Raw genomic sequence first — 57013 nt, forward strand, 5'->3', positions numbered from 1 at the left:
CACCCGGGCCTGATGTGGCAATGGCCACACCAGCCCGCCCCGTGATGCGGCCGATACCTCCGGCCATGAAGACCGCATTCTGCTCATGCCGGGCAACGATCGTACGAATGGGAGAGTCTTCCAGCGCCTCGAAAAGACGGTCGATCTTGGCACCCGGAATACCAACAATGTGGTCAACGCCATGAGCCTCAAGATTGCGGACGATCAGATCGGCGGCTGTCTGTGCTGCCTTGTGAGACTTTTTCTGTGTCATGATGTTTTTTCCTGATCATGCCCGCCCTGAAAATACCAGACGGGCCGTGTAATCATAATGTGACCGAAGAGAGCGACCGGCCCCTCAGCCACCCTCTGCCGTGCGGATGGCCTCATGCAGGCCAGCGGGCTGAAGGTCTGCCTTGGCAAATTCTTCCGTCTTCGGCAGAGAAATCTCCAGATCGGACATGCGGGCAACTTCCAGCTTGCCGGATTTCACACGATAATTCGTCACATGGCCGCCATGCTTGCGGTCATCGCTGAGAACATGGAGGTGATACCCTGCCACATTGATCCCCTGCATGTAGGGCGGCGTACGGAAACCCAGCATCACCCCGCTAATCTCTCCCATGCTGAAGGTAGGCTGCTTGGCCACCACTTCCAGCATCCCCGGATAGGGCTTGTGCTGGCAGAAAACGGTCCGGGTATCGACCTTCTCGAACTCACCCGTAAAACGGACAGCCCCGAAAAGATTGGGATTGTCGATCAGCCCGTCGACAAGCTCCTCGAACTCCTCTTTACCCATCGGCCGGTCGATGGTGACCGTCTTTTCCGGCTCGAAATAGGTCACACAGGCGAAAGGCGTTTTCATGTCCGCTGTCGTACCGGAGGCAATCCCCTCGGAGCGGAACTGGCGGACCTCACCTTCCGTCACAATCATTTCGCCATCCAGGGCATCAAACGTCCCCAGGCCGAAATCACCATGCTGGACCAGCTCACCCAACGTCATTTCACCATCGTAAACAGCGTCCAGCAGAGCTGCCATCGTGGATGTCTGGAAAAGACGGTTTGGCTTTACACCTGAAGGTCGAGTCATATTGCCCCCTGTGTTGTGAATGGTCCTTTCTGTAAGGCAGGAGATGAATTCAGACAAATATATAGTTCCCATTGTCTCCATACATTTTATATATGGGTCATGGATATCCGACATTTCCGCTATTTCGTCACCATCGCCGAAACCGGCAACATCACCAAAGCGGCTGAAAAACTGGGCATGGAACAGCCACCACTCAGCCAGCAGATCCGTCGCCTGGAGAGCTCTCTGGGCGTGTCACTCTTTCGCCGCCAGCCTCGTGGGGTAAGCCTGACAGAAGCCGGGCTGACCCTCCTGCCCCATGCACGGCTGATCCTCGACCTGCGCCGCCAGTTCATTGAAGATGCCCACGGGCTGGCCCAGGGCAAGAAAGGCCACCTCCGCATCGGGCTGGCCGGAGCCGTACCGCTGCTGCCCAGCATCCCCTTTGCCATCCGGCAGTTCAGCACAATTGCACCGGGCGTGACCCTGTCCCTGGAAGAAAGCAATACTCCCGCCCTCTGCGAAGCCCTGCTCTCCTATCGCATGGACATCACGATCCTGCGCCCTCCCGTGCCAGATCAGGCCAACGTGAAGGTCATCCCCCTGCTGGATGAGCCAACATTGATCGCCCTGCCCAAAGGCCACCCCTTCACCAGCCTGCCGGAAATACATCTCAGCCGCCTGGCGACGGAACCACTCATCATCTTCCCCCGTGAGCTGGGGCCAGGCTTCTTTGATGCCATCCTGGCGGCCTACCGGGACGCCGGTGTTACCCCATCCCTCGGGCAACAGGCCCCCCAGATTGCCGGGACCATCCCACTTGTGGCTGCCGGGCTGGGGGTCTCCATCGTTCCCCAGTCGCTCCACCAGCTCCATACAGGCGGCGTGACCTTCCACAGGATCGCCCGCCCCGCCCCTCATGCCACGCTGGCCATCGGCATACGGACGGGGGAGCAGCCGCCACTCATCCATCACTTCATCACCGTCCTCCAGCAGGCCTGCAAAACCCATCTGACGCTCCCCGACTGAGCATCAGACACGCAAAAAAGCCTTCCCCCTCTGGCCGCAGGAACCAGAAGGGAAAGGCTCTCTTTTCTCCATACGTCAGAGACGTGATCTGCTTACATGCCCAGCGCACGGCGGTAGATGTCCAGCAGGGTCTCCTGCTCCTCCACCTCGGCAGGCTCCTGCTTGCGCAGCTTGATCAGCTGCTTGATGACCTTGACATCAAACCCGGCCGATTTTGCCTCCGTGAACACATCGCGGATGTCAGACCCAAGTGCCTTGCGCTCTTCTTCCAGACGTTCGACACGGTCAATAATGGACCGCAGACGATCAACCGCAATGCCGCCTGTCACGGCACCTTCATCACCATTTCCCATATCCATACACCATACTCCTCAAATCTGCCCGGATGCCGGTTCTTCTGGGCGGCTTATCGCTCCCTCATGGCCGTGGTCAATACCATCCAGCGGAAAGGCACTTCCCCTTCCCGCCCATATGAATGACAGACAGCCCATATTCACTGCCAGAAAAGCCACAAAGACGGAAAAACGCAAATGTGAACATGCCATTACATAAGGCCCAATCCTCTGCCGTCACGTCCTTCCGCAGCATCCTGCCACCTGCCGCCCGGCCTGCATGACCTGAAGCACGCCCCCGCTCCCGGCCGCTCTTCCATCCATCCTGTTATGGCTTGAACGGGACATCGGACAGGCTCTAAAAGGAGGTCAGAAACAAGACCGGAGGCAGACTGATGCCTCACCCGAGTTTCCAGACAGAAAAGGTACGCCTCACCATGGCCCACTCTCAGCAGACCGCACCGTTTGACTACGTCATCTTCGGCGCCACGGGCGATCTGACGATGCGCAAACTGCTTCCAGCTCTCTACAACCAGCTCCGCATCGGACATGTTCCAGAAGAAGCCCGCATCATCGGGACTGCCCGCTCCTCACTGTCCCGCGAGGACTACATCACCCGTGCCCGTGAGGCTCTGGAAACCTTCCTCCCCGCCCAGCACAGGGATGAGGCGCTGATCGAGCGTTTCCTCAAGAAAATTCATTACGTCACGCTGGACGGCACGAAGAGCGACCATAACTGGGATGAGCTGAAGGCCGTTCTGGACCAGTCACCGGCCGACCGCATCCGTGTCTTCTATTATTCCACAGCCCCGCAGCTCTTCGAGGCCATCAGCGAAAACCTCCACCGTTTCGGTTTCATCACCCCGCACTCCCGTGTCGTGCTGGAAAAACCAATCGGTACAGACAGTGCCTCCGCCAGAGCCATCAATGACGGTGTGAGCCGCTTCTTCGAAGAAGGGCAGATTTTCCGCATCGACCATTATCTGGGCAAGGAAACCGTGCAGGACATCATCGCCCTGCGCTTTGCCAACCCGCTCTTCAGCGCCGTCTGGTCTGCCGAGCACATCCAGAGCATCCAGATCACCGCCGCCGAGACCGTGGGCGTGGAAGGCCGTGCTGCCTATTACGACACATCCGGGGCCCTGCGGGACATGATCCAGAACCATCTGCTCCAGGTCCTCAGCCTCTGCGCCATGGAAGCTCCGGCTGACCTTGAGGCAGATACTGTCCGTGATGCCAAGGTGAACGTTCTGAAGGCCCTGCGTCCCATCCCGGAGGACAAGGTGGCCAGCGAGACGGTCCGTGCCCAGTACGTCAAAGGGGACATGAACGGCAAACCCGTTCCGGGCTATCTGGAAGAGCTGGGCGAAGACAGCCACACCGAGACCTACGCCGTCATGCGGGCCTATGTCGATACACCACGCTGGAAAGATGTTCCTTTCTACATCCGCACAGCCAAGCGTTCGACCAAAAAGGTGAGCGAAGTCGTGGTGACGTTCCGGAAGTCTGCTTCCGCCCTGTTTGGCACCTCTGCCGCCACCAACCGCCTGGTCATCCGCCTCCAGCCGGATGAAGGTTTCGGGCTGGCCCTGAACATCAAGAACCCTTCTGCCGCCGGGTTTGAGCTTCAGCACGGCACCATGTCCGGCAAATTCGCTCCGGCCGACGGCTCCCTCATTCCGGATTCCTACGAGCGCCTCATGCTGGATGCCGTCCGTGGCTATCCGGCCCTCTTCATCCGTCGTGATGAAGTGGAAGCCGCATGGGCATGGGTCGAACCGACACTGAAAACATGGGCCGCCAACAAGGTTCCGATGGCCCATTACGCCGCCGGGTCCTACGGGCCGGAAGAAGCACGCCGCTTCATCGCCACGACGGGCGATGCCTGGCACGAGGACATGGCAGACTGATCCTCCCCGGATCAGGACCGGCCTATCCGCATACGGCTTCACAGACCGCCCTGCCCCTGCCGGCAGGGCGGTTTTGCCTGTTCAGGCATCGCAGTCTCCACCATGACCACGGGGCAGACCCATCATGACCGAACCAACCACCCCTCCCCGTCTCGGCCGCCGCCGCCCGAGGCCACCCCGCTCCCTGAAGCAGCACATCATCCGACGGCTTGTCGTGCTGGTCCCGACCTTCCTGCTCATGTTCCTGTTCGTCAGGACTGGTGTGCTGGACAACCTCTATGACCAGTTCACCTTCAGCAAGCTGAGCTGGTTCGATAATACCGCCCTTGTCGAACATCTGCGGACCATCATCACCCGCAAGGGGCTGACCCCTCTGCCCCGGCGCTGCCTTGTCATGGTCGTCAATGGTGATGGCAGTGTGAACACCCCCACGATCGACGTCCTGGGACGGCATGGGAATGGCTGCCCCGGCGACACGCCATCAGCAGAGCTTCTCTTCCATGTCCGGGTAGACCGTGCTGGCCAGAGCATCATGACCGACGCCGGTTCACCTGACATGTATCATCCCCTCACCCCCTGAACGGGCCTCCCTGCCACCGCCGCTTGACCCGCCACACGGCAAGCGGCATAACGCCCCCAGCCAGATGGTCGGGCGATCGCTGTGTCCCCTGCGGGACATGGAGGAAAGTCCGGGCTCCACAGGAAGACGGTGCCGGCTAACGGCCGGCGGGGGTGACCCCAGGGACAGTGCCACAGAAACAGTACCGTCCGCCGGTTTTCTCCCCGTCATGGTGGGAAAATGCGGACAAGGGTGAAACGGTGCGGTAAGAGCGCACCGCGCGGCTGGCAACAGCGGCGGTCATGGTAAACCCCACCGGGAGCAAGACCGAATAGGAATGACGGGCCACATCCGTGGCTGAGGGGTCCTGCCCTGTCATTCGGGTTGGTTGCGTGAGGTGTGTTGCAAAACACATCCCAGAGGAATGATCGCCCCGCCTCACCATGTATGAGGCAGGACAGAACCCGGCTTACAGACCATCTGGCCCCTTCATTACTGCAAGCCCCCCAGAAAACGGCATCTGGATACTGCAGCCAGAGCCTTCATGACGCTCCGACACACAAGGCTGACGTACAGGGCCAGGCCTCTTCACTGCCATCCTCTTCCAGCCATTCTGCCCACCTGCCCCGCTTCCATGATGGTAATGAAGAATATACCAATTATTTACTTTATTAACAAAAAGACACCCCTGCCCATATCTACACAATAAAACCGCATCCCTGTGCCATTTTTTATAATAAAACTTTGACGTCCCATAAAATCCCATGATACCCCATGAAATCCCACTATGAAGGTGCGGACATGTGTCCACCATGGCAGGCAGGGAAGGAGGGACATTGCAGACCATGACCATGTTTCTCGGTACCCATGCCAGCCGTGTTGATGCCAAAGGACGCATTTCCATTCCCTCACCATTCCGGAATGCCCTGCGGGAACAGGCCCGCCCCGGAGAGGCCCTGATGATCATCAGGCCATCCCACCTTCATGACTGCCTGGAATGCTGGTCCGCCTCTGCCTTTTTCGCTTTTTCCGGCGCTCTTGATGAGTATGACCCCTTCTCGGCCGACCATGATGACCTGGCGACCAGCCTCTATGCCGATGCCTACCCGCTGGACTGCGACAGGGAAGGCCGTGTCAGCCTCCCCCGCTCCCTGAAAGACCATGCCGGACTGGAAGATGATGTCAGCTTCATGGGGCTGGGGCGTGTGTTCCAGATATGGAATCCCAGCCTTGCCGAAGAACGCCGCAGGCAGGCTCGCAGCCGCACACGGGAACTCGGCCAGCGTAAACGCTCCGAAAACAGGGAGAAGACCGCACCGTGACCCACGCCCATCAGATTGCTGAGGACATGCAGCGGGAGGGACACTTCCCTGTCATGCTGCCAGAAGTGCTGGACACACTGGCCCCGCAGGATGGAGGCGTGTATCTGGATGGCACCTTCGGCGGGGGTGGCTACAGCCGGGCCCTGCTCCGCTCGGCCTCCTGCACTGTCCATGCGATTGACCGTGACCCCGATGCCATAAAACGCGGGCAGCCTCTCGTGGCAGCCTCGGAGGGGCGGCTGCATCTCCACCAGGGAACCTTCAGCGCCATGAAAGAGCTGGCCGGTCATCATGGTCCCTTCAATGGGATCGTGCTGGATCTCGGCGTGTCCTCCTTCCAGCTGGATCAGGAAGAGCGGGGATTTTCCTTCCGTCATGATGGCCCGCTGGACATGCGCATGAGCACCGATGGCCTGAGTGCGGCGGATATCGTCAATGGTGAGAAAGAGCAGGCTCTCGCCGACATCCTCTACCATTATGGAGAAGAACGCCGCTCCCGCCGTGTCGCCCGGGCCATCATCGAGGCCCGCCAGAGCGGCCCGATCCAGACGACGGGGCAGCTGGCCGACATCATCCGCAAAGCCGTCCCGAAAGAACGTCCCAATTTCGACCCTGCTACCCGCAGTTTCCAGGCGATCCGCATTGCCGTGAATGATGAGCTGGGCGAACTGGAACGTACGCTGGAAACCGCACCGGGCCTCCTCGCACCGGGCGGGATCTTCTGCATCGTGACCTTCCATTCGCTGGAGGACCGCATGACGAAACGGGCCCTCGCCCGGCTGGCTGGCCGCATGGCTGGTCCATCCCGTCATACCCCTCTTGCCATGCAGCAGACAGAAGCCCCGTCTTTTGAACTCCTGCATACACGGCCCCGTACACCGTCCGATCAGGAACTGAATCTCAACCCCCGCTCCCGCAGCGCACGCCTGCGTGCCCTGCGACGCCTTCCCGCTCATGGAGCTTCCGCATGATCCGTTTTGTCACCCTGCTCTGTGCCGTCATGGCGGCTGGTTCCGGCCTCTTCCTCTACACGAAGAAGCATGAAACCCTCGTACTAAACCAGGATATCAGGAAAACCATTGAGGATACCCGCCGCATCCAGCAGCAGACAGCCATTCTGCGCACCCAGTGGGCCCTGCTGAACCAGCCGGACCGGCTCAGCGCCCTGGCGCAGCGGGTTCTGCCGGAGATGAACCAGGTCGACCCCACGCAGTTCGTGCAGCTGGCAGACCTGCGGAAGCGTCTTCCCGCCATTGATCATCGCATCATCCCCATGGCCCCGGGGCGGGGACAGGCCCAGAGAGAGCTGGCATCCCTCACGGCCCCGGCACATCAGGCCACGGCGGCGCCTGCCACAACGCCCCGGCCAGTACGTGATGTCGTGGCCAGTACCGACCACGCAGAACGCAGACCCTCCCATCCTCGCATCCACAAGGATGACACGGGTGAAGCAGACCGCCAGCTTGAGCGAAGCCTGGCACTCCTGAGCGGGTCGGATGGAGACGCCATGCCCCGGCATCGTCTCCATGCCCCGACGGATAGTGCGACGGGCCAGACCCGCAGGAAGGCCCATGCCGTGCCCGACCATTCCCGCAGCGAACCCACGGAGGATGTGGCCTGGCACCCTGTCCACCAGTCTGCCAAGCACGGCCACATGGGCGGAATCCACACAGTTTCGGCCCCGGCAGACGAGCCTGCCCCCCTTCCGCCCCCTGTTCCTCTGACAGACTGACCCTCTGGCGGCTTCCGCCTGTGTTCCTTCCTTTCCTATGCCGAGCCCGCGCCCCATGGCCTCCAGACCGTCCCGCAAGACCAACCAGCCTGGATCAGACCATAAGGACGGGCCACCCGGAAAGCCGTCCCTGTTGAGACGTCTGTGGGCCCGGTGGGACGAACGCAGACGAAACCCCATGAGCTGGCTGGAAAAAAGCCGCAACAGGCTGGTCTATCTCGGCATGGGTTTCCTGTTCCTTTATGGTGGCGTGGCCATAAAGGCGCTGTTTGCAACCATTCTGGCCCCCATGGCCCCTCTGCCCAACCAGGTCGGCAGCACCATACCGGACATCCCCCATCCGGACCCCAAAGCCATGGCAGGCAATGGGTTCGTCCTGCCCAACATCAGACGGGCCAGCATCGTGGATCGGAATGGGCAGCCTCTGGCACTGTCGCTGCCTGTCGTGCAGGTCTATGCCAATCCCATGGAAATCATCGAGCCTGAAGATGTTGCCCGAAGCCTCCATACAATCCTGCCCAACCTCAACATGGCAGAGACCATCCGCCGCCTGAAACAGAAAAAACAGTTCGTCTACCTCGCCCGCAACATCGCCCCGACAGACGAGCTGGCCATCAACAATCTTGGCATCCCCGGCATCTATTTCGAAAATGGCGAGCAGCGCCATTATCCTCTGGGGAACGTGGCAGCGCAGATCCTTGGTAGCGTTGACATTGACAATCATGGCATTGCCGGGGTGGAGAAATTCTTCAACCAGCGCCTTCTGGGAGACCATGCACCGCTCCGTCTTTCCATCGATGCCCGCGTGCAGGCTGCCGTGCGGGACGAGCTGAATGACGCCAAGCTGCGTTTCCGGGCCATAGGGGCTTCCGCCATCCTGATGGACGTCCATACCGGGGAAATCCTGGCCATGGTCAGTCTCCCCGATTATGACGCCAACGATTTTGCCCATGCGGCAGACGATGCCCGATTCAACCGGGCCGTTACCGGCATGTATGAACCAGGGTCCACCTTCAAACTTCAGACAGCCGCCATGGCGTTGGAGCTTGGCGTGGCCCACCCCTGGGACCAGTTCTCCACCATTCCCATCCATGTCGGCCGCTTCAAGATTTCCGACCTCAAGACGGACCACTTCGCCCCGTGGCTGGCGCTGCCCTCTGTCATGGCCTATTCCTCCAACCCGGCCTCAGCCCATATCGCCCTGGATGTCGGGCGGGACCGCCAGCATGAATGGCTGAAAAACATGGGATTTCTGGACCGTGTTCCCGTTGAGCTGCCCGAGGCAGGACGCCCGCTGGTCCCGTCCCTCAAGAATTGGGGCGAAACCACGGTCATGACGGTCGGCTTTGGCCATGGCGTGGCAGAATCGCCGCTGGCCATTGTCCGCGGGACCGCCTGTACCGGCAACGGGGGGTATCTTGTCACACCCACCCTGCTGGCCCGTGAGCATCTCAATGATGATGTCGTCATGGCGGAAGAGCAGAAGGGGCCGCATCTGATCTCCACCAAGAATTCAGAGCTGCTCCGCCGAATCCTGCGCCTCGTCGTTACCAAGGGCATCGGGAAAAAAGCGGAAAGCCCCGGCTACATCGTTGGTGGAAAGACCGGGACGGCAGAAAAGATCGGCGCCCACGGGGGGTATCTGAAACATGTCAACATCACGGCCTTTACAGGCATGTTCCCTATGAATGATCCCAAATATGCCCTTTATGTCATGCTGGATGCCCCACAAGGGACGGCAGAAACACATGGCTGGACGACTGCTGGCTGGATTGCTGCTCCGACATTTTCCAGAATCGTGACACGCACCGCCCCCATGCTGGGCCTCTTCCCGCTGGAGCCAACCAAAGCCCAGCAGGTTGACGACCAGCTCGCCCTGTCTCTCTCTCCGCCCGTCCCCCCCGGTGTCCGCCATCCACTCGGCCCGGGCAATGACCCCGGGGCTGTCACCGTCAACCGACTGGCCACCAAACACGGGGCCCATCACAGCCACTGAACCCTCACCGCCCCTTCTCAAAGGTCTCCGTCATGAAACTGTCCTCCCTGCTCCGCCATCATGGTCTTGCCAGAGACCTCACCAGAGACCCGGACATTTCCAGCATCACCGCCGATAGCCGGGAAGCTCGCCCCGGCTGCCTCTTCGTGGCGCTGAAGGGCACGAAACAGGACGGACGGACCTTCATTCCTCTGGCCATCGCAGAAGGGGCAGCCGCAATCGTCCTCGCCGCTTCCCCAGGCCAGCATCATCTGCCAGAGCAGACGGAAAACGGCCACACGGCCCTCATCATCACCCTGCCCGACCCGGCCCGTTTCCTGGCCCGGTCTGCTGCACTGCTGGCAGGGGCCCAGCCTGACCATATTGCCGCCATCACGGGAACAAACGGCAAAAGCAGCACGGCAGATTTCTTCCGTCAGCTCTGCCAGCTGCGTCACCAGAAGGCTGCAAGCCTCGGTACTCTGGGGCTCATCAGTGACGTGGCATTGCCATCACTCCCCCCCCTGACCACACCGGATGCCGTCACCCTTGCCAACACTCTGGCAGCCCTGCAGGTGCATGGCATCACCCATGTAGCGCTGGAGGCCTCATCCCATGGCCTCCAGCAGCACCGGCTGGACGGCGTTGCCATCACGGCCGCCGCTTTTTCCAACCTGACCCGAGACCATCTGGACTATCACCACACGCTGGAAGCCTACCGGCAGGCCAAGCTGCATCTCTTTGAAACGCTGCTGCCCGAAGGGGGCCGGGCCGTCATCAACAGCGAAATGGATGCCGAAAGCAGAGAGGCCCTCCGTGACATTGCCACCCGCCGGAAACTGGACCTCCGCACGATTGGCACAACAGGCGAGACCATCCGAATTCTTGAGGCCACACCCACCCCGCAGGGCATGGACCTGACACTCCAGCTGCATGGCCGTACCCTGCCAGCACTCCACTTTCCACTCCCGGGACGTTTTCAGGCAGAAAATGCCCTGCTGGCTGCCGCCCTCTGCTGGGAACGGGATGAAGAAGCTGAATCCATCATTGCCCTCCTGCCGCACCTGAAGGGCGTGCCCGGCCGTTGTGAGCCGGTCGCCCACCTGCCAAATGGAGCCTGCGCCTACGTGGATTATGCTCACACGCCGGATGCGCTGGAGCACGTCCTGCTCAGCCTGCGTCCCCACACCAGCGGGCGGCTGGTCGTGGTCTTCGGTGCGGGCGGGGACCGTGACAGGGGCAAGCGCCCTCTCATGGGACAGATCGCCGCCCATCTGGCCGATGAAGTCATCATCACGGATGACAACCCCCGCAGCGAGGACCCGGCCACCATCCGGGCCGAAATTCTCGCCACAGCCCCGCAGGCACAAGAAATTGGCGACCGTCGGCAGGCCATCCGTACCGCTCTGGAAGGTCTGAAGAAAGGCGATGTCCTGCTCATCGCCGGGAAAGGGCATGAAACAGGCCAGATCATCAAGGGGGAAATACATCCGTTCGATGACCGTACCATCACGGCCGCACTCGCCAGGGAGCTTGCCTGATGCCCGATACAACCATCCTCTGGACCCGCAAGGACCTTCAGGCCGCCACGGGAGGACAGCTTGCCGGTAACGTGAAGGTCCACGGCGTCTGCATCGATACCCGCACCCTGAAACACGGTGACCTCTTCATCGCCCTGATCGGCCATAATTCAGACGGACACCGCTATCTGAGGCAGGCCCTGGAGGCTGGAGCCAGCTGCGTGATGGCCCATGATGAGGCCGCCATCAGCACGGCCGGTCTGACGGATGATCCCCGCCTGTTGAAGGTCGATGACACCATGCAAGGGCTGGAGGCTCTGGGCCGCTACAGGCGGGCACAGTTCAGCGGCAGGGTCATCGCCGTTACAGGCAGCGTGGGAAAAACAACCACCAAGAACATGCTGGCCACGGCTCTTGCACCTTACGGGCAGGTCCATGCTTCCGTGGCGTCCTTCAACAACCACTGGGGCGTGCCTCTGACACTCGCCCGCCTGCCAGAAGAAGCCGCCTTCTGCATCAGCGAGGTGGGCATGAACCACCCCGGCGAGATCGCCCCGCTCGCCGCCCAGATACGCCCGGATATTGGCCTCATAACCACCATTGGCAGCGCCCATCTGGGGCATATGGGCAGCATCGACGCCATTGCGGACGAAAAGGCGGCCCTCTTTGCCGCCCTTCCGTCATCCGGCACGGCCCTCTGCCCGGAGGCCTCACAGGGGCTTGCCCGCCTGAAGCAGGCCCTGCCGACAGGTGTTTCGCTCTGGCAGGCAGGCGTGACACCCAGCGCCACCATCCGGATAACAGACCTCACCTGCACGGCAGACGGCAGCCAGTTCCATCTGACCACACCACGGGGCGACACCGACGTGAGGCTGGCGGCCCCCGGCCCCCATCTGGCCCGCAATGCCGCATTGGCTCTTGGGGCCATCGCTGCGCTGGGGCTGGACCCGAAAGCCGGAGCCGAGGCCCTGCGCCATTTCCAGCCGGAAGCCGGACGGGGCCAGCAGCGCCTGTTGCCCGGCGGCATCACCCTGCTGGATGAGAGCTACAATGCTTCCGGCCCCAGTGTCCGTGCAGCCCTGGACACGCTCGCCCTCATGCCCGCCAGACGCCATCTGGCCGCCCTGGGCGACATCAGGGAGCTGGGCCAGTTTGCCGAAGCCGAACACCGGGCTCTGGCTGAACCATTAATGAAGCATGACATTCTGACATTCTGTTGCGGCCCGCACATGAAATCCCTTTACGAGGCCCTTCCTCCTTCCCTACAGGGAGGATATGCTGAAAATTCAGTCCAGCTTGCCTCCCTGCTGCACCCTGCCCTGCAAAAAGGGGATGTGCTGCTCGTGAAGGGAAGCCTGGGCAGTAACATGCGTGCCCTCATTGCGCTGCTGGAGCAGCCCATGTCCACCACCACACACGCCCCAGAGTCCGCCTGATGCTCTTCAACCTTCTTGCTGCACCTTCTTCCTCCCATGGCGGCCTTCTCAACCTGCTGCATTACATGACCTTCCGGGCCGGATGCGCCTGCCTGACAGCACTGGTGATCTCCCTGCTGCTCGGCAAGCCCTTCATTGCCCAGCTCAAACGCATCCAGCGGCAAGGGCAGCCCATACGGACCCTCGGGCCGGAACGGCATATACTGGAGAAAGCCGGTACCCCCACCATGGGCGGTGGTCTCATCCTGTTTTCCCTGACCTGCTCCACCCTGCTCTGGGCGGACCTGTTTGACGGGTTTGTCTGGGCTGTTCTCCTCACGACCCTGGGGTTTGGCGCCATAGGCTTTGCGGATGACTATCTCAAACTGGCCAAGGGCAACAGCAAAGGGGTCTCCAAAAAAATACGGCTGGGCGGGGAATTCCTGATCTCATGCCTTGCCGGGATTGCCATGGAAGCCCTGACACCACCGGACCTGCGCAATGCCGTGGCCTTTCCTTTCGCCAAGACCTTCGTGCTGCATCTGGGCTACATTTTCCCGCTCTTCGCCATGGTGACGATCACGGGTTTCGGCAATGCCGTGAACCTGACGGACGGGCTGGACGGGCTGGCCACGGTGCCCTCCATCATCGCCGCCCTCGTCTTCGCCCTGATCGCCTATCTGGTCGGCAACCATGTCTTTGCCGACTATCTCCAGCTCCATCATGTTCCCGGCACGGGGGAACTGAGCATCTTCTGCGCCGCCCTGATCGGAGCCGGACTGGGTTTTCTCTGGTTCAATGCTCCACCGGCAGAGGTCTTCATGGGAGATACCGGGTCTCTGGCACTGGGCGGTGCCCTGGGGGCCGTGGCCGTGGCTGTGAAGCATGAGCTGGTGCTCTGCCTCGTGGGGGGCCTGTTCGTGGTGGAAACGATCTCCGTCATCATCCAGGTCTTCTGGTTCCGCCGCACGGGGAAGCGCATCTTCCTCATGGCACCGCTGCACCATCATTTTGAGAAGAAGGGCTGGCAGGAGCCGAAAATTGTCGTCCGTTTCTGGATCATTGCCATCATTCTGGGGCTGTGTGGTCTGGCCACACTGAAGCTGCGCTGATGACTGTCCTGCCCTTTCCTCCCCCCCAGAAATGGCCTGCAACACTCCTGACCGGGCAGCATCATGCTGTCTGCGGGCTGGGCCGCAACGGTGCTGCCGTCGTGCAGGCCCTGCTGGATATGGGAGCAACCGTACAGGCCTGGGATGACAGCAGGCCGGAGCTCCCAGCTCCCCTGTCCTCACATCCCCGCCTGACACTGGCGCCCCTGACTGACCTCACCGGCATGGATGCCCTGATCCTCTCGCCGGGCATCCCGCACCATCTGCCCCGGCCACACCCTGCTGCCCTGCTGGCACGGGAGCAGCATGTGCCGATCCTCTCCGATGCAGAACTGCTCTGGCAGGTGGCTCGCAAGGCAGGATCATGCGTGCGGTTCGTCTCCATCACGGGTACAAATGGCAAATCCACGACCACGGCCCTGCTGACCCACATTCTCACACAGGCCGGCATCCCGGCCTGCTGTGGCGGCAATTTTGGCACGGCCTCTCTCGCCCTGCCCGCTCTGGGGGATGACGGCGTCTATGTCATTGAAATGTCGTCCTACATGCTGGAACGGCTGAAGGACTATCACGCCTGTGCCGCTGCCCTGCTCAACCTGACACCGGACCATCTGGATCGGCACGGCTCCATGCAGGGCTATCTGGATGCCAAGGCGCATGTCTTTGACAACATGACCGCAGGCGACCTTGCCATTCTGGGCGAAAAGGCCTCCTGGGCGGACGAACTGCACCAGCGGCTTGAGCGGCAGGGCGTGACGGTACGGACATTCTCGATCACCCAGCCTGTTCCAGAAACAGACGCCCCCTTTCTGCCTGGACAGCACAATGCCCAGAACATAGAGACCTGCCGGACCATCGCCCGCCATCTTGGCCTCTCCGAGGAACAGATTGCCGAGGGCATCAGAAGCTTCACCGGGCTGGACCACCGCCTCCAGCTCGTGGCGCAGGCTGATGGAATCAGCTTCATCAACGACAGCAAAGCTACAAATGCGGAAGCCAGCTACCATGCACTAAAAGCCTTCCCCGAAAGCCTCTGGATTGCCGGAGGCATGGCCAAAGAAGGAGGAATCGAGAGTCTGGCACCACTGTTCGGCCATGTGCGCCGTGCCTTCCTCATCGGGCAGGATGCCCCATTGCTGGCCAGAACCCTGACAGCCCATGATGTTCCTTTCGAGATCAGCGAAACGCTGGAGCAGGCAACACGGGCCGCCTGGGACCATGCCCGGACACACGAGGCCATGCCCATACTCCTGTCCCCGGCCTGTGCCAGTTTTGACCAGTTCCGCAATTTCGAGGAACGGGGAACGGCCTTTGCCACACTGGCCCGCAGCCTCTGCGGGGAGGACTGAAACATCATGGCACTCTCCGACAGGTCAGACAGCTCCCGGAAGGCCCAGTGGTGGCGCAGCCTTGATCATGTCAGCCTGAGCTGCGTCGGAATACTGGTCGCCCTGGGGTACATCCTCATGCTGGCTGCCAGCCCCGCCGTGGCTCACCGCATCGGGGCCTCCCGGAACATGTTCATCCTCAAGCAGGTGGTCTTTCTGGCCCTTGCCAGTGCCGTCGTCGTCGTGACATCCCGGCTGACCCCCCGCACGATCGGGCGGATTGCCGTCATGGGGGGGATCGTGGCGCTGGGCGCCACATTCATGACGCTTGTTCACGGCATGGAGATCAAGGGGGCCAGACGCTGGATCGCCCTGCCCCTCATGTCCGTCCAGCCTTCTGAATTCCTGAAACCCTGCTTTGCCGTCGTGACCGGCCTGCTGCTGAGCCTCCGTCATACGCTGAGACTTTCCAATGGCTGGCGGTTCCCGGGGCGACTGGTGGCATGCGGGGTCTATCTCGTCATTGCAGCCCTGCTTCAGGCCCAGCCGGATATCGGGATGCTCTCGGTCATCAGCATGGTCTTCATCACCCAGCTCTTCATCGACGGCCTGCCCATCATCGTATTCGGCATGCTGGTCTCGGCAGCGCTTGGAGCGTTCGGGATAGCCTATATGGTGTTCGAGCACGTCCATTCCCGCGTGCAGCGCTTCCTGCATCCTGATGTGGGGGACCATTACCAGATCGATACCTCCATGCGGGCTTTTGGCAATGGGGGACTGCTGGGCCGGGGACCGGGTGAAGGCCGGGTGAAGGACCTGCTGCCCGATGCCCATGCCGACTTCGTCTTCTCCGTTGCCGGAGAGGAATATGGCTTCGTGATGTGCCTGTTCATCATTGCCGTTTTCACCATGCTGGTTTTCTCCACTCTCAACCGCCTGCTAGAAGAAAAGAAACCCTACATCATTCTCTCTGCCAGCGGCCTGATCACCGGCTTCGGCCTTCAGGCCTTCGTCAACATGGGCTCCTCCCTGCATCTGATCCCCACAAAGGGCATGACACTGCCTTTCATCTCCTACGGGGGCAGCTCGGCCCTTTCCGTTGCCCTGACCATCGGCATGGCCCTGGCACTGACCCGCCACCGTGTAGAGGAAGGCCCCTTTACGCCGCCGCCATCCCCTGCTGAAACAGCCCCACGTCTGACCATGTCATCCCGGAAGGATCACATCTGATGAAACAAGCACCAATTCTCATTGCCGCCGGCGGTACCGGGGGGCACTTCTTCCCGGCTGAGGCACTGGGGGCAGAACTCCAGCGCCGTGGTCACCAGACCATCCTCGTAACGGATGCCCGCAACAGCAGGGCCGGACTGAGCGTATTTGCGGACAGCCCCCGCCATGTCCTCAAAAGCAGTGGCGTGGCTGGTAAAAAGCCCATCGACAAACTCAGGGGGATCGGCCAGCTTCTCTGGAGCTGCCTTGGCGGGCGCCAGATTGTTGCCAGATACCGGCCCGCCGCCGTAGTCGGCTTTGGCGGCTATCCTTCCATTCCTCCCCTTCTCGGCAGTCGCCTGCGTCTGGGTAAACGCCCTGCCCTCATCATCCATGAAGGCAATGCCATCCTCGGGCAGGCCAATGCCCTCCTCGCCCGGTTCAGCGATGCCATTGCCACATCCTACCCCCGGGTGGCCCGTCTGCCCGCAGGCCGGAAGGTCATGCAGACAGGGATGCCAGTCCGCCCTGCCATCGAAGCTCTGGCCGATGAACCCTATGTCAGCCCAAGCCTGTTCAGCGAGGAGCCGATCCATCTGCTTGTCTGGGGTGGATCACTGGGGGCACAGATTTTCAGCTCCATCGTGCCGCAGGCCCTGTGCAACCTGCCCCCTGGGCTGCGGACCCGGCTGCATGTGACCCAGCAGGCCCACGAGGAGATGGTCCCTGCCCTGTCCGGCATCTATGCGCAGGTCGGCATAAAGGCCACGGTCACGCCTTTCATCGAGGATGTGGCAGCTGAACTGAAAAAAGCCCATCTCGTCATCGGGCGGGCCGGTGGGTCATCCATTGCGGAGCTAGCCATGGCAGGCCGCCCTTCCATCCTTGTCCCGCTGCCCATTGCCGCCTCTGATGAGCAGGGTGTCAACGCACAGGCAATGGAACGGGCCGGTGGTGGCTGGATGGTCCGGCAGCGTGACTTCTCCTCATCAGCACTCTGCACGCATCTGACCCACCTCTTCAGCCATCCTGACGAGCTGGCACGGGCTGCGGAAGGCGCCCGCAATCTCCAGCAGCGCCGTGCTGCCGAAAAACTGGCTGATCTGGTTGAAACGACCATCAAAGCCTGATTATCTGCCCTCCCTTCATCCCACCCCCGCCGGAGTTCCCCTGATGCGTGCATTACCTCTCAACCTTGGTCTGATCCACTTCGTTGGCATTGGCGGCATCGGCATGTCCGGCATTGCCGAGGTGCTGCACATGCTCGGCTACAAGGTTCAGGGGTCCGACATTGCCGAGAATGCCAACGTGAAGCGTCTGCGGAAATCAGGCATCCACGTTCATATCGGCCATGATGAAGCCAATCTGGGGGAAGCACGGGTCGTCGTCATCTCCACCGCCGTAAAACGGGACAATCCGGAGGTCATGGCCGCCCGTGCCCGGCTCATCCCCGTCGTCCGGCGGGCGGAGATGCTGGCAGAGCTGATGCGCCTGCGCTGGGCCGTGGCCATCGGGGGGACACACGGCAAGACCACCACGACCAGCCTCGTGGCCTGCGTGCTGGAACAGGCCAAGCTGGACCCGACCGTCATCAATGGTGGCATCATCGAGGCTTACGGCACGAATACCCGCATGGGGTCCGGCGACTGGATGGTCGTGGAAGCGGATGAGAGCGATGGCTCCTTCCTCCGTCTCCCTGCCATCATTGCCGTTGTCACCAACATGGACCCCGAGCATCTGGATCACTGGGGCTCCGATGAGGCGATGGAGGCCGGATACCGGCAGTTCGTCTCCAACATTCCCTTCTACGGCTTCGCCGTCCTTTGCGTGGATCATCCCCGGGTGCAGCAGATGATCCCCCAGCTCTCCGATCACCGCGTCGTCACCTATGGTTTCAGCCCGCAGGCGGATGTCCGGGCGGAAATCACCGGCACGGACAGCCAGGGCGTGACCTTCAACGTCACCATCACGGACCGGACAACCAGCAGCCAGCGTCTGGCCGGACCGTTCCATCTGCCCATGTTCGGACACCACAATGTCCTCAATGCCGTGGCGGCCATCGCCGTGGCGCAGGAAATGGAAATCCCCGATCATGTCATCGCCGATGCGCTTGGCGGCTTCCGGGGCGTGCAGCGTCGCTTCACCCTGACCGGCACATGGAATGACGTGAAGATCATTGATGATTACGGCCATCATCCCGTCGAGATCGCCGCCGTGCTGAAAGCGGCCCGGCAGGCCGGTGCAGGGCATGTCATTGCCGTCATCCAGCCGCACCGTTATTCCCGCCTCAGTGCACTGTTCAATGATTTCTGCACCTGCATGAATGATGCGGACACCGTCATCGTGGCGGACGTTTATGCCGCCGGAGAAAACCCGATCGAGGGCATCGGACGGGATCAGCTCGTCGAAGGGCTGCGGGACCGTGGGCACCGCCATGTCCTGTCCCTCGCCTCGCCGGATGATCTGGCCAGCGTCATCGCCGACGTGGCCGTGCCGGGTGACTATGTCCTCTGTCTGGGGGCAGGGTCCATCACCCACTGGGCACAGGCCCTCCCCGAGCAGCTGGACAGCCTCAGAAAGGACGCACCATGACCACGGCTGCACCTTTCCAGCAGGCACGGGGACGGCTGAAGGAACAGGCCCCGCTGGCCGCCCGCAGCTGGTTCCGCACGGGCGGGGCCGCCGACTGGCTCTTCGTGCCGCAGGATGCCGAAGACCTCGCCACGGCCCTGCGCCAGTGCCCGTCCGACCTGCCCGTGACGGTCCTTGGAGCCTGCTCAAACGTCATCATCCGTGATGGAGGGCTGCCCGGGCTGACCATCCGTCTGGCCGGTGGTTTTGCCAACATTGAAACGGATGGAGACGGGCTGATCGCCGGAGCCGCCGCACTGGACAGCAGCGTGGCAGAAACGGCGGCGCAGGCAGGCATGGCCGGTTTCGCCTTCCTCTCCACCATTCCCGGCTCCATTGGTGGAGCCGTCTGCATGAATGCCGGAGCCTATGGGGGTGACCTCTCCACCCTGCTCGACTGGGTGGAAATCCTCACCCGTGAGGGCACCATCCAGCGTCTGCCCGCCCCGGCACTGGAGATGCGGTACCGTCACAGCTCCCTGCCGGAAGGCAGCATCGTGCTGCGTGCCCGCCTGAAAGCCCACGGTGCGGAAGACCCCGCCACCATCCAGCAGACAATGCAGGAAATGCGGGCCAGCCGTGAGGCCAGCCAGCCCCTGCGGGCCCGGACAGGCGGCTCCACCTTCCGCAACCCCGAAGGACACAGGGCCTGGGAGCTGATCGATGCCGCCGGATGCCGGGGGCTGCGGCACGGTGGCGCACAGATCAGCGAGAAGCACTGCAATTTCATGCTCAATACGGGCGACGCCACCAGCACGGAGCTGGAAGAGCTGGGCGAGATGGTCCGTGCCCGTGTGCTGGACAGCAGCGGCATCACCCTGCACTGGGAGATCAGACGGCTGGGCCGTTCCCTTTCTCCTGCCTCCCCTTCCTGACAAGGAAACATCCGGGCATGACAGACAAGACCATTCTTCCCACACCCACACCTCTTTCCATCGCCGTTCTGATGGGAGGAACCTCCAGCGAGCGCAGCGTCAGCCTGTCCAGCGGCGGGGCCGTCATGGAGGCCCTGAAGCAGGCCGGGCACCATGTCCATGCCATTGATGCCGGGCCGGACATCACCGCCACCATCGAGGCCCTGAAAGCCTGCAAACCGGATGCCGTCTTCAATGCCCTGCACGGTCCTGGCGGGGAAGACGGGGCCATTCAGGGCGTTCTGGAATGGCTGGGCCTGCCCTATACCCATTCCGGGATTCTGGCTTCTGCCATCGCCATGAACAAGGCCAGCACCCGCATGGCCCTTCAGGCCGCCGGTCTCCCCGTTGCAGAAGGCTGCCTCATCACGCCAGACGAACTGAAGGAACGGGCCCCCCTGCCGGCCCCCTACGTTCTGAAGCCCGTGGCGGAAGGCTCATCCGTCGGTGTCCATATTCTCCATGAAGATGATGCCGCAAAACGCCATGCCATTGCCGGGTCATGGACCTTCGGCCCCCAGATTCTGGCCGAGCGTTTCATCCCCGGGCGTGAGCTGACCGTTGCGGTACTGGGCGACGAGGCCCTCGCCGTTACGGAAATCCTCACGCCAGAGAGCGGTGGTTTCTACGATTTTGCGGCCAAATATCAGGCCAATGGCTCCCGCCATGTCATCCCCGCTCCCCTGCCAGCAGACATCACGGACCAGGCCCTCACACTGGCCCGGAGGGCCCATCAGGCACTGGGATGCCGGGGCGCCAGCCGGACCGACTACCGCTATGATGGTGATAAGGGCGAACTCGTCATTCTGGAGGTCAACACCCAGCCGGGCATGACGGCCACATCCCTGCTGCCAGAACAGGCCGCCGCCCGTGGCGTAAGCTATCCCCTGCTCTGCCACTGGCTGGTGATGGATGCCCTGGGGCGGGCGGAGCCCCTCTCCCTCCATCCAGTGCCCCAGCCTGAGCCCGCTGACGGCCCATGATGTCCTTCTTCAGGAAACGCCCCCAGGCCCCCGTGGACCCTTACGGGGACCGCCCCTCCAGCATGTCCCTCTTCTGGCAGCGGCAGAAGGCCATCCTGCGGCGGCTCAGCATTCTGGGGCTCGTCTGTTTCCTGATGGCTGGAGCTGGCTGGCTGGCCTGGAGCAGCCAGGGGGGACACAGGCTGGCAGACAGCCTGCGCACCCGCCTGTCTGCGCTGGACCCGCTGAAGATCCAGCACATCGTCATCACGGGGCGGCGCCTGACGGATGAGAGCGACATCATGGAGGCGCTGGGGACAGGCCTGAACCACTCGCTTTTCAGCTTTTCCGTAGAGGCGGCACGCCAGCGCATTGATGAGCTGCCTTTCATCGAGCATTCCACGGTCGAGCGCCACCTGCCGGACACGATCAACATCACCGTGGAGGAAAAAAATCCCATCGCCATCTGGCAGATGGAAGGCCATTTCGTCCTTATCAACCAGAAAGGAGACACTGTCTCACGTCAGGAACTGACAGCCAAAAACAGTTCGGTCTTCCGCAAGCTTCCCCTTGTTGTCGGCGCAGGTGCCAACCTGGAGGCAAATGCCATCATCACCCTGCTCGACCAGTTTCCCGATATCAACAGCCATACGCTGGCCCTCATCCGCATCGGGCAGCGGCGCTGGAACATCCTCATGCAGAACGGTACGACCCTCATGCTCCCGGAGGGAGCAGAAAGCGCCGCTCTCTCCCGTCTGCATGATTACCAGAACGATTACCAGCTCCTGGACCGCCCCCTGAAAACCATTGACATGCGGCTATCCGACCGTATGGTCATTCACCCTGCCACGCCTCAGGGAGCCGATCAGGAGGCTCCGCCTGCAACGCCGCCATCTGAAAACTGATCCCTATGTCCCGTTCCGTTTCACCGTCCCGGCATTATCCGCCCACTCCCCAGCAGAAGCGGGCCGTTCTTCCCATTCTCCCGTCAGAAGAACAGCAGGGCTTTGTCTGGACGCCGGGGCTCAAGGCCGTTCTGGACATTGGCTCCACCAAAACCACCTGCCTGATTGGCCAGGGACTGAAAAATGGTGGTCTGCGTGTCCTGAGCTGGGGCTGGCGACGCTCCGAAGGAGTGAATTCCGGGGCCATCGTGGACACCATCCAGCTGGAGCGTGTCATCCGGGCGACAGTGGGCGATGCCGAACGGAAAATCAGCCGCCGCATCAGGGATGTGACCGTCAATCTCGCCTGCGGAACCCCCCGCAGCTATCACGTGGATACCTTTCTGGCCTCCAACGGGCGTGAGGTGACCGAGGACGACATTCTCCACCTCTATGGGCAGGCCCGCCACGAGGCAACCGAGCATGACCGCAGGATCGTCCAGGCCATGCCGCTGGGTTTCAATATCGATGAGACCCTCACTGTCCTCAACCCCTGCGGGCAGCGCTGCGAGAGACTGGTGGGCAAGTTCCACATCGTGGATGCCCAGACGAGTGCCCTCCACACGCTGGATGCTGTCCTGCGCAAGGCCGAGCTGCGGGCCGTGGACCTGCTGTCCAACCCCATTGCCTCCGGCCTTGCTGTGCTGGACCATGATGAGCGTGACCTCGGGGTGACCGTCGTCGACATGGGAGCGGGCACGACAACCCTTGCCGTCTTCGCCCGTGGGCGGGTGCTCTATACACGGCATATCAGGGTCGGCGGCGATCACATCACCCGGGACATTGCTCAATCCCTGTCCATCCAGCTTGAAACAGCAGAACGGCTCAAAACCCTTTACGGGGTCGCCTATGCCTCGGCTGATGACACATCCATTCCCATCGCCCTGCCTGTCTCACATCGCAACATTGTCCGGCAGATCACCCGGGCCGATCTGGTCCGGGCCATCGCCCCCCGTGTCGAGGAAACGCTGGAAATGCTCCGCTACGAGCTGGACGGTGCCGGCCTCGGGCGTCCGGCGGAAGGACGTGTCATCCTGACGGGCGGCGGCGCCCTGCTGAACGGCATTGATGCCGTGGCTGCCGAGATCCTGAACCGGCCTGTGCAGGTCCGGTCTCCAGCCACCATACGGGGACTGCCGGAATCGGATCATCCCTCCATATGGGCGGGATTCTCCACCGCCGCCGGTCTTCTGGCCTGGGCAGCCGGAGCCAGAGACCGCTTCTGCCTTGCGGAACATGAAGCAGCCCCACGAGGCATTGCCTGGCGCTTTGCCAATTTCCTGCGCCGGAAGTCATAAACAGGCACAATACCCGATATTTAGCATTACATATTTCTCTCCAGATGCTACCCTGCCCGTAAATCTGTCTTCCAAAGACCCATCTATAATGTCCACCCTGGCCGAAGCGAGACCGTTATGTCACTGAACCTGACCCCAACGACCCCTGGTGTTAGTGCTGTCAGTCCCCCGCGCATCACTGTCATCGGGGTTGGTGGTGGCGGGGTCAACGCCGTCAACAACATGATCGACGGCAAGCTGCGTGGCGTGACTTTCATCGCCGCCAACACCGATGCCCAGCAGCTGGCTCTCTCCAAAGCTGAGACGCGCCTCCAGCTCGGCCCGACCCTCACGCGTGGTCTGGGGGCCGGAGCCAAGCCGGAAGTCGGCCGCCAGTCAGCCGAAGAAGTAGAAGATGAAATCCGCCAGCATCTGGAAGGGGTTGATCTCGTATTCGTCACGGCCGGAATGGGTGGCGGCACCGGCACGGGAGCAGCCCCCGTCGTGGCACGGATCGCCCATGAAGTCGGTGCCCTGACAATCGGCGTCGTCTCCAAACCCTTCGATTTTGAAGGCTCCCGCCGCAGCCGGGCTGCCGCAGCCGGTATTGCCGAGCTGGAAAAATACGTGGACACGCTGCTGGTCATCCCCAACCAGAACCTCTTCGGCAGCGCCTCGCTGACAACCTCGCTGGTCGAAGCCTTCGCCATGGCGGATGACGTCCTGTACAGTGGTGTCCGCAGCGTGACGGACCTGATGGTGGAAGCCGGGTATCAGAATCTTGACTTTGCCGATGTCCGTACCGTCATGAGTGGCATGGGCAAGGCCATGATGGGCATTGGCATGGCATCGGCCGAGGAAGATGGTGAAGACTGGGCCATCACCGCCGCCGAGCGGGCCATTTCCAACCCGCTGCTGGAGGAAACCACCATTGCCGGGGCACGGGCACTTCTTGTCAACGTCACGCTCGGTCCGGACATGAGCCTGCTGGCCTATAACCAGATCATGAATCTCATCCGTGAGACGGCAAACTGCGAAGACGAAGAAATCAACAGCGGTTTCGTCGTCAATGAGAACATGAAAGGCAAGGTGCAGGTTTCCGTGATCGCCACGGGGCTGAATGGCCGGAGACGCCATGAAGCCTCCGGGGAGGAACCGGTCGAAGTCCAGACTCATGCCCCCGCTGAAACCGTGGCTCACACACCGGACACGGGCCAGGCAGCGGAGCATCCAACTGCCTCCGCGGGAGACACCGGGCAGAACGAAGAAGCCCCGGAACACGACCCTGCCCCCGAAGGAGCAGGCCAGCCAGCCGAGGAGGCATCGCCTCTTCCCAATTACGACCCTCATCTCGGCCCGAACCAGCAGGCTTCTGCCCCCACGGTATCGGAGCCGATCCGCCCACGGGAGGAGACCGGGCAAACGGGCGGTGGGCTGTTCAGCCGCTTCTTCCGTACCCGTCCTTCGCCAGAACAGGAGCGCCGGGATACACACGCTGCGACTGATGAGCGGAAACCGCAGCATGACAGCGTCACCCCACCTGCCGAGGATGACGAGCTGAGCATTCCCACCTATCTGCGCCGTGGCCCGAAGTAACCGGGTCTGATTAAAGCCCCCGGTTCCCCTGCGGGCAGGGGGCTTCATCCACCTCCCCCATGGGGGAAAGCGTCCTGCCTCACCGGGTAAGGTCGCCCATGCCCGAGCACCTGCCCTCATGCCAGAGACCACATGCTGTCGGCTTCATCAGCCGCCCCTCCAGAATACAGCCCACCTACAGCAGGCACAGACCACACTGGAGCAGGCCGTCCATTGCCAGGGGTGGGGCCTCCACAGTGGCAGGCCTGCCACGGTCCGCCTTGTCCCGGCAGCGCCGGATACAGGCATCAGGCTCCAGCGGCTGGATATGGCAGACACCCCCGCCTTCCGCCTGACGCATGACTGCATCATTTCCAGCCCTCTGGCCACGGTGGCCGCTTCTCCCCTTACACCGGGGCTGACGGTCGCTACCATAGAGCATCTCATGGCTGCTCTTCATGCCTGTGAAGTGGACAACCTTCTGATCCAGCTGGATGGGCCGGAACTACCCATTCTGGATGGATGCTCCAGAAGATTCATGTCTCTTCTTGAGGAAGCTGGCCGCAGCGGCCAGGCGGCCCCCCGCCGCAGCATTGAAGTGCTTCGCCCAGTTCATGTGGAAGGGCGGCACGGTGCTCATGCCAGCCTTCTCCCCGCCCATCAGGCCGACACACTCGACCTCTCCGTCGACATCGACTTCCCCGCCCCTGCCATCGGGCAGCAGTCGTTCCAGATGGTCTTGTCCCAAGAGACATTCGCCCAAGAAATCGCTCCCTGCCGGACCTTCGTAAACCATCAGGATATTGACGCCCTCCAGGCGCAGGGACTGGCATTAGGCGGATCACTCGACAATGCGCTGGTCATCCAGCATGATCGTGTCCTGAACCCCGACGGACTACGGTTCGATAATGAATGTGTCCGCCACAAGATGCTGGATACGGTAGGCGACCTGTACTGTACCGGGTTCCGGCTTTCAGCCCGTTTTGAGGGACACAGGACAGGCCATGCGCTGAACAGCCAGCTTCTGCATGCTCTTTTTGCGTCCACCGAAAACTGGCGGTTCTCCGATGGCAGCCCGCCTGTCATGCCCTCTCCCGGCTGAGAATATCAGGCCAGAGAGCAAGAACCCCCTTTCCCCTGAACACTCCCATGCTATAAGAAAATCATGGTCAGCAGCATCCTGAAATTCCACATGATCCCATCCCGTTTCCGTCTCCCTGCCCTTGGGGCCCCGGCATTGCTCGGACTTGCCCTTCTTTCGGGCTGCTCCAGCTCCGACGCCGACATACAGGCAAAGCTGCCACGCACGGCGGATGCCGAGACCCTCTACAACTACGGGATCGACGCTCTTCATGGCGGGCATTACAAGCTGGCCAGCAGTGAATTCGAGCTTCTCCAGCAGAATTTCCCCTATTCCGGCTATACGGGCAGTGCCGAACTGATGGAAGGCTACGCTTACTACCTTCAGGGTGAGTATGCGCTGTCTGTCCAGCAGCTGGAGCGCTATCTCCAGCTCCACCCTACAAGCCCGGATGCTGCCTACGCCTACTATCTGCGGGGCCTGTGCTATTATGAGCAGATCGGTGATGTGTCCCGTGACCAGCTCGGCACGCTGGAAGCCATGGATGCTCTTCAGGAAGTCATCACCCGCTTCCCCCAGACCTCTTACGCCCGGGATGCCCAGCTGAAGATCGACCTCTGCCGTGACCATCTGGCCGGCAAGGAGATGTATGTAGGCCGTTACTATCAGCGGGAAAAAGACTATCAGGCAGCTTATGGCCGTTACCAGCGGGTCATCCAGGACTTCCAGACCACCAACCATGTGCCGGAAGCGCTGGAACGTCTGGTTGAGGTCAATCTGGCCCTGGGATTGCCTGATGAAGCCCGTCAGGCAGCAGCTGTCCTCGGCTATAATGCGCCTGACAGCCGCTGGTACCGCCTCGCCTACAACAAGCTGAAATACAGCCATCAGCTCACGCCGCAGCTGCCCAAGCCGTCCCATGCCCAGAAAAAGCATGAGAGGCGCTCAAGAAAACACCGTGACGGTGCGGCACCGCCTGTGCAGGCCAAGGCACCTGTCTCCCCGGATTCCGTCATCGTGCAGCCTGTGTCCACAACACAGTCGGCGCCGGTGGCCTCCGTCGAGATTCCCCCGGTACCATCAACGGCAGCCCCAGGCGCCAACCAGCAGGCTGGCGGAAAGAAAACACGGTAGCCCCCTCTGGGATATTGTGACCTGCATGCCGTAACCATTACTGAAAAGCAGCATGTGGAGCCGGAATCTTCCGACTTCACATCGTTTGCCCTTGTCCGGCCCGTGCAGCCTCTTGCACTGGGCCTGTTTCTTTCTGACTATCGGACACCGCATTTTCTGCAAACCACAACAGAAGCCCAATCCGACTGCTTCTGCCGGTTCTGGAGGCTGCACCCATGCTGACACATCTCTCCATCCGTGATGTCGTTCTGATAGAAAAACTGGACCTCCCCTTCCATGGTGGTCTGACAGCCCTGACGGGAGAAACCGGGGCTGGCAAGTCCATCCTGCTGGACAGTCTCGGCCTCGCCCTGGGGGAGCGGACCAGCAGCCGCATCATCCGTGCTGGAGCGACCCAGAGCAGCGTGACGGCCGTTTTCGAGCTGCACAAGGGGCATCCCGTCTATGGCCTGCTTCACAACAAGGACATCGCCTCCATCGAAGAAGGCGAACCTCTGGTATTGCGACGGATCGTCACGAAAGAGGGGCGCTCCCGTGCCTATATCTGCGACCAGCCCATCGGCATCAGTGTCCTGCGGGAAGTGGCCTCGCTGCTCGTGGAGATACAGGGCCAGCATGAGCAGATGGGACTGGCAAACCAGAGTGCCCACCAGACCCTTCTGGATGCTTTTGGTGTGCCACAGCAGCTCCGCCAGCAGGTCGCCCGCTGCTGGGATGACTGGCAGAACGCCCTGCGCAGCCTGAACAAGGCCCGGAAGGATGTTGAAGAGGCCAGCAAGGAAGAAGACTGGCTGCGGCAGATCACGGAAGACCTTACTGCCCTTGCTCCCCGAGAAGGCGAGGAGGACGAGCTTGCCGCCCTGCGGGTCCGGCTCCAGCAGGATGAACGCCGGGGCGAGGCCGTTGCTGCCGCCCTTGCCGAACTGACCCCCCGGGACCGCCGGACGTCCACACCGGCCAATGCCCTCCGTTCGGCCAACCGTGCCCTTTCCCGGCTGCTTCCCTCCCCACTGGACCGGGCACAGAGCGAGGAGCAGGAAACACCCTCCGCCCAGCAGGAACAGGCACAGGAAGCCCTTACGGCCCTGGAAAAGGCCGAGGAATATCTGGCCGAGGCCGAAACCCTGCTCTCCCGTCTGGCCGTCGATACCACGGTAGATTTCCGCCTGCTGGAAGAGACGGAAGAACGGCTTTTCACCCTGAGGGCCGAAGCCCGCAAGCACAAGATCAGCGTCAGTGAACTGCCCTCCTTCCTCGAGACGCTGAACCAGCGGCTGGCCAGCATTGATTCCAGCGCAGAGGCCCTGGCCCGGCTGGAAGATCAGGTCCGTGAGAGCCGGGCCGCCTATGAAGCCGCTGCGCAGGAGCTGGGTGCGGCCCGCAGCAAGGCCGCCCGTCAGATCGAGAAACGGGTCATGGCCGAGCTGGTCCCCCTCAAGCTGGAGCGGGCACGTTTCATCGTCGAGCTGGCCCCTCTGCCTGCCGAGCAGTGGAACCGCCATGGCATGGAACAAGTGGCCTTCCTCATCGCCGCCAATCCCGGCCAGCCACCGGGACCGCTCGGCAAGGTGGCATCCGGCGGGGAACTCTCCCGCCTCATGCTGGCCCTCAAGGTCGTGCTGGCGGGCCGCTCTTCCCTCACGACGCTGGTCTTCGACGAAGTGGATTCCGGTGTCGGCGGAGCCACGGCCTCGGCCATTGGCGAACGCCTGAACCGTGTGGCACGGGATGTCCAGGTGCTGGCCATCACCCACAGCCCGCAGGTGGCGGCCTATGGAGACCATCAGCTCCGCATTGCCAAGCAGGTCGTCAACAACCAGACACAGACCAGTGCCACCCCGCTGACAGATGAGGAACGCCGTGAGGAGCTGGCCCGCATGCTCGCTGGCGACACCGTAACCGATGCCGCCCGTGCTGCGGCAGACAGCCTTCTTGGACCTGCAGAAAAATGACCGGAACCCCCACCCCCGCCCAGCGTCATGCCGAACTGGAAGAAAAGATCGCCCGCTGGAACGAGGCCTATCATGGACAGGACAACCCCGAAGTCTCCGATGCCGAGTATGACAATGCCCGGCTGGAGCTGGTCATGCTGGAGGCCCGCCATCCGGAACTGAAGCGCAGGGATGGTGTCTCCTCACAGGTCGGAGCTGCTCCCAATCCGGCCTTTGGCAAGGTGAAGCACCGTGCCCCCATGCTCTCGCTGGACAACGTCTTCAGCGAGGAGGAGTTCACCCAGTTCGTCAGCCGGATCGGCCGGTTTCTCGGGCTTGACGAGACCCAGACGGACGGGCTGAAATTTGTGGCCGAACCCAAGATTGACGGCCTTTCCATCAGCCTGACCTACGAAAAAGGCCAGCTGACGGTTGCCACGACCCGGGGCGATGGCACGACGGGTGAGGATGTCACCGCCAACGTGCGGACCATCAGCTCCATTCCCCAGACCCTGCCCGCTCCTTTTCCTGACCTGCTGGAAATCCGGGGCGAAATCTTCATGAGCCGGGCCGACTTCCTGGCTCTCAACAGACAGCAGGAAGAGCGGGGCGAAAAGCCCTTTGCCAATCCACGCAATGCCGCAGCCGGGTCGCTCCGCCAGCTGGACGCCTCTGTCACAGCCCGTCGCCCTCTGGGGCTGTTCGCCTACGGGCTGGGTTACAATACCGGCATAACCGTCAAGACCCATTCGGACTGGCTGGACCAGCTGAAAACATGGGGATTCACTGTCAATCCACTCTCCCGGGCCATAAACCATGCCAGTGACGTGCCTGCCTATGTGGAGACCCTGGCCAGGGAACGGCCTGACCTTGATTATGACATTGATGGCATCGTCTTCAAGATTGACGCCATAGACCTTCAGACACGCCTTGGTTTTGTAGGCCGTGCCCCTCGTTGGGCCATTGCATGGAAGTTCCCGGCGGAACAGGCCATCACCCGACTGAATGAGATTGAAATTCAGGTGGGGCGGACTGGTGCCCTCACCCCCGTGGCGCATCTGGAACCCATCAATGTCGGCGGTGTCATCGTATCCCGGGCCACCCTGCATAATGAAGATGAAATCCGCCGTCTGGATGTCCGCCCCGGCGACCTCGTGCGCATCCAGCGGGCCGGGGATGTCATCCCGCAGGTACTGGGCGTCGTGGATGCAGACCGGCAGGACCGGGCCGCCCCCTTCCATTTTCCCGATCACTGCCCCGTCTGCCACGCCCATGCCGAACGCATCGGCGATGAAGCGGTCCGCCGCTGCTCCGGAGGCCTGACCTGCCCGGCCCAGACGGTCGAAAGGCTCATCCATTTCGTCTCCCGCAAAGCGTTTGACATTGACGGGCTGGGAGAGCGCAGCATCCGCAGTTTTCATGACCTCGGGCTTGTCCAGCGGCCGGGAGACATTTTCCGCCTGCATGAGCATCGGGACCGCCTCCAGAAACTGGAAGGCTGGGGGACACAGTCGGTCGACAACCTGCTTCAGGCCATTGAGGACCGCCGGACCATCAGTCTCCCCCGCTTCATCTACGCGCTCGGCATCCGGCGCATTGGCGAGCGCAATGCCCAGCTTCTGGCCCGCCACTACCAGAGCTTTCCCGTCTGGCATGCGGCGATGCTGGCAGCCATCAGGCCCGAAAGCGAAGAACGGACCGCCCTGAGTGCCATCATGGGCATCGGCCCTGCCATTGCTGAAGAAGTTGCCGCCTTCTTCGATGAGGAACATAACCGGGCTGCGCTGGATGATCTCACCCCCTCCCTGACCATCAGCGAGGAGACCGGTCCTGATGCTGATGATGAGGGTCCAGCGCCTCTGGCTGGTCAGGTCATGGTGTTCACGGGGTCTCTCACCACCATGTCCCGAGCCGAAGCCAAGGCCATTGCCGAACGTCTGGGCGCACAGGTGACAGACAGCGTCTCCCGTCGCACGACACTGGTCGTACTGGGAGAAAAAGCTGGCTCCAAAGCCAAAAAAGCCCACGAGCTGAACATTCGCACGCTTGATGAAATGGAGTGGCGCGGCATGGTCGGGCTGGCCGAGACAGACTGAAGCAGACATCAAGGGGCAGGCTTGCAAAGTACAATAAAAATAAAGCCTGCCACAATAGTGAAATATGAAGTGAAAAAAGTTAAAATTTTGATTAAACTATTAATTATTTTATTATAAATCTATTTCATTTTTATCAAATTGAGAAAAATGCCTTACATGGCAATTTCTTGTATTTTGTTTACTCAAGAAAAAGTTATTTTCTTATTTATGATTTATGCCTAATACTTATTTAAAATAGCATCAAATGGATAGACTTTCCTACAGGTCCCTTCTATATGGAATTTCGCCAAGAGTTTCCGGAGGTTAACACAGTGGGTGAAAAAAGGTATTTTCTAACATGGGATTTCCAGATCGTTCGACAGGATGCCACAAGTAAAGCCCTTTATTGCTCCAAACTGGAGGACCACTTCCCTACCGACGCTTTCGCTCTTGAACTTCACGAAGATGATGTCGGCGCAAATTATACATTCATCCCACAGGGCGAAGAGATTGCCCCCTATCATGTCGATGATATCGAAATAACCTTCAATTCTGACGTCCGTGTCTGGAACCTGCGGGACAAGAACGGGCTTTTCCTGTGCTTTGACTGTCATACACTTTCTTTTTCCAGGGAACATCCCTCCTTCTGGGAAGGCTTCCTGCTGCTTTCGCAGAGAGAAATTGACATACTGAGGCACCTCCTCACCAACAGGTGGGTCATTCCCAAAACACAGACAATCATTGATGGGAAAGACATCGAGGCCGTTGACGTCTTCAAACTGAAGATCAACCATTTTGATGTCGACATGCGATATCAGCTTTTCAGATACTGGAACAAATACAACATCACGCTCTATTTTGACGGATGGAAGCGTGAAACGCTCTATTTCTACAATCCTGCCGTCTATATCACGGCTTACAATAAAGAATCCGTCATGCAGCAATGCAAGATGTGCGTTGTCTCACTGCGGAAAATGGGGAAATTCACCGGGCCGATCATCCTCATGACAGACAAGGACCAAGCCTACATAGACAATCTTTTTGAAGGGAAAAAAGAATATACGGATAACCTCATCATTCACAACCTGTACCCACAGGACTTCCTTTCCTTTGTCTGCTCCAAATACGAAATAACGGACAAGGAAACTTTTGCAGGTTATCAGCCGCTCCTGTATCTGGACCCGGACATCATCATAGACAATCCTCTGGAACCCCTGCTGATCCGTGGTCTTTCAAGCGGCAAGATATGTTCGCCGGCTGAAGAATTCCATCCGATACAATCCCACATTCCAGTGGGATCCTCCCTGTTCTCGATGGATGATATTCCGGGGCGCTTCACACCAGGCATCAACGGGGGAACAATCCTTTTCCCCAATACGGAAAGTGATACAATCCGCCGTTTCATCAATGAGATCCGCCATCTGGTTACCAATCTGGTCTTCAAATTCGGGCGCTCATTCAATGGCTGGGCCGACCAGGAGGCCTATAACTATCTGGCCATCAAGACGAACGGGGTCAATTCCAATGCCCTGACGTCATTCACCGCCTATCAGGGCCCTGCACATAACAGGCGTCTGGGCCTCATTCATTTCTGGGGCTTCTCTTCAGAAGAGAAAGTAGAACGGATGAAAGAATACATGGATACGCTAGGCTGCCAGCCCTGAATAAAACCGTGTCCCGCCCCCCCCTGAGGGGCGGGACACTGACAGATACCTGCGGACCGGACCGCCCCAATTTTCCCCTTCACATAAGCCCCGGATTCATCCGTCAGGCTCTGTCGACCCTGTTCCACATGACGCCACAGATGGTCTTGGGCAAGATATTCCTGATTTCATCCTTCACCGCCGCCACTAGGGCACGATATTCCAGCCTGTATTTATCAGTCGTGTCAGGAGCCGGATGATCCCAGGGCTTGGTATCAGCGACATAATGGATAATTGACGCATCCTCCTGCGCCTTCTTCACCTGCTCCTGCATACTATATTCAAACTCAAGATAATTTGTATGAAGATATTCTGCATACAGGTTCCAGCTCTGGCTGAAATGATGAAGAGAATCTTTAAAGACATGATTGAGTATTGACTCATCATAAAAAAGCCATTTCTTCTTGATGCACTCTATGCAGTAGGCTGCATCTGCATCTGTTATGGCGTCCATATTGAAAAGAATGAGACCGCTATTCACATAAAAATAAGGGTTGTTTATTCCCAGCATGTTACGGCTGAATTTATTGAAATCTCCAAAATCTTCATATTTTCTATGATTACGGATCAGACAGCGAACCCCTCCCAATTTTTTATTCTGAGGGATCTCGTTGATGATTCTCAACACATCATCCCGCACCAGCATGTCAACATCAATGCTCAGAACCTTCTCATATCCCTTGAAAATCGTCGGGATGAATAAAGGAACATAAGTCTCCAGTGGCCGATTTTCATTATTGGCAAAATTCAGACTTTCCATGAAAGACGAACAGTCAATGAATGATATGACGCTTCCAAAAGAGGCAACAACCTGTTCTGTGAGCCGTATGAGTGTCGTATCGAGATTCCGATATAAAACAAAAAACTCGATCCTGCTGGTATCTGAGCAATGGTCAAGTATGGACTTGATTGTGACAAGAGCCGGTATCAAATATTTTTTGTCAAATGAAACAACTATTGGAAAGGTACTCATCACAACCTCATTGAATCAAACCTTCGATCTTATAAAGGGTTTCGTAATAATTTCCAAGATGCTTCCTCAAAATGGTCTGCCCCCTGCAGAAAAGACAGGATTTTTGAACGTTACTAACCCGGCATGATAAATTTATTTTCCATCCTCCTCACACAAAGCAATTGAAACCTGCCCCAACTGCATTATCATGCCGCCGATAATTGCCGCCTTGGCCCTGGCGGGGTGGCCATAGAGAGAACGCATGCCCACCACATCATCCAGTCATCATCCCTTCATCATGCTGATTGTCGGCCTCCTCGTTACGGTCGTACTCATCGGTGTCTCCATTCTCATCTCCCTGTCTGAAATCTCATTCGCCGCAGCACGGGAAACCCGCATGCGTGCCCTGGCTGAAGAAGGCGACAAAAGGGCCCGTGCTTTTCTGCGCCTCCGACGCAATAGCGGGCAGGTCATGACAGCCATACAGATCTGCCTCAATGCCGTCGGTATTCTGGGCGGTGTGGTGGGAGATGCCCTGCTGAGTGAACCTTTCGCCGAGGGCCTGCACCATCTGGGCCTGTCGGCGCCTCTGGCAGACAAGGTCGGCTCTTTCAGCTCCTTCATCCTTGTCACCGGGCTGTTCGTTCTCTTTGCTGACCTTCTGCCAAAGCGCACGGCCATGAACGCACCGGACAGGATTGCTCTGGCCGTAGGCTGGTTCCCTGCCCTCATCCTCAAGCTCCTCTATCCAGCCGTATGGCTTTTCTCCCATATTGCCGACCTGATCCTGAGGTTGCTGCGCATCCCGGCCACGGCCACGGTAGAGGCCGTCACGCCAGAAGATCTCCGGGCCATTCTTGCCGCAGGCACGGCCTCCGGCGTTCTTCTGGAGCAGGAACATCAGATGATCCAGAATGTCATGGCCCTGCAAAACCGTTCCGTGACATCTGCAATGACACCTCGGGACGAAATCGTTTATCTGGATGTCAATGAAAGTCTGGAGAGCCAGCGTGACAAGGTGCGGGTCCGCCCCTATTCCCGTTACCCGTTCTGCGATGGATCGCTGGACAGGGTTGTCGGCTCCATCCGTGCGGAAGATGTGTTGGTCGCTGTTGTTGATGAACCCACCACACTGACCGACCCGCAGAAGGCCCCTCCCAAACAGATATTCAACATGCGCCGGGATGTCCTCTCCCTGCCCGATACGCTGAACCTGTGGGAAACACTGGCCCAATTTGATACGCATGGCGCCGGTTTTGCGCTCATCTTCAATGAATATGGGCTGGTTGTCGGACTGATCACGTACAAAGACATCATGGGTGCCCTGATGGATGGACTGGCCAATCCTTTTGAAGAGCAGGCCATCGTCCGCCGTGATGCTGATTCATGGCTCATCGACGGAGCCGCTCCCATTCTGGATGTTATCCGGGAGCTGGATATCCCCCTCTTCCATGACAATTCCGAGTTTGACACCATTGCCGGTTTCATCACCCATCGTCTGCGCCGTATGGCCCGCAAGGCAGACCGTGTCGAGGTGGCCGGTTTCCGTTTTGAGGTGGTGGATGTCGAACGTTTCCGCATCAACCAGCTTCTGGTCACCCGTATGAAACCCTCTGGCAAAGCATGAACAGCCACATCCTGCTGCCTCATGGCATAAGCGCCCAAGATGCACTGCTGATCATCGACATGCAGAATGACTTCATGCCCGGCGGCGCCCTCCCCGTTCCCGGCGGGCATGACCTTCTGCACGCCATCAATGGCCTCAGCCATCTGAATTTCAGGGCCGTCGTCGCTTCCCAGGATTGGCACCCCATGGGCCATTGTTCCTTCAAAGAGCAGAACGGCCCATGGCCTGCCCATTGCATTGCCGGGACAGACGGCGCTGCTCTGGTAGGGGGGCTGGACCAGCGACGCATTACCCATATCATCCGCAAAGGAACAGCAACCGATGCGGACTCAAACTCTGCTTTTCATGACGATAGCGGACGCAGCACTGGCCTGACAGACCTGCTGAACGGCCTTGGCGTCACACGGGTTTTTCTGTGCGGCGTGGCGCTGGATGTCTGCGTTCTGGCCTCAGCCCGTCATGCTGTACGGGCTGGATTTGAAACCTTCATTATACAGCAGGCCTCAGCAGGGATCAGGCCACTATCAGCCTCCTCCCTGCTGGAAGAGTCCATAAAACTCGTCTGACAGGGCGAACTAACGTTTTTCAAATCCTGCCTGCTGAAGTCCCCTTTGCAGGAACGGGTTCTTCTTCATGACATTCCAGACCAGCCCGCTACGAAGGTTTTCGGTCATCAGCAGGATGGGCCCCTGGTCAATCCCGAGCTGCTGACCATCAACCCAGAAACCGTCCTTCCCATCAGAAAAACTGGGATTGAATGCATCAAGAAAACCGTACTGGTTATAAACCCGACTGCCGTATCGGGCCTTCATGGCCTGAAGTGCCGGCAAGGCAATTTCTGGCGCAAAAGCTACAGACCCACCTGCTGCCGTAGGCGCAATCGTGCCGTCATCCAACACATAATCCCGTCCGGCCCCACGGGCGCTGTACGCCAGAAAATGACGCCGCTGACCATCAACATCCCTGTAGGCATCCCCCGGTCCATCCGAAGCCGTCAACCCCCAGATGTCTGAACCATAATCCTTCCAATGTCCCGGATTCTGGCGGGCATACTCCCGCTGTGCGTAGACCGCTCTCTGGCTGTTCTGGAAGTAGTTATAACCACGCTGCCGACTTGCCTTATCCAGAATATTGCGGAAATCTACCCAACATTCACTATACTGATGCCCGAACAGGGGAGCAAAATTGAGCAGGTCACGCCCATAAAAACTCCCCTGCTGCCCCTTGTGAGTTTCCGTCCAGCGATCCCACGTTTCAGCAGGCAGGGCATGTGTCGGAGACCCAAGAGCCAGCAGGTACAGCATCAGCCCTTCATTATATCCTGTCCACTGTGAAGACAGGAAATGACCCGGCGGCATCCACCCCATGCTCAGCCAAGGGCTTTTGCCACCGGTCATCCACTGCCAGTCCACCCGACCGTATAATGTCTCGGCCAGTGTCCGGATTTCAGCTTCCTGCCTGTCGGACCTGTCATAATAGGACTGTGCAAACAGAACACCGCCCATCAGCAGTGCCGTATCTATGCTGGATAGCTCCGACCAGTCTGCCACCCGCAGCCCCGTCTCCGGGTCCAGAAAATGATAGAAGAAGCCGTGGGTTCCTGCCGTACCCCTGGCCTCATCACCCTGTGGCAACGCCGCCAGAAACCGCAAGGTCAGGAGGGTCCGCTCCACGGCCTGCTGCCGCGTGATATAACCCCGCTCCACCCCGATACCATAAGCTGTCAGACCAAATCCTACACTGGCAATACTGGCAGCCCCATGTGGCAGGGGAGCACGGTCCGGCACCAGACCATTCCTGGGATTGGCCGTCTCCCAGAACCAGTTGAAGGTTCGATGCTCCAGATCACTCAAGAAAATGCTGTCCTGAGATGACAGGGAGTAATCATCGGCTCTGGTGCCCGTCACGCCACCGCAAAATGAAAGAGAAAGGCCAATCCCGGCCAGCAGCATCCGCAGGCCTCTGGAAATACGGCGCACAGGTTGAATCATCGTCACGGGCACCATCTCCTCTACATCACATCGTCACACAGGGATCAGATCAGCATCTCGGAGTTGATGATGTTCGACTCCCTCCGGCTGTAATGCGTATCCTTCCCCACATGTTCATGATGGGCCATGTTATCATCAAAGATGGTATATTCGATCCCGTTGGAGAAACTGTGAATCTGCCTCACAATATCTTCATACCGGTCACGGTATTCATGCACGATCATTGAATAAAGCAGAGGCCCTGTAACCCGCAGGATGCCATAAGCCCCTGTCCCATGAATGGGACGTTTGTAGAGGGCAATACTGCACAGGACCTGCTGTATGATACGGCGCATCAGCGGATGACCCGCGGCACAGATGATGTAATACTGTTCGTACTCGCCATACGGGATGTGCTCGATTTCCGTATGCGGACGGGCACCATGGCACCAGAATGACAGCAGAAACCGGTCTTCCGGCCTCACGACCAAGTCCAAAGGATATGACATGGCGGTTTTTAGATCGAGATACACGCCACCGATGGCGTACAGGCACAGGTAGCGGAAAAAGTCAGCTCTGGCAGCCAGATAATCAGGACTTATAGCCCTGTAATATTTCAGTATTTCCTCACCATAGTGCTTCTGTATGAATTCCTCGATGTCATAATAGCCACCTTCCGACCAGAAATAGAATGTATAATTCTGATTCAGGGCGACAATGTTATTTCTGTTCTCTATGAATGCTTCCGGATAGACGCCCGGTTCTTTGGGGAAAATGCCGATCTGGTGGATTTTGTGAGCAATGTGGGCTTCTTCTGGCATTTCCGGCACAGGAGGTGGCAGGATTGAAGGATCAATCAGGCGAAACGTCTCACGATCCTGCATGACATTGCTGTACCCGTTGGACAGATCCGGTCTGGCAGAAAGGTAGCCCTGCCCCTTCCTGTAAAATCCAACGCGCGTAACAACCTGCCGATGAACCTCAAACCCCGCAGCCTCAATATCGTCTTCTGTTGCAGCCGGTGGGGCATCATCCTCGTAATAGGTGCATAAAAATTTCTGTACGATCTCACGATCGATAACGGCCAGATAAGTATTGTAGCGGGAAACAAACATGATGCCCCTCAGAACGCTATCTCTTTAAGGCGCGTGATGCGCATGGTGTACTCTTTCCCGGATATAAATCCCCTGAAAAGGAACTTTGCAGTCTCTCCCTTTTTCAGGCGACCTATTCTCGCAAATGTAGAAAGGTTCTCCAGAAAACCAATGCGTTTTCTATCAAAACTGGCAACAAACGGCTTATTGTCACCCGGCCCCAGAAAATAAAGCCCCGAAACCTCCCGTTCGTCATTTTCACAGAAAATCTCGGCCATGCCGGGGTCCGTAACAACGAGCAGCCCCACATAAACATCGTACTGAAGAGGGCAGAACAGCTCCCAGTCGGCGATAACCGGAGAAAAAGCGGTCTTGTTGTTCGACGGATTTATGCTGAGGTAATGACCTGTCTTTTCATTATGTAAGGCTACCAGCCCCCCATCCTGTGGGCATATCCTGAACGGAGGCAACTCAACCAGGCTGTTAAAAATATTACGCCACTGCGGTATGAAATTATTAGGAAAAGGACAGGGACCTGACACGAACCCACTCAGAAAAGAACCCTGTAACGGAACCCGCGCCAGCACCTTACGATACGGCGCATAGCACAAAACGTGCCCGAAACAGTCCATGAACCAGACTTTATCAAATGAGTAAGGCAAAACGTCCCCGGACATCACTCATTTCCCCAAAAACAGCATCAAATCCACTTGAAATTTCTTCGCCTGAAACTCTCTGGCTCGCAAATGACAGTTCTATCTAACGTAAAAAATCCCATCCCTCGCAGGAGGGATGGGACGAAATTTCTTACAGTTCTTTCTCTGAACGAACAATGGACAGCTTGGCAATATCACCATGCGGGCTGACCAGGGTCACATCCACAGATTTACCCGGCGCAGTCGCACCAATCTTGGCCAGATTCTCCAGATTGCGCGTGATGGAGAATGCAAACCCACCCAGCCAGGCGAAATTGCCAATATTCTCAGCAACGGAAGGCCATACCAGAGCAGGAACCGGATGCCCGCTCATCTGCACCTCACCATAAGAACGATCCTGGAGGACGGCAAAGCCATCCAGCATCTCCTTGGTCAGAAGGATGAAGCGCTCCCAGTCATAAACAGCCGGAGAATTCCAGTGTGTATCGTTATTGCGCGGATTGATCGAGAAGAACGTGCCGGAATCCTGGTCTTCAAGAGCGACCAGATTCTCACCTGCAGCCACAAACTGGGCATCCGGCAGGTTCTGGGCAACGCTCGACGTATGGCGGAACATGACACGGGCCGGCGTTTTCAGCGGCCAGGAAGACAATACAAACGTGTCCGGATAAGCCCCCGGAGAAAGATAATCGCGGATCAGTGGACCACCCTCTGAAGGCTGATCGATCACATGACCGAACCAGTCCATGACCCAAAGACGCTGCAAACGATTCTCACTCATGGTAACACCTCATTACATCAGGTTATGAAGCAAGTTATAACAGGGCAGAAAAAATGTAAACATCCCCTTTCATGAAAGAAATTTGTTAACAAAAAACAGTAAAGAATAATGTACTAAATAAAAAAAACATAATGATAATAGACCACCACGTCCCTGCTTCAACCTTCCCTCGCACCTCCATCTCTTCTCCAGATAACAATATGCTTACGCACCATCACGTCCCGCTTCCTCTTCAGGGCAGCCAGAAGCACATTATGGACAGATTTTACTATGTAACGCACATCCACCACCCGCACCTGCATGCAGGCGACAGGCCAGAACTACATGAGCCCAACGGATATTTTATAGGGAGACTACTCTGCAACGGAGCGACACTACAAGGCGGCATAATGGTGCGCCCTGCTGGATTCGAACCAGCGACCCACAGCTTAGAAGGCTGTTGCTCTATCCAGCTGAGCTAAGGGCGCTCCTGCCTTGCTGCATGACGTGGTCGGGGCGCCCGGACTCGAACCGGGGGCCTCCTGTACCCAAAACAGGCGCGCTACCAGGCTGCGCCACGCCCCGACGACGTGATGCCTTCTTAAAGGGACTTCACCGTACAGGCAAGGGACTTTCTTGCATGAAAAAAGTGTTTTTTCAAAAAATTACGCCTTGTGACTGCGGTTCAGCGGCGCAACAAACTGCGGCGCCATGTCCCATGGGAAGAGAACCCACGTATCCTGCGGCACTTCCGTCACGAAATGATCGGCACAGGGCCGCCCATCCGGCTTGGCATACAAACAGGCAAAAACAGCTTTGGGCAGCATCTCCCGCACATAACGGGCCGTCACCCCCGAATCCACAAGATCATCCACGATCAGGAACCCTTCCCCATCACCTGCGGCTTCCGGGGCTTTCAGCAGCTTTGGTTCCTGCTGGGTTCCTTCCTCACCTGCATAACTGACGACAGACACGCTCTCGATCAGACGGCATCCCAGCTCCCGCCCCAGAATGGCCGCTGGAATCAACCCTCCCCTCGTGATGGCCACAATGCCACGAAACGGACGATATTTGCGCATCAGCTCCGTGGCCAGAAGGCGGGCATCCCGATGCAGCTGGTCCCACGTCACCGTCGCATAATTGATGCTCTGCGAACCCTGCGTCTGTACGGTGCCTGTCATGCTCTGTTCGTGCCCTTCAATCATGCATTATTCCACGCCCCTATCATACGATAAGACAGAAACTGGCAGAACCACAACATGCTGTTTTATTTTATGGGAAGCATGAAAAAGGCCCGCAGCCATACGGCCCGGACCTGAATGAAAGGCTGGCTCCCGAAGTAGGACTCGAACCTACGACCCAGCGATTAACAGTCGCTTGCTCTACCAACTGAGCTATTCGGGATCAGCTGGAGCCTATCTAGCCAATCTCCTCCGGCAGGTAAAGCCCCTTTTTTCAGCAAATTAGAAAATAATTTCACCCGTATCCGCTCCGGATACAGAAAAGGCCCGCAGCCATATGGCCCGGACCTGAATGAAAGGCTGGCTCCCGAAGTAGGACTCGAACCTACGACCCAGCGATTAACAGTCGCTTGCTCTACCAACTGAGCTATTCGGGATCAGCTGGAGCCTGTCTAGCCAATCTCCCCCGGCAGGTAAAGCCCCAGAAAAGATTTCTCGGCAAGAATCTTCCGAATACCGTCAATCCCCGGCAGCAGAACCGGCTTCCAGCTCTTCCCGCCCTTCAGTCGCCAGCTGATCGACCAGATCATTTTCTGCATGCCCGGAATGACCTTTTACCCAGTGCCAGTCCACCTGATGCCGCTTGGCTGCCTCCAGGATACGCCGCCACAAATCCATGTTGGCCACAGGGTCTCCCGATGCATTGCGCCAGTTGCGCCGTACCCAGCCCGTATGCCACCGGGTGATGCCATTCCGCAAATACTCACTGTCCGTGTAAAGATTGACCACACAGGGGCGTGTCAGCGTTTCCAGAGCAACGGCAGCCGCCGTAAGCTCCATGCGGTTGTTGGTCGTTTCCGCCGCCCCGCCTTTCATGGTGCGCTCATGACCCTGACAACGGAAGAGGATACCCCAGCCACCTGGCCCAGGATTGGGCTTGCAGCCTCCATCCGTCCAGATATCCACCTGCGTGCTGGGAGCTGCGTCCCCTTTCTCCGCCCTGTCAGACATGGTCTGCCTTCCGGAAATGATGCAGCCGTCTCTGATAGGCCCAAGGGTCTTTTTTGGTTACCAAAGCCCCCTCTGGCGTGTGCACCCAATCATACAGACGTGTAAGCAGAAACCGCATGGCCGCTCCCTGGCACAGAATCGGCAGAGCCTGATGTTCGGCAACATTCAGCGGGCGAACCTGTTCATACCCGCGCAAAAGTGCCTCAGCCCTGTCCTCCCGGTAATGACGTTCGTCCTCAAAACACCAGGCATTCAGACAGATGGCCAGGTCATAAGCAAGAAAGTCCGTACAGGCGAAATAGAAATCAATGATGCCAGAGAGATGACCATTCTGGAAAAAGACATTATCCATGAACAGGTCAGCATGAATCTGCCCACGAGGCAGGGACCCGGCCTCCGGCCACGCTGCCACAAGCGCTGAAAGAGCTGTGCGGACCTCCGCCATCAGGGCTTTCACCGCCTCATCACCACCATCCGTACACCGGGAAAACAGCTCAACCCAACCTTCCGGTGCCAGAGCATTGGCCCTCTCGGCCCTGTAACCCAGCCCGGCTTCATGCAGACGTGCCAGACTCCGCCCGACCTGCTCACAGGCCTGCGGGGTTACCACCTCCAGAGACTGCCCCTCCAGAAAACTGACCAGAATGGCAGGCCGACCTGCCAGCTGGCGCAGAGCCACCCCGTCTTTCGCCACGACAGGCTGTGGACAGGCTATCCCCTCTCCCGCCAGGTGCGCCATCAGCCCAAGAAACCACGGGAGCTCCTCCGGTTTCATGCGTTTTTCAAACAGCGTCAGGATGAAGCGCCCCTGAGTGGTTTTCACCAGAAAATTGCTGTTCTCTATTCCTTCCGCAATCCCGGTGAAAGAGCGAAGCTCCCCTATGTCATAAAGTGACAGGAAGCCCCGCAAGTCCCCTTCATGGAGGTCCGTATAAACCGCCATGAGCGATCAGACCGCATCCGAAAGCGGATGGGGAAGGCGGAAATTGATGTTTTCCTCCTTCACGATACGCTCCTCGATTGTCACGTCATAACGGACAGAAAGCTGCTCTATCATTTCCTGCACAAGGCTCTCCGGAGCGGACGCACCGGCACTCATGCCCAGCGTCCTGACACCCTCCAGCTCATTCCAGTCCATGTCGGAAACCTTTGGCACCAGCAGGGCCCGCTTGGCCAGAGACCGCTCGGCCACCTCCCGCAGACGCTGTGAGTTGGAAGAATTCGGTGAGCCGATGACGATGACCAGATCACACTCCGCAGCCAGTTCCTTCACGGCCATCTGACGGTTTGTCGTGGCGTAGCAGATGTCCTCCCGACGGGGCCCCACGATGTTGGGAAAACGGGACCGCAGGATGTCCACGATTTCTGCCGTGTCATCGACGGACAGGGTCGTCTGCGTGATGAAGGCCAGACGGTCCACGTCCTTCGGCTGGACCTCGGCCGCTTCTTTCGCATCATTGATCAGCGTAACAGCCCCTGGCGGCAGCTGCCCCATGGTGCCGACCACCTCAGGATGCCCGGCATGACCGATCATCAGGATATGGCGCTGCTCCGGGCCACCCCCGGCGAAATGACGCTCAGCCTCACGATGCACTTTGGAGACAAGCGGGCATGTCGCATCCAAGTACAGCAGATTACGGCGCTGCGCCTCTGCCGGAACGGATTTGGGCACGCCGTGGGCTGAAAACACGACGTGACCATCCTCTGGCACCTCATCCAGCTCCTCGACAAAGATGGCACCTTTGGCTTCCAGCCCTTCCACGACAGTGCGATTATGCACGATCTCATGGCGGACATAGACGGGTGCCCCATAACGGCGCAGAGCCTCCTCGACCACCCGAATGGCACGATCCACCCCGGCACAGAAACCGCGTGGTCCAGCCAGCAGAATCTTCAGTGGCGGCTTGCCAGTGGCCGAATCTGCTCCGGGGACGGCAGAGTTGGAGGTTACAGGCGTCGTCTGTTCTGACATAATCTTCCCCAGGCAGGCGATGAACGATACGATATTGAACGGTCCGGTGGTGCTCCATGCAAGGTCATGGGCTATCCTGCACCACCATTCTGGGCCTCTATATCGTCCGTATTGCCGTCTGCTGCAATGTCCTGCGCCATTTTCTTGTGGAGTTTTCTGAGTCCGATGCCTGCATTCTCCCCCTCATCCCGCATCTTTCCCCGCCTTGCAGCGGGCCTCGGCTCCCTCATGCTGGCTGGTTTTCTCAGCGGGTGCGAGGAGGCGGATACCACCCATACCTTCGCTCCGGCCTGCCCCAGGTTCGATGTTCCCGGCCAGGTGGCGGACCGCATCACTTATGATGGAAAAGGGCTTGATGCCGCCCACCGCCTGACCTCCACCCACATTCTGGGTGTTCAGGGAGACTGCCGTACTGGCCCGCAGGATGCACAGAAACGGCCCATGACCCGTGTTCGTGTCAGCCTGAACCTCCAGCTGGAACGTGGCCCTGCCACCAGCAGCGACAGTGTGACGGTTCCCTATTTCGTGGCCATCCTTCAGGATGGGGCCATCGTGGACAAAAAAGTCTTTACCGAAACAGTGAAGCTGCCTCCAACCGTCTCTGTCAGCCACAGCAGCACGCCACTGCGGTTCATTGATGTGCCGACAGGCAACAATCCGCAGATCAGCCCCTACTCCATGGAGATCGGCCTTCAGCTGAATCACAGCGAACTGGACTATAACCGCAGCCACCTGCGTGCAGCGCAATTCCACGAGCATGTGCAGTAACTGGCGCCAGACAGGCAGCCCCCTGCACGCCCCATGAACAAAGGGCCCTCCAAGTCCTGGAGGGCCCTTCCCTGTTATACCTGATGCAGCGGAATGCTGCCGAGCCGCTCCTCCGCCAGAGGATCAAGGACATAACGCCACTCCTCCTTCAGGCGGGAGGCCACGTCAGCTTCCTCCACCATGTCCAGCAGGGCCAGGAGCCGCTCCTGCCAGGTTTCGCGCACGATGTTCTCGGCCTGTGCGATGGCGGTGATGCTCCGCAGCTTCACCATTTCTTCCAGCAGTCCATCAGCACGGTTCAGGACATTTTCATTCTGCCCCTCATGCGGGTCATTCATCTGGCAGATGAAGGCATTGGCCCAATAATCGGCGTACCGCTCCACACCGAAGGACATGGCACCGTCCAGCCCGCTGTTCCGGGCATATTTCCAGACCCATTCAATGATCGACTTGTAGTAGTAATGGGAGATGTAAATATCTTCGTAATGACCGCCGTCAGCAAAAGCAGGGTCCGCCCCGATGCCGGGGGGCGGATTGCGGTAACTGTGAATGGACCCATCTGACAGCCTGTATGTGAATCTGTCTGCCTGCAGCCAGACCGGATGATGCGGCCGGGACTGTATGGCCCGACCGGGCCGCACGGCAGATTTGACCAGCCGCCAGCCCTCACCGATCCCACCACGGGAGACAATGTCACGATTCCGCTGTGTCAACGGCCGGACCAGGTCCGCCAGCCCATCCCGGTTGACCTCGGAAGCCACGAACTTCCAGTTCAGGGCGATGGCATCACTCTCCCAGCGGGAGAAGCCCTGAAGATACTCACCCACCGTCCGGTAGGATGGTGCCAGCGTGATGAACTCATCTCCATCCAGAATGAAGCACCACTCATAATCCAGAATGTTCGGCAGCACGTTCAACCCGTGCCCGTAAGCCTTCGTCTGGGCGGACATCCCTGGCTGGACGGGATTCTCGATGAAGGTGATGACCCCCTCATCATGCAGGGCCTTCAGAAGCAGGTCCGAGCGATCATTGTTGTCGTTGCTGTAAATGAAGAAATGCTCGACCCCTATGCTCCGATGATAGGCGATCCATTCCAGAACATAGATACCTTCATTACGGATCGTGGACATCATGCAGACCCGCTTGCGTGGCTTCACGCTGGCCCGGGCCGCATGCAGGGTTGCATGGATGAAGCCAGCCGGTGCGTCCGCCTGCCCCCATGTCAGCACGTCATCCCCCAGCGGGCAGCCCCGTTCGGCTGCAGGATAACTCTCCCTGTCCTCCAGCCAGCGGGCAAGACACTGCCAGCCATCCCGCCACGGACTGCTCCCCGCCTGACGGAGCAGGGCCTCACGCAGGGAAGGCCGCTCCAGCAGCCTCTGCCCCACCTCACGGACAGCAGACCAGGCCGCCACCGGCATCATGGCATCCAGCAGCCAGACCAGATGGCTCCCCTCATATGTGTCTATCAGCTGCTCCAGATCATCCGCTGAAGGGAACATCCTGAAATGGGCAGCCATGTCCTCGCCCAGGCGTTGCAGTTCCTCTGTTGCCGCAACCTCATGCAGCTGGAACTGCTCCCAGCCCATCAGATGGCTGCAGTCCCCAAGAAACTCATTGACACCTCCCTGACTGTTCCAGGGCTGGGCTGTACAGCACAGGCTGGACCGCAGGAGGTTCCGCAGTCCTATGCGCCCCTCATGCCCCACGATATCGACACGGCGGAAGGGCAGCACGGCCCCCCTGTAAGAGAAATGCCTGATCCAGAGGAGCGGAGGCTCCCCACCTTCCGGGCCCATGACAAGAAAGACGTAATCTGGCTGGTCGGAGAGCGTCATCGCCAGCAGGGGAACATAAAGAGGTTCACCATCCTCATCCCGGCGTGTCATCTCGTCGGAACGGACATGGCAGATTCCATGATCCTTGCGCCGGACAGCCAGCCAACCCTGATGTGCTGTCTCCAGATAATGAAAAGCCACCTTTACCACCCCATGCCCTTCCAGCATCATGTTGCCTACCCTTCAGGATGCTCCTATTATCTACAGGAGTCTGTTAAATAATCTGGCCTGTTTATGCAAACCGTTCTTCCACCACCTGCAGAATTCATTCCTGTCGCTTTGCCTCTGACAGAGCACAGTGCACCCAATGCGTATGCTACCATCCTCTCCGGGATCAACAACCTTCTGCCAGGAGTGAGGCTTGCCCTCTACATGCTGCATGAGGGCCTGCCGGAGGAAACCATGACAGCAGGCCGGCGTCTTTTTGATGGCAGACGCTCCCAGATCCACTTCGTGGATGTCTCCGAATGGATGCAGACATACAACCCGGCCTATCTCGACACGACAGACCGCACGACATTCTACAGCCTTGCTGTGCCAACCCTGTTCGCCAACTTTTCCCGCATTGTCTATCTGAGCGATGACATACTGCTACGGGCCTGCCCCAGCCTGCTTTATTACAGCATCCCCGCCACGGCGCAGATCGGTGCAACGCGGGACCTGCTCCTCATCCCGGCCCAGACCAACGGTTTCCGCCTGCCGCAGGCCATTGCTGGGGGCCCCCCGCTGGTGGACTATCACTGCGGGGCCCTTGGTGTGCTGGACTCGAACAATTACTTCCAGAATGGCGTTCTTGTCTTCAACATTGCCGAGATCAGCCAGGCGCAGGCGGAAGAATGTGGCCACCTGTGCAGCACTCTGTTCTGGATGAGCGACCAGGACATCCTCAACCGCATCTTCTATGGCAAGGTCCATTTCATCCACCAGAACTGGAATGTCTGCTGGGGGCCGGGCTGTGTCGAGGCCAGTGAGACCCTCCCGGCAGAGTGGAAGAAAATTTACGATGACGGGCTGGCCAATCCCTTTGCCGTGCATTTCTCCGGCTTCCCCAAACCATGGACAGGATGGGATGGCCCATACGCAGAAGATTTCCGGCGGCTGCTCGGGGATGTGCTGAGGGCCTTTCCCTAGGGCCCCGGTACCCGGTACAGCAGGTTTCATCTTCCCTTTCACTCAATGACAGACTGGCGAGGCATTTCATGGCCGGGAAACTGGGCATCGGCATCATTACCTATAACCGCAAGGACATCCTGAAGGAGGTCATCGCCAGCATCCGCCGTCATACCCGCACGACATTCGAATTTGTCGTTGCGGATGATGGCTCCACCGATGGTACGCCCGACATGCTGAAGGAGCTGAATGTTCCCTGTGTCACCGGGCGCAACAAGGGCATCTCGTGGAACCGCAACCGTGTCCTCTGGTACCTCAAGGAAGAAAAACGGTGCGACTGGATCCTTATCTTGGAGGATGACTGCTTCCCTACCGTCTTCGGCTGGGAGCTGCCCTGGATTGAAGCCATTGAACGCTATGGCCACATCAATTTCATGCCGGAAATCACCATAGAGATCGACAATGACATTTCCTCCGGCAGCGGCACGCCAGAGGATCCTTTCATTGCCCCCATGCATCAGGCCTTCTGCGTTGGCTATCACGCAAAGGCCCTGTCCTACGTTGGATATCTGGATGTCCGGTTCGAGAAATACGGGGAAGAGCATGTTGAACACACCCAGCGTTTTCTCCGGGCAGGCTATGGCGGCCTGGCACAGCACCTCAGCCCGGAACGTGGCCAGCTCTTCTATCTGAGGGGCGGGTTGAACACCCTTCCCTCCCACAGCCACGGCAATCATGAGCTGGCCATGAGGAACCAGGCCATCCATGATGCCATCCGCCATGAACCGCTCTACCGCCACCCTTGGCGGACCGACGAGCAGATGTTCGAGTTCCGTGAAGAAATCGCCGCAGCTCTTTCACGCCCCTCTCCCGAACCGGGCGGAGAAAGCCTGCAGTTTGACAGCATCATCTCTCTGGGTGGGGATGAGACAGTCAATCAGGCCCTCAACAGATACTTCGGCCGCCCTGGCCCTGGTCTTTTCGACCAGTTTCTTGTGCCATTCCACACTCTGGTCTCACTCTTCCAGAACAGTTTTGCCGGGCTGCTTTCCACCAACTGCCTCTATGGCCATCACAAGGCCCTGCGCTGCCGGGACACGCTGATCACCTACCACAACTGTTTGGACAAGCCGGAAGAAGAACCGGCCAGCGTAGAAAAATTCCATGAGCAGCTGCCTCTTTTACGGCACCGTTTCCATGGCATGATCCAGGAAATTGACACGCTCTGCCGGCAGTCCCGGCGTGTGCTGTTCATCCGCAGCTGGCGGGATGGTCATCTTTATGGCGGACAGCATCGTCCTGCCCATACAGCCACTGCCAATTTCACAGCTCTGGTAGAGGCCTTGGCTGCCCGCTATCCTGCGCTGGACTTCAAGGTCATGTTCGTCAATTTCGGTGATGCTACCACCGCCGATCAGCGCATGATCTTCGCCAACACGAAAACACCGGACACCTGCTCAAAAGAAGAAGAGCTGGCCGGATGGACGACCCTGTTCTCCGATTTCAGGATCACACAAAGTTCCTGAAACCGGAATCCTCTCCCTCACAGGTTGGTCAAATGACGCCACGCATGGGCTTCTTCCGGCAGGGTGCCCAGCGTCTGGCCGATGATATAATCGGCCACGGCGCACTCATTGAAAAGGGCATGATAGCGCTGCCATCCCGCCCGGGCGGCATCCTTACGAAGGGTCGGCGCCTTGTGGTACTGGCTGACAAGCTCCACCAGTTCATCAAGACTGCTGAAGAAGGCCATCTCCTGATCAGAGAAGATACGGTCGAAACCTGTCTGCCGCTCCATGAAGACAAGCTGGCCGTTGCCGATCATCTGTGCAAGACGGTCTGAACTGTAGAGATAATAATCTGCCCTGCGGCTGATATTCAGCCCCATCGCTGTCTGCTCCAGCAAAAGGGAATAAGCAGCTCCACTGACATAAGGCTGCCGACGGACCCCCGCATAGGCAAAACGCACCGATGGGGGCAAGCGCTCCTCCAGCGTCTCGCAAAATTCCTCCATATTCCAGTCCCGTCCACAGATGGTCCGCAACCGGGCTGGATTCCCGCAGGAATAGAAAACATCCGCTTCCGGATATGACAGCGCAAAAGCCTGTCCCCGTTCGACACTGCGATCCACCGGGTTGGGAAGATACCCAACATGCCCCTTCTCCCCTACCACCTGCCGGACAACCGGCCCCGCCGTGGAGATGAAACTGGCATCCACCACCTGATGCCGGGCCGCAAAGTCTTTGGCATTGCTCTCCACGAACAGGGCATCAACATTCCACTGCACCACTGTCATGCCGGGCTGCTGCTGACGCAGCTCCTCAATGACGAAAGGGGGAATCATGTACCCATGCCCCAGCAGAAGAATGTCAGGCGCACTGAACGCCACGAATTCCTTCAGCGCCCGGAAAAGATGATGGCGGCCCATCTTGCGGCTGCCAAACCAGCCACCGGAGCGTGCAACATCCCTGTAAGGAAAATTGATGACGTGATGGCCATTCCGTATCAGGCCATTGGAGAGTTTCCCCCCCACACTGAACTGGGTCGGCGCCTTTTTCTTCAGGCTGAAAAAAAAGTCCCCAACATGAACGATCTTGAGGGGATGTGCCGTCTGCCATTCCCCCCCGTGCCATATCCTGTCGACCATCGCTGCCCCCATCCCGGCTGCCGGAAACCCAGCCATGGCAGAAGAACGTGCAGTCATCATGGCATGGTTGATCAGTCCGCCCACCATTGCACAGGTTTCTGGCCCTCGTCATCCACCTCCGCAGGGGCGGCTGGCTTTGCCCTGGTCGGGCTGGCAGCACGACGTGCCTGATGCTCCCGGGCCTGATGCAGCTCGGCCCGCAGGCGCAGGATGCTCTCATCACGCTGCTGGAGAGCCTTCCTGCCTTCCTCCACCTGGAGGCGCAGATGTGTCATCTGGGTATTCACGGCCTGAATCCGCTTGTTCAACGTAGCAAGCTCAGCCTCTACATCATGAACCCGACGCCTTTCCCTTTGCAGGCTCTGCTTCAGCCTTTCCTGCTCCTGCCCGGCCTCTGAGGCAGCCATCACACGATTCGCAGCCCTCTTCTGCGTAGGGCGCCCCAGTGACTGATGCTCCACAACAACCGTATCATCCCCGGAAAAACGACGGCGGCGCCCCACCTGCTGAGCAGATCGGCCACGGGGCGCAGAATAGCCCCTGTAACCATGGCCCGGTGCCCCATCTCCGGCCTCTACGGCAGCTGGCCCGCCCCCCATTTTTTCCAGAGCCTTGCGAAGAGAATTCTCAGTCAAAGGCGAATCGTTCTGCATGTCCTGGTTCGTCGATCCTGATGATATGTCACAACAGAAAAACCTCTTCCTTTTTCCTGTACATCAGGAGCATCACCTGCTCTCAGGAAGACAAGAACCGGTACGGCATTTGTACAGAAAGATATCAGGATAGGTCTTCTACTCTCAATACTAGCCCTTTAACACACCATCAATAAAACGTCAAAAATATGACAAATTTCTGCCATATTATAGGAGGTCGCATCAGCCCCCATGACGCCAAAGTGCGTCACCGGCGAATCAGACCCAGGCCCTGTTCCTGGCTGCGGTTTAGAAGGTCCAGCGCTGTTCCTGCCAGACTTTTCATGTCTGCCGTGCTGCCACTTTTTTTAGCCTGTGCCAGCGCAGCCCTCTCCCGTGCCGTGGAAGCATGGGTCAACGCATAAAGCAGAGCCCTGTCAAAAGGCCGCCCGTATGACCGGCCCAGCGTGGCCAGACGCTTCTGCTGTATGCCAGACTGCGTCTCGACCAATAAAAGCGTATGGGCTGTTGCCACCTTCTGGGCATCAGCATGCAGTTTGTCGTAATCCTTGGACTGTTGGGCCGCAAACCCCTTGATGAGCTCATCACCACTATGCAACGCAGCCAGATCGGTCGCAGCCTTCATATAGACAGCACGCAGGTTGATCTGCTGCAACAGCACGGCATCATCGGCAGCCAGCTTCGGTACGGGCGTGACAGGCCCCTTTGGCAAAGGCGGAACCCGCGGAGCTGAAGGCGGCGTGAGACCACACCCCCCCAGAGACAGCAGCCCTGCACAAACCACAAAACGAAATTTCATACGACGTTCCCCCTTCTCATCCTCTCGGGCAGCTGAGACAATGCCCGCATCTCCTTTTCAGCCGGGTTATAATCAATATGCAGAATCATGACAGGGCAATTTCTTCCCGAACTGCCTTCCTGCTGAGAGGCCTGTTCAGTCTCGGAGCCCTCTATGCCAGTCTGGCCGTTGCCTGTCAGGCTGCGGCCACGCATCTGCCAGATACGGTCTTTCCTGTCCCCAATGGCAGAAGCATGATGCACATGGCTGCTGATATTGCCCTCTGGCACGGCATCGCCCTCTGTGCCCTGACACCGGCCAGCCGCTACCTCCACCCGCAACGCCTCGCCTTCGGCTGCACGGGGCTGGCACTGGGGACCAGCCTGTTCAGCATCCCTGTCACGCTGCATGGCTTCGGGATCCTGTTCCCGGCACGGCTGGCTCCGACAGGGGGGACGCTACTTATCCTCTCGTGGCTCTGCGTCGCTTCGGCCGCCTTCATCCGTTCCCCACTGAAAGGCTCCTAACGGCGGCGGACCCAATTCATGAGCCACAGGGCCAGAAGCTGTATCAGCAGGGCAAGCAGGAAACAGGAAAGGACGATTCCGATCAGGATCAGCTGCTCACGCCCCAAGGCCGTTTCGACATGAAACAGACCATAAAGCCGCTGCCACAATGCCGTACTGACAGCATGTTGCATGAGACGGGTTGCAGGCTGGTAGAACCTGACCACCAGCAGCAGGCCACAGGTAAGCCCAAGCAGAACGACCATCCGCCCCAATGTCGAAAGGACTGAAACCTCCTTGCGGGAAGCAGTATAAAAAATTGGCCGTTTCCGTCTCACCACAAGCACACCATCGCCTTATCAAACCCAAGATTCTACCCTAATTCATGACCTCATGGCTTATCAAGAAAAGCTCGGCGTCCACCCTCTGTTTAACGTCCTGTTGTTACCTTGCCGCTAACAATAGGGAACGAATTCTTCACAAACCCACTGTCTCAGGAGAGATCATGCGTTTTTACCACTCCGCCCTGGCCCTTGCCGGTATGGGCCTTCTCCTCTCCTCCGGTGTTGCGCAGGGTGCCAGCCCAGCCCCAACAGCACCCGCTCCCCTGCCAGACATCAGCAGAATGACCACCATCACTCCCGCCCATGAGCCTTACCCGCCAGCTGACCTGGCCGCCAAACAGGTTCATGAAGCCTTCCTGACCGCCGCCAGAACCAACCGGCGTGTCCTTCTGGATTTCGGAGGGAACTGGTGCCCGGACTGCCGCATTCTTGCAGGCATCTTTGCCGTTCCCTCCGTCAGCCAGTGGCTGGACGAGCACTTCGTGATCGTCCCCGTCAATGTCGGGCATCTTGATACCAACATGGAGCTGGCCCAGCAGTATGGCGTGACCATCAAGGCCGTCCCGACGGTCCTGATCCTCACACCCCAGGGCCGCCTGCTGAACCCTGATGGCACACTCGCCCTCGGTTCGGCCCGCCAGATGGCTCCACAATCCGTCATCACCCTGCTGAATGAGTGGAACCAGCGTCCCTGAAAACGGAGGGGGGGCCATTCTTTGCCAGCAGCAGACATGGCCCCGTCTCTGTCAGTCCGTGATTCCCTGCACGAAGCCTGCCAACCGCCGGCAGGCTTCTTCCAGTTCCTCGTCAGACGCCGCAAAGGACAGGCGCAGATGCGGCCCATAGCCGAAGGCTGAACCCGGCACGGTTGCCACGTGAGCCTCCTCCAGCAGGGCCTCCGCAAAGGCCACGTCATCACTCAGCAGACGCCCCCCGGCAGATTTCCGCCCGATCAGGGCAGACAGCCCCGGATAGGCATAAAAAGCACCCTGCGGCAGGGCACAGCTCAGCCCCTCGATTCGCCGCAAGGCATCAATCACAAGCCCACGCCGCCGTTCGTAGGTCTCACGCATGGCCTGAACCCCGGCAATATCCTCTTTCAGGGCTGCCACGGAACCACCCTGTGCCAGCGTGCAGATGCCTGATGTCGTATTGCCCTGCACCTTGATCATCGCCCTGATGAGAGGCACCGGGCCGCAGGCAAACCCGACCCGCCAGCCTGTCATGGCATAAGCCTTGCTCATGCCATTGATGATGAGGATACGGTCGGCAAGGTCCGGAGCGACATTGAGCAGGGAGAGATGATGCCTGCCATCAAAGGTCAGGTGCTCATAAATCTCGTCGCTCATTACCATGACATGCGGAGCTTCCCGCAGGACGGCGGCAATGGCCTCCAGATCGTCCCGCTCCAGAATGGCACCGGTCGGATTGTTGGGGAAATTCAGCACGAGCCAGCGGGTCCGGGGCGTGATGGCCTTGCGGATGGCCTCGGCCTGGGGCCGGAAACCGTCTTCCTCCCGGCAGGCAATCTCCACCGGCACGCCACCGAACATCCGGGCAATGAGCGGATAGCTGACCCAGTATGGTGCTGGAACGATGACCTCATCCCCATCATCAAGCGAGGCCATGAACGCATTGAAAATGGCCTGCTTGCCACCATTGCAGACCATGAGCTGGTCCAGCGAGACGTCCAGCCCGTTATCCCGCCGGAACTTCCCGGCAACGGCCTCCAGCAGCGGCTTCTGCCCCGGAATGGGCGGATAGCCGGTATGGCCAGCCTTCACTTCCGCCACGGCTCCATCAAGAGCCGCCGCAGGAGATGGAAAATCAGGCTGCCCCAGAGCCAGAGAAATGACCGGTTTGCCCTGCGCTTTCAGTTCACGGGCACGGGCCGCCATGGCGATCGTCGCTGGCGTGGGCAATGTGGCGAGACGCCGGGACGGTCTGAACATCAGGCCAGCCCTCCACAGAAACGGGCAATGCGGCGGCAGGCTTCTTCCAGAAGCTCCGTGCTGGTGGCGTAGGACACCCGGAAATAACCCGGCAGCAGGAAGGCCGTGCCATGAACGGCGGCCACCCCGACCTCCTCCAGCATGGCCTTGACGAAATCTTCGTCACTTTCCAGCACATGCCCGCCTGCCGTGCGCCTGCCCAGAAGCTGCTGTACGGACACGAACACATAAAAAGCCCCTTCCGGCCGGGCACAGGAGAGACCCGGAACCGCAGAAAGGGCATCCACCACGAGATCACGCCGCTTCTGATAAACAGCCACCATCTCGCCAATGAAATCCTGCGGACCGGACACGGCAGCCAGAGCGGCGGCCTGGGCGATGGAGCAGGCATTGCTTGTACTCTGCCCCTGCAGCTTGATCAGCTCCTTTGTCAGGGATACGGGGGCGGCAGAAAAGCCGATGCGCCAGCCCGTCATGGCATAGGCCTTGCTGACGCCATTCATCGTCAGGGTCCGTTCCCGCAGGCGGGGTTCCACCTGCACGACCGTGCAGGCTTCCCGCCCCTCATAGGTCAGCTTCGCATAAATGTCGTCCGTCAGAATCCAGACCTGCGGATGCTCCAGCAGGACATCCGTCAGGGCCTTCAGCTCATCCCGGGAATAGGCACTGCCTGTCGGATTGCAGGGAGAATTCAGCACCAGCCAGCGGGTCCGGGGCGTGATGGCCCTGCGGAGCTGTTCGGCTGTCAGGCGGAAGCCCGTCTCGGGCGTGGTCGGCACGATGACCGGCTTGCCATCCGCCAGCTGCACGATGTCCGGGTAGGACACCCAGGCCGGAGCGGGGATGACAACCTCGTCCCCCGCATTCAGCGTTGCCACCATCGCATTATAGATGACCTGCTTGCCACCCGTGGACACGCAGATTTCCTCCGGCCGGTAATCCAGACCGAAATCAGCATTCAGCCGTTCTGCCACGGCCTTGCGGAGAGCCGGCGTGCCGGCAACGTCGGTATACTTCGTCTCGCCACGCTGGATGGCCTCGATCGCTGCCTTCTTGATGAAATCAGGCGTATCAAAATCCGGCTCACCAGCAGACAGGCTGATGACATCCCGCCCTTCCGCTTTCAGGGCTCTGGCCTTCTGCGTGATGGCGATGGTCTGGCTTGGCAGGATACGCCCCATCCGTTCGGCAGCGAGTGACATGTCGTTCCTCTTACATCTCAAAAAAACGCCCGCCCGTGAGACACAGGCGGGCGCATGGCAGTTCATAGCACAATCACCCGGAGATCAGGCGAGTTTCTGAAGTTCCTTCAGCACGGCTTCTCCCATCTCCGCCGTGCTGACACGGCTCTCACCAGCAGCAGCGATGTCCGCCGTCCGCAGCCCGGAAGCCAGAACGTTGGAAACGGCCTGCTCGATCAACTCGGAATCCGCACCACGATCCAGCGAGTAACGCAGCATCATGGCCAGAGACAGGAGCTGCGCCAGCGGATTGGCAATGCCCTTCCCGGCAATATCTGGCGCACTGCCATGAATCGGCTCATACAGGGCGGCCTGCCTGTCCGACCCTTCCGGCGTGCCCAGCGTGGCAGAAGGCAGCATCCCCAGAGACCCGGTCAGCATGGAGGCGAGGTCTGACAGAAGATCGCCAAAGAGGTTGCCCGTGACCATCACGTCAAACTGGCGAGGATCACGCACGAGCTGCATGGCGCAGTTATCCGCCAGCATGTGCGTCAGCGTCACATCGGAATACTCACGCTTGTGCAGGTCCGTGACCACCTCACGCCAGAGCAGGCCGCTCTCCATGACGTTGCCTTTCTCCACGGAGCAGACACGGCCACTGCGCAGACGGGCGAGGTCGAAAGCCACACGGGCCACACGTTCGATCTCGGCGGTCGTATAGACTTCCGTATTCACGCCACGCTTCGTGCCATCCGGCAGGGTCTCGATTCCACGAGGCTCCCCGAAATAGACGCCACCGACCGTCTCCCGTACGATCATCAGGTCCAGCCCACGCACGACGTCCGGCTTCAGCGCAGAGGCGGAAAGCAGCGGGTCGAACAGCTTGGCCGGACGCAGGTTGGCGTACAGGTTCAGCTCCTTGCGGAGGCGCAGGATGGCCACCTCCGGCCGACGGTCAAACGGCACGTCCTTCCACGCAGGATCACCGACAGAGCCGAACAGTACGGCATCAGCAGCCTTGGCCTTGGCGATCACCTCATCCCGGATGGGCACATCATGCTTCGCCAATGAGGCCCCACCGACGAGGTCTTCCGACAGGTCAACATCGAGGCCACGTTCGGCCTTCAGCCAGTCGATGATCCTGACGGCCTGCTCCATGATCTCCGGGCCGATGCCATCACCCGGCAGCAGCAGGATTTTCTGTCTTGCGCTCATGCCTGCTCTCCCTTGCTACCAATGACACTCTGCGGGCGACCCGGCTGTTTCGTGGACGGCACCCAGGCACGGGATGGACG

The 57013-nt window shown here is 59.2% G+C and carries 52 protein-coding genes, 4 tRNA genes and 1 other RNA gene (2 of these 57 cut by a window edge); 32 read left to right on the forward strand and 25 right to left on the reverse strand.

All coding sequences use genetic code 11. The features are described from left to right. Nucleotides 1-253, reverse strand: partial view of an acetolactate synthase AlsS gene (alsS, locus tag DTI93_RS03830; protein WP_043559859.1) — the beginning only. Its footprint begins 1430 nt before the window's first position; 253 of the gene's 1683 nt are visible here — the first part of the coding sequence; its start codon is at nt 251-253; its stop codon lies beyond the left edge, outside the window. An 84-nt stretch (nt 254-337) separates the two neighbouring features. Then, the gene (budA, locus tag DTI93_RS03835) at nt 338-1069 is read right to left on the reverse strand and encodes an acetolactate decarboxylase (RefSeq protein ID WP_043559857.1); all 732 of its coding nucleotides are present in this window, start codon (nt 1067-1069) and stop codon (nt 338-340) included. Nucleotides 1070-1168: 99 nt separating this feature from the next. Between budA and DTI93_RS03840 the strand changes: the two genes are divergently transcribed. Continuing rightward, a complete protein-coding gene (locus DTI93_RS03840) occupies nt 1169-2077 on the forward strand; it encodes a LysR family transcriptional regulator (RefSeq protein ID WP_154981377.1) in 909 nt (302 codons plus the stop codon). A 92-nt stretch (nt 2078-2169) separates the two neighbouring features. Here the strand turns inward: DTI93_RS03840 and DTI93_RS03845 are convergent, their stop codons facing one another. Further along, complete coding sequence (locus tag DTI93_RS03845; RefSeq protein WP_043559853.1) at nt 2170-2436, reverse strand: DUF2312 domain-containing protein; 267 nt, start codon at nt 2434-2436, stop codon at nt 2170-2172. A 410-nt stretch (nt 2437-2846) separates the two neighbouring features. Here DTI93_RS03845 and zwf point away from each other — a divergent pair, with 410 nt between their 5' ends. The 24 genes from zwf (at nt 2847) to DTI93_RS03965 (ending at nt 32679) form a co-directional block, all read left to right on the forward strand. Beyond that, nucleotides 2847-4319, forward strand: coding sequence for a glucose-6-phosphate dehydrogenase (gene zwf / locus DTI93_RS03850; RefSeq protein ID WP_043561077.1), 1473 nt, complete (start codon nt 2847-2849; stop codon nt 4317-4319). A 124-nt stretch (nt 4320-4443) separates the two neighbouring features. Next, entirely contained in the window at nt 4444-4899 is a 456-nt protein-coding gene (locus tag DTI93_RS03855; RefSeq protein ID WP_043559850.1) for a hypothetical protein, read from the forward strand. Between the two features lie 60 nt (nt 4900-4959). After that, an RNA gene (gene rnpB / locus DTI93_RS03860) (RNase P RNA component class A) lies at nt 4960-5366 on the forward strand. 357 nt (nt 5367-5723) lie between these two features. After that, nucleotides 5724-6200 carry a division/cell wall cluster transcriptional repressor MraZ gene (gene mraZ, locus DTI93_RS03865; RefSeq protein WP_043561075.1) on the forward strand — a complete coding sequence of 159 codons (477 nt, stop codon included), beginning with the start codon at nt 5724-5726 and terminating at the stop codon, nt 6198-6200. Between the two features lie 26 nt (nt 6201-6226). Continuing rightward, the gene (gene rsmH, locus DTI93_RS03870; RefSeq protein ID WP_043561073.1) at nt 6227-7171 is read left to right on the forward strand and encodes a 16S rRNA (cytosine(1402)-N(4))-methyltransferase RsmH; all 945 of its coding nucleotides are present in this window, start codon (nt 6227-6229) and stop codon (nt 7169-7171) included. Further along, nucleotides 7168-7932, forward strand: coding sequence for a hypothetical protein (locus DTI93_RS03875; RefSeq protein WP_192848296.1), 765 nt, complete (start codon nt 7168-7170; stop codon nt 7930-7932). Before rsmH ends, DTI93_RS03875 begins: the two co-directional genes overlap by 4 nt. Nucleotides 7933-7987: 55 nt before the next feature. Continuing rightward, nucleotides 7988-9928 carry a penicillin-binding protein 2 gene (locus DTI93_RS03880; RefSeq protein WP_086431535.1) on the forward strand — a complete coding sequence of 647 codons (1941 nt, stop codon included), beginning with the start codon at nt 7988-7990 and terminating at the stop codon, nt 9926-9928. Nucleotides 9929-9960: 32 nt separating this feature from the next. After that, nucleotides 9961-11448, forward strand: a complete 1488-nt coding sequence (locus DTI93_RS03885; protein ID WP_192848297.1) for a UDP-N-acetylmuramoyl-L-alanyl-D-glutamate--2,6-diaminopimelate ligase — start codon at nt 9961-9963, stop codon at nt 11446-11448. Further along, nucleotides 11448-12863, forward strand: a complete 1416-nt coding sequence (gene murF / locus DTI93_RS03890) for a UDP-N-acetylmuramoyl-tripeptide--D-alanyl-D-alanine ligase (RefSeq protein WP_192848298.1) — start codon at nt 11448-11450, stop codon at nt 12861-12863. Before DTI93_RS03885 ends, murF begins: the two co-directional genes overlap by 1 nt. Then, nucleotides 12863-13954: a phospho-N-acetylmuramoyl-pentapeptide-transferase gene (gene mraY, locus DTI93_RS03895; protein ID WP_043559842.1), complete on the forward strand. Its 1092-nt coding sequence runs from the start codon at nt 12863-12865 to the stop codon at nt 13952-13954. Before murF ends, mraY begins: the two co-directional genes overlap by 1 nt. Next, nucleotides 13954-15303: a UDP-N-acetylmuramoyl-L-alanine--D-glutamate ligase gene (gene murD, locus DTI93_RS03900; protein WP_249079689.1), complete on the forward strand. Its 1350-nt coding sequence runs from the start codon at nt 13954-13956 to the stop codon at nt 15301-15303. Before mraY ends, murD begins: the two co-directional genes overlap by 1 nt. A gap of 6 nt (nt 15304-15309) precedes the next feature. Then, nucleotides 15310-16512 (forward strand): FtsW/RodA/SpoVE family cell cycle protein, encoded by a 1203-nt coding sequence (locus tag DTI93_RS03905; RefSeq protein ID WP_043559839.1) that lies wholly within the window; start codon nt 15310-15312, stop codon nt 16510-16512. Next, complete coding sequence (murG, locus tag DTI93_RS03910; protein ID WP_043559836.1) at nt 16512-17621, forward strand: undecaprenyldiphospho-muramoylpentapeptide beta-N-acetylglucosaminyltransferase; 1110 nt, start codon at nt 16512-16514, stop codon at nt 17619-17621. Before DTI93_RS03905 ends, murG begins: the two co-directional genes overlap by 1 nt. A gap of 43 nt (nt 17622-17664) precedes the next feature. Beyond that, nucleotides 17665-19083 (forward strand): UDP-N-acetylmuramate--L-alanine ligase, encoded by a 1419-nt coding sequence (murC, locus tag DTI93_RS03915; protein WP_043559835.1) that lies wholly within the window; start codon nt 17665-17667, stop codon nt 19081-19083. Then, nucleotides 19080-19997 (forward strand): UDP-N-acetylmuramate dehydrogenase, encoded by a 918-nt coding sequence (gene murB / locus DTI93_RS03920; protein ID WP_249079691.1) that lies wholly within the window; start codon nt 19080-19082, stop codon nt 19995-19997. The genes murC and murB overlap by 4 nt, the downstream gene beginning before the upstream one ends. Before the next feature lie 17 nt (nt 19998-20014). Further along, complete coding sequence (locus DTI93_RS03925) at nt 20015-21019, forward strand: D-alanine--D-alanine ligase (RefSeq protein ID WP_081563253.1); 1005 nt, start codon at nt 20015-20017, stop codon at nt 21017-21019. Beyond that, a complete protein-coding gene (locus DTI93_RS03930; protein ID WP_052349030.1) occupies nt 21016-21903 on the forward strand; it encodes a cell division protein FtsQ/DivIB in 888 nt (295 codons plus the stop codon). Before DTI93_RS03925 ends, DTI93_RS03930 begins: the two co-directional genes overlap by 4 nt. A gap of 5 nt (nt 21904-21908) precedes the next feature. Continuing rightward, complete coding sequence (ftsA, locus tag DTI93_RS03935) at nt 21909-23240, forward strand: cell division protein FtsA (RefSeq protein WP_249079692.1); 1332 nt, start codon at nt 21909-21911, stop codon at nt 23238-23240. Between the two features lie 117 nt (nt 23241-23357). Continuing rightward, nucleotides 23358-24815, forward strand: coding sequence for a cell division protein FtsZ (ftsZ, locus tag DTI93_RS03940; protein WP_249079695.1), 1458 nt, complete (start codon nt 23358-23360; stop codon nt 24813-24815). A gap of 118 nt (nt 24816-24933) precedes the next feature. After that, on the forward strand, nt 24934-25896 hold the full coding sequence (lpxC, locus tag DTI93_RS03945) for a UDP-3-O-acyl-N-acetylglucosamine deacetylase (RefSeq protein ID WP_249079697.1): 963 nt from the start codon (nt 24934-24936) through the stop codon (nt 25894-25896). 90 nt (nt 25897-25986) lie between these two features. Next, nucleotides 25987-27009: an outer membrane protein assembly factor BamD gene (locus DTI93_RS03950; protein WP_249079752.1), complete on the forward strand. Its 1023-nt coding sequence runs from the start codon at nt 25987-25989 to the stop codon at nt 27007-27009. Between the two features lie 215 nt (nt 27010-27224). Further along, entirely contained in the window at nt 27225-28961 is a 1737-nt protein-coding gene (gene recN, locus DTI93_RS03955) for a DNA repair protein RecN (RefSeq protein WP_043559825.1), read from the forward strand. Beyond that, nucleotides 28958-31036, forward strand: coding sequence for an NAD-dependent DNA ligase LigA (gene ligA, locus DTI93_RS03960; RefSeq protein WP_249079698.1), 2079 nt, complete (start codon nt 28958-28960; stop codon nt 31034-31036). Before recN ends, ligA begins: the two co-directional genes overlap by 4 nt. A 311-nt stretch (nt 31037-31347) precedes the next feature. Then, on the forward strand, nt 31348-32679 hold the full coding sequence (locus DTI93_RS03965) for a hypothetical protein (RefSeq protein ID WP_154981367.1): 1332 nt from the start codon (nt 31348-31350) through the stop codon (nt 32677-32679). A 103-nt stretch (nt 32680-32782) separates the two neighbouring features. Here the strand turns inward: DTI93_RS03965 and DTI93_RS03970 are convergent, their stop codons facing one another. Further along, nucleotides 32783-33691, reverse strand: a complete 909-nt coding sequence (locus tag DTI93_RS03970) for a glycosyltransferase (protein WP_249079699.1) — start codon at nt 33689-33691, stop codon at nt 32783-32785. Nucleotides 33692-33932: 241 nt separating this feature from the next. Between DTI93_RS03970 and DTI93_RS03975 the strand changes: the two genes are divergently transcribed. Then, on the forward strand, nt 33933-35297 hold the full coding sequence (locus DTI93_RS03975; protein ID WP_043559816.1) for a hemolysin family protein: 1365 nt from the start codon (nt 33933-33935) through the stop codon (nt 35295-35297). Then, nucleotides 35294-35863, forward strand: a complete 570-nt coding sequence (locus DTI93_RS03980) for an isochorismatase family protein (RefSeq protein WP_081563259.1) — start codon at nt 35294-35296, stop codon at nt 35861-35863. Before DTI93_RS03975 ends, DTI93_RS03980 begins: the two co-directional genes overlap by 4 nt. A gap of 9 nt (nt 35864-35872) precedes the next feature. Here DTI93_RS03980 and DTI93_RS03985 read toward each other — a convergent pair whose 3' ends face one another. From DTI93_RS03985 to ispH, 12 genes are all read right to left on the reverse strand, one after another. Beyond that, nucleotides 35873-37288 carry a glucoamylase family protein gene (locus tag DTI93_RS03985; protein ID WP_249079754.1) on the reverse strand — a complete coding sequence of 472 codons (1416 nt, stop codon included), beginning with the start codon at nt 37286-37288 and terminating at the stop codon, nt 35873-35875. A gap of 44 nt (nt 37289-37332) precedes the next feature. Beyond that, a complete protein-coding gene (locus tag DTI93_RS03990; RefSeq protein ID WP_052349026.1) occupies nt 37333-38382 on the reverse strand; it encodes a glycosyltransferase family 32 protein in 1050 nt (349 codons plus the stop codon). Nucleotides 38383-38390: 8 nt separating this feature from the next. Continuing rightward, the gene (locus DTI93_RS03995) at nt 38391-39038 is read right to left on the reverse strand and encodes a hypothetical protein (protein WP_154981365.1); all 648 of its coding nucleotides are present in this window, start codon (nt 39036-39038) and stop codon (nt 38391-38393) included. A 130-nt stretch (nt 39039-39168) separates the two neighbouring features. Continuing rightward, the gene (locus DTI93_RS04000; RefSeq protein WP_043559812.1) at nt 39169-39798 is read right to left on the reverse strand and encodes a hypothetical protein; all 630 of its coding nucleotides are present in this window, start codon (nt 39796-39798) and stop codon (nt 39169-39171) included. A gap of 390 nt (nt 39799-40188) precedes the next feature. Further along, a tRNA-Arg gene (locus tag DTI93_RS04005) sits at nt 40189-40265 on the reverse strand. A 20-nt stretch (nt 40266-40285) separates the two neighbouring features. Next, nucleotides 40286-40362 (reverse strand) — tRNA-Pro (locus tag DTI93_RS04010). Nucleotides 40363-40442: 80 nt separating this feature from the next. Beyond that, nucleotides 40443-40958 carry a xanthine phosphoribosyltransferase gene (gene gpt / locus DTI93_RS04015; protein ID WP_249079755.1) on the reverse strand — a complete coding sequence of 172 codons (516 nt, stop codon included), beginning with the start codon at nt 40956-40958 and terminating at the stop codon, nt 40443-40445. A 147-nt stretch (nt 40959-41105) separates the two neighbouring features. Further along, nucleotides 41106-41181 (reverse strand) — tRNA-Asn (locus DTI93_RS04020). A 138-nt stretch (nt 41182-41319) separates the two neighbouring features. Next, nucleotides 41320-41395, reverse strand: a tRNA-Asn gene (locus DTI93_RS04025). Between the two features lie 82 nt (nt 41396-41477). Beyond that, nucleotides 41478-41969 carry a ribonuclease HI gene (rnhA, locus tag DTI93_RS04030; RefSeq protein WP_081563262.1) on the reverse strand — a complete coding sequence of 164 codons (492 nt, stop codon included), beginning with the start codon at nt 41967-41969 and terminating at the stop codon, nt 41478-41480. Further along, entirely contained in the window at nt 41962-42912 is a 951-nt protein-coding gene (locus tag DTI93_RS04035) for a homoserine kinase (RefSeq protein WP_154980859.1), read from the reverse strand. Before DTI93_RS04035 ends, rnhA begins: the two co-directional genes overlap by 8 nt. Nucleotides 42913-42918: 6 nt before the next feature. Beyond that, a complete protein-coding gene (gene ispH / locus DTI93_RS04040; RefSeq protein ID WP_086431485.1) occupies nt 42919-43941 on the reverse strand; it encodes a 4-hydroxy-3-methylbut-2-enyl diphosphate reductase in 1023 nt (340 codons plus the stop codon). A gap of 165 nt (nt 43942-44106) precedes the next feature. Between ispH and DTI93_RS04045 the strand changes: the two genes are divergently transcribed. Further along, nucleotides 44107-44709 carry a hypothetical protein gene (locus DTI93_RS04045; RefSeq protein ID WP_043559806.1) on the forward strand — a complete coding sequence of 201 codons (603 nt, stop codon included), beginning with the start codon at nt 44107-44109 and terminating at the stop codon, nt 44707-44709. 74 nt (nt 44710-44783) lie between these two features. Here the strand turns inward: DTI93_RS04045 and DTI93_RS04050 are convergent, their stop codons facing one another. Next, nucleotides 44784-46718: a glycosyltransferase family 2 protein gene (locus DTI93_RS04050; protein WP_081563265.1), complete on the reverse strand. Its 1935-nt coding sequence runs from the start codon at nt 46716-46718 to the stop codon at nt 44784-44786. 63 nt (nt 46719-46781) lie between these two features. Between DTI93_RS04050 and DTI93_RS04055 the strand changes: the two genes are divergently transcribed. After that, nucleotides 46782-47678 (forward strand): glycosyltransferase, encoded by an 897-nt coding sequence (locus DTI93_RS04055; protein ID WP_043559804.1) that lies wholly within the window; start codon nt 46782-46784, stop codon nt 47676-47678. Nucleotides 47679-47746: 68 nt separating this feature from the next. Further along, entirely contained in the window at nt 47747-49183 is a 1437-nt protein-coding gene (locus DTI93_RS04060) for a glycosyltransferase family 2 protein (protein WP_249079700.1), read from the forward strand. Between the two features lie 17 nt (nt 49184-49200). Here DTI93_RS04060 and DTI93_RS04065 read toward each other — a convergent pair whose 3' ends face one another. From DTI93_RS04065 to DTI93_RS04075, 3 genes are all read right to left on the reverse strand, one after another. Continuing rightward, a complete protein-coding gene (locus DTI93_RS04065) occupies nt 49201-50364 on the reverse strand; it encodes a glycosyltransferase (protein WP_166651600.1) in 1164 nt (387 codons plus the stop codon). Nucleotides 50365-50375: 11 nt separating this feature from the next. Beyond that, entirely contained in the window at nt 50376-50957 is a 582-nt protein-coding gene (locus DTI93_RS04070) for a hypothetical protein (RefSeq protein WP_154980856.1), read from the reverse strand. Between the two features lie 247 nt (nt 50958-51204). Beyond that, complete coding sequence (locus tag DTI93_RS04075) at nt 51205-51756, reverse strand: DUF4142 domain-containing protein (protein WP_249079702.1); 552 nt, start codon at nt 51754-51756, stop codon at nt 51205-51207. A 77-nt stretch (nt 51757-51833) separates the two neighbouring features. On the opposite strand from DTI93_RS04075, the gene DTI93_RS04080 reads away from it, so the two are divergent. Beyond that, nucleotides 51834-52262 carry a DUF423 domain-containing protein gene (locus DTI93_RS04080; RefSeq protein ID WP_043559796.1) on the forward strand — a complete coding sequence of 143 codons (429 nt, stop codon included), beginning with the start codon at nt 51834-51836 and terminating at the stop codon, nt 52260-52262. Here DTI93_RS04080 and DTI93_RS04085 read toward each other — a convergent pair. Beyond that, on the reverse strand, nt 52259-52579 hold the full coding sequence (locus DTI93_RS04085; protein WP_227449715.1) for a hypothetical protein: 321 nt from the start codon (nt 52577-52579) through the stop codon (nt 52259-52261). The two genes, DTI93_RS04080 and DTI93_RS04085, sit on opposite strands and share 4 nt — an antisense overlap. A gap of 167 nt (nt 52580-52746) precedes the next feature. Between DTI93_RS04085 and DTI93_RS04090 the strand changes: the two genes are divergently transcribed. Next, entirely contained in the window at nt 52747-53280 is a 534-nt protein-coding gene (locus DTI93_RS04090; protein ID WP_086431492.1) for a thioredoxin family protein, read from the forward strand. A 51-nt stretch (nt 53281-53331) separates the two neighbouring features. Here DTI93_RS04090 and DTI93_RS04095 read toward each other — a convergent pair whose 3' ends face one another. The 4 genes from DTI93_RS04095 to leuD form a co-directional block, all read right to left on the reverse strand. Then, nucleotides 53332-54537: a pyridoxal phosphate-dependent aminotransferase gene (locus tag DTI93_RS04095; RefSeq protein WP_248630550.1), complete on the reverse strand. Its 1206-nt coding sequence runs from the start codon at nt 54535-54537 to the stop codon at nt 53332-53334. Further along, on the reverse strand, nt 54537-55739 hold the full coding sequence (locus DTI93_RS04100) for a pyridoxal phosphate-dependent aminotransferase (RefSeq protein WP_043559786.1): 1203 nt from the start codon (nt 55737-55739) through the stop codon (nt 54537-54539). Before DTI93_RS04100 ends, DTI93_RS04095 begins: the two co-directional genes overlap by 1 nt. Before the next feature lie 84 nt (nt 55740-55823). Next, on the reverse strand, nt 55824-56933 hold the full coding sequence (leuB, locus tag DTI93_RS04105) for a 3-isopropylmalate dehydrogenase (RefSeq protein WP_249079703.1): 1110 nt from the start codon (nt 56931-56933) through the stop codon (nt 55824-55826). Beyond that, a protein-coding gene (leuD, locus tag DTI93_RS04110; protein ID WP_043559780.1) for a 3-isopropylmalate dehydratase small subunit crosses the window boundary here: on the reverse strand, nt 56930-57013 show its final stretch. It continues 579 nt past the right edge of the window; 84 of the gene's 663 nt are visible here — the last part of the coding sequence; the start codon falls outside the window, past its right edge; its stop codon occupies nt 56930-56932. Before leuD ends, leuB begins: the two co-directional genes overlap by 4 nt.

It is taken from the genome of Parasaccharibacter sp. TMW 2.1884 (genome assembly GCF_023337695.1).
Taxonomy (GTDB): domain Bacteria; phylum Pseudomonadota; class Alphaproteobacteria; order Acetobacterales; family Acetobacteraceae; genus Bombella; species Bombella apis.

Bases quoted from the DNA above. Each gene is read 5' to 3' on its own strand.
- budA (WP_043559857.1), bottom strand. From the start codon at position 1,069: ATGACTCGACCTTCAGGTGTAAAGCCAAACCGTCTTTTCCAGACATCC.
- DTI93_RS03840 (WP_154981377.1), top strand. From the start codon at position 1,169: ATGGATATCCGACATTTCCGCTATTTCGTCACCATCGCCGAAACCGGC.
- DTI93_RS03845 (WP_043559853.1), bottom strand. From the start codon at position 2,436: ATGGATATGGGAAATGGTGATGAAGGTGCCGTGACAGGCGGCATTGCG.
- zwf (WP_043561077.1), top strand. From the start codon at position 2,847: ATGGCCCACTCTCAGCAGACCGCACCGTTTGACTACGTCATCTTCGGC.
- DTI93_RS03855 (WP_043559850.1), top strand. From the start codon at position 4,444: ATGACCGAACCAACCACCCCTCCCCGTCTCGGCCGCCGCCGCCCGAGG.
- mraZ (WP_043561075.1), top strand. From the start codon at position 5,724: ATGACCATGTTTCTCGGTACCCATGCCAGCCGTGTTGATGCCAAAGGA.
- rsmH (WP_043561073.1), top strand. From the start codon at position 6,227: ATGCAGCGGGAGGGACACTTCCCTGTCATGCTGCCAGAAGTGCTGGAC.
- DTI93_RS03875 (WP_192848296.1), top strand. From the start codon at position 7,168: ATGATCCGTTTTGTCACCCTGCTCTGTGCCGTCATGGCGGCTGGTTCC.
- DTI93_RS03880 (WP_086431535.1), top strand. From the start codon at position 7,988: ATGGCCTCCAGACCGTCCCGCAAGACCAACCAGCCTGGATCAGACCAT.
- DTI93_RS03885 (WP_192848297.1), top strand. From the start codon at position 9,961: ATGAAACTGTCCTCCCTGCTCCGCCATCATGGTCTTGCCAGAGACCTC.
- murF (WP_192848298.1), top strand. From the start codon at position 11,448: ATGCCCGATACAACCATCCTCTGGACCCGCAAGGACCTTCAGGCCGCC.
- mraY (WP_043559842.1), top strand. From the start codon at position 12,863: ATGCTCTTCAACCTTCTTGCTGCACCTTCTTCCTCCCATGGCGGCCTT.
- murD (WP_249079689.1), top strand. From the start codon at position 13,954: ATGACTGTCCTGCCCTTTCCTCCCCCCCAGAAATGGCCTGCAACACTC.
- DTI93_RS03905 (WP_043559839.1), top strand. From the start codon at position 15,310: ATGGCACTCTCCGACAGGTCAGACAGCTCCCGGAAGGCCCAGTGGTGG.
- murG (WP_043559836.1), top strand. From the start codon at position 16,512: ATGAAACAAGCACCAATTCTCATTGCCGCCGGCGGTACCGGGGGGCAC.
- murC (WP_043559835.1), top strand. From the start codon at position 17,665: ATGCGTGCATTACCTCTCAACCTTGGTCTGATCCACTTCGTTGGCATT.
- murB (WP_249079691.1), top strand. From the start codon at position 19,080: ATGACCACGGCTGCACCTTTCCAGCAGGCACGGGGACGGCTGAAGGAA.
- DTI93_RS03925 (WP_081563253.1), top strand. From the start codon at position 20,015: ATGACAGACAAGACCATTCTTCCCACACCCACACCTCTTTCCATCGCC.
- DTI93_RS03930 (WP_052349030.1), top strand. From the start codon at position 21,016: ATGATGTCCTTCTTCAGGAAACGCCCCCAGGCCCCCGTGGACCCTTAC.
- ftsA (WP_249079692.1), top strand. From the start codon at position 21,909: ATGTCCCGTTCCGTTTCACCGTCCCGGCATTATCCGCCCACTCCCCAG.
- ftsZ (WP_249079695.1), top strand. From the start codon at position 23,358: ATGTCACTGAACCTGACCCCAACGACCCCTGGTGTTAGTGCTGTCAGT.
- lpxC (WP_249079697.1), top strand. From the start codon at position 24,934: ATGCCAGAGACCACATGCTGTCGGCTTCATCAGCCGCCCCTCCAGAAT.
- DTI93_RS03950 (WP_249079752.1), top strand. From the start codon at position 25,987: ATGATCCCATCCCGTTTCCGTCTCCCTGCCCTTGGGGCCCCGGCATTG.
- recN (WP_043559825.1), top strand. From the start codon at position 27,225: ATGCTGACACATCTCTCCATCCGTGATGTCGTTCTGATAGAAAAACTG.
- ligA (WP_249079698.1), top strand. From the start codon at position 28,958: ATGACCGGAACCCCCACCCCCGCCCAGCGTCATGCCGAACTGGAAGAA.
- DTI93_RS03970 (WP_249079699.1), bottom strand. From the start codon at position 33,691: ATGAGTACCTTTCCAATAGTTGTTTCATTTGACAAAAAATATTTGATA.
- DTI93_RS03975 (WP_043559816.1), top strand. From the start codon at position 33,933: ATGCCCACCACATCATCCAGTCATCATCCCTTCATCATGCTGATTGTC.
- DTI93_RS03980 (WP_081563259.1), top strand. From the start codon at position 35,294: ATGAACAGCCACATCCTGCTGCCTCATGGCATAAGCGCCCAAGATGCA.
- DTI93_RS03985 (WP_249079754.1), bottom strand. From the start codon at position 37,288: ATGATTCAACCTGTGCGCCGTATTTCCAGAGGCCTGCGGATGCTGCTG.
- DTI93_RS03990 (WP_052349026.1), bottom strand. From the start codon at position 38,382: ATGTTTGTTTCCCGCTACAATACTTATCTGGCCGTTATCGATCGTGAG.
- DTI93_RS03995 (WP_154981365.1), bottom strand. From the start codon at position 39,038: ATGTCCGGGGACGTTTTGCCTTACTCATTTGATAAAGTCTGGTTCATG.
- DTI93_RS04000 (WP_043559812.1), bottom strand. From the start codon at position 39,798: ATGAGTGAGAATCGTTTGCAGCGTCTTTGGGTCATGGACTGGTTCGGT.
- gpt (WP_249079755.1), bottom strand. From the start codon at position 40,958: ATGACAGGCACCGTACAGACGCAGGGTTCGCAGAGCATCAATTATGCG.
- rnhA (WP_081563262.1), bottom strand. From the start codon at position 41,969: ATGTCTGACAGGGCGGAGAAAGGGGACGCAGCTCCCAGCACGCAGGTG.
- DTI93_RS04035 (WP_154980859.1), bottom strand. From the start codon at position 42,912: ATGGCGGTTTATACGGACCTCCATGAAGGGGACTTGCGGGGCTTCCTG.
- ispH (WP_086431485.1), bottom strand. From the start codon at position 43,941: ATGTCAGAACAGACGACGCCTGTAACCTCCAACTCTGCCGTCCCCGGA.
- DTI93_RS04045 (WP_043559806.1), top strand. From the start codon at position 44,107: ATGCCTGCATTCTCCCCCTCATCCCGCATCTTTCCCCGCCTTGCAGCG.
- DTI93_RS04050 (WP_081563265.1), bottom strand. From the start codon at position 46,718: ATGATGCTGGAAGGGCATGGGGTGGTAAAGGTGGCTTTTCATTATCTG.
- DTI93_RS04055 (WP_043559804.1), top strand. From the start codon at position 46,782: ATGCAAACCGTTCTTCCACCACCTGCAGAATTCATTCCTGTCGCTTTG.
- DTI93_RS04060 (WP_249079700.1), top strand. From the start codon at position 47,747: ATGGCCGGGAAACTGGGCATCGGCATCATTACCTATAACCGCAAGGAC.
- DTI93_RS04065 (WP_166651600.1), bottom strand. From the start codon at position 50,364: ATGATGACTGCACGTTCTTCTGCCATGGCTGGGTTTCCGGCAGCCGGG.
- DTI93_RS04070 (WP_154980856.1), bottom strand. From the start codon at position 50,957: ATGCAGAACGATTCGCCTTTGACTGAGAATTCTCTTCGCAAGGCTCTG.
- DTI93_RS04075 (WP_249079702.1), bottom strand. From the start codon at position 51,756: ATGAAATTTCGTTTTGTGGTTTGTGCAGGGCTGCTGTCTCTGGGGGGG.
- DTI93_RS04080 (WP_043559796.1), top strand. From the start codon at position 51,834: ATGCAGAATCATGACAGGGCAATTTCTTCCCGAACTGCCTTCCTGCTG.
- DTI93_RS04090 (WP_086431492.1), top strand. From the start codon at position 52,747: ATGCGTTTTTACCACTCCGCCCTGGCCCTTGCCGGTATGGGCCTTCTC.
- DTI93_RS04095 (WP_248630550.1), bottom strand. From the start codon at position 54,537: ATGTTCAGACCGTCCCGGCGTCTCGCCACATTGCCCACGCCAGCGACG.
- DTI93_RS04100 (WP_043559786.1), bottom strand. From the start codon at position 55,739: ATGTCACTCGCTGCCGAACGGATGGGGCGTATCCTGCCAAGCCAGACC.
- leuB (WP_249079703.1), bottom strand. From the start codon at position 56,933: ATGAGCGCAAGACAGAAAATCCTGCTGCTGCCGGGTGATGGCATCGGC.